Origin of the sequence: Mycolicibacterium novocastrense (genome assembly GCF_001499835.1) — a bacterium.
GTDB classification, from domain to species: Bacteria; Actinomycetota; Actinomycetes; order Mycobacteriales; family Mycobacteriaceae; genus Mycobacterium; species Mycobacterium novocastrense.
Genome location: NZ_LQIH01000045.1, coordinates 171258 through 225665 on the forward strand (window position 1 = coordinate 171258; position 54408 = coordinate 225665).

Here is a 54408-nt window from a genome sequence, read left to right on the forward strand (position 1 = left end):
GAGAACCGCGACGGCGAACGCGATGTCGGTTGCCGTCGGGATCGCCCAACCCCGTAGGGCGCCGTCGCCGACGTGAGCGGTCACCGCGACGAAGATCAGGGCAGGCGCCACCATGCCGCCGACGGCGGCCGCGATGGGCAGCGCCGCGCGGGCGGGGTCACGCAGGTCGCCGGCGACGAACTCGCGCTTGAGCTCCAGCCCGACCACAAAGAAGAACAGGGCCAGCAACCCGTCGGCCGCCCAAGTGCCGAGCGCGAGGTCCAGGTGCAGGCCGAACGGTTCGCCGCCGACCTTCAGATCGCGCAGGGCGAAGTAGCTTTCCGACCACGGCGAGTTCGCCCAGACGAGCGCGACGGCCGCAGCCAGCAGCAGGAGCGCGCCCCCGACGGTCTCCTTGCGCAGGATCGTGGAGACACGGTTTGTCTCGGCCCACGACCCCCGCGAGAGCAGCGTCCGTCGCGCGGACCGGTGGGGTGGGTTGGCAGTCACGGCAAGTCCCGATCTGTGGCTAGCGGTCGACAAAGAATCGCCGACCAGACTTCCCGGCACACCTTGGGCTCAACCCTATGCCACCGATTCGGGGGACGCGCCACGCCGGGTCTGGTGCGCGGAACGGTCCGCGAGTAGATTTCTCCACAGGTGCGCCGGGAAGCCTGGTCGGCTATCGATTTTGCCGACTTCGGAAAGGGACCCGATGCACGACATGCCGCACGCGCCGGCGCGCGCGCAATTTCAGCCCGCTATTCACATCGATGGCCTGACCAAAGGTTTCGGGCGGATCGTCGCGGTAGATGACCTCGACCTGACAGTGCAGAGTGGTGAGGTATTCGGCTTCCTCGGCCCCAACGGCGCCGGCAAGTCGACGACCATTCGCATGATGCTCGGCCTCATCCGGCCCGATGCCGGGCGGGTATCCGTTCTCGGCAGCGACGCCGCTGACGTACGTCGAGCCCACCGATGTCTCGCGTATGTGCCCGCCGACGTCAGTCTCTGGCCGTCCCTGACCGGGGCGGAAATCCTCGAATTGATGGCGAATGTGGGTCCACCGGTCGACCTCGAGTACCGGGCCGAGTTGGTCGAGCGTTTCGCGCTGGATCTCGACCGGCCGGCCAAGGCCTATTCCACGGGCAACCGGCAGAAGGTGGCGATCGTCGCGGCGTTCGCGACGCGAGCACCATTGCTGATCCTCGACGAACCGACCAGTGGTCTGGATCCGTTGATGGAGCTCGAGTTCAGGCGCTGCATCCGGGAGGCGAGACAGCGTGGACAAACGGTCTTCCTGAGCTCGCATCAACTCACGGAGGTGGAAGCGGTGTGCGACCGGGTGGCCATCCTTCGCTCGGGCCGGCTCGTCGAGATCGACACCATCGCCGACCTGCGGCGGCTGCGCCGCACAGTGGTCGAGGTGTCGTACCGCGACGTCGCACCACTGCTCACCGACCTGCCGGGTGTCACCGACGTCGAGTGGCTCGGCGCGAACCGGTTGCGATTCAACATGTCCGGCTCGCCGACGGCCGCCTTGCGCGCCCTCGCCGCCGTCGAGATCACCGCCGTCGCAATGCGTGAGCCGAATCTGGAGGAGATCTTCCTCGACTACTACGGGGAGCTGTCGCGATGACCGCGGGCACGGTTGTCACCAGGCATGCCGCCGCCGCGCGTCCGTCGCCGACACGAGCGGCCATCGAGCTCGCCGTCCGCCAGATTCGCCGCGGCACGCTGATCGTGGCGGCAGTGGCCGCAGGAATGTCGTTCCTCGTCGCCGCACAGTACCAATCGACGTTTCAGGCCGAGTTGAGCCAGGACGCTCTTCGAGCACTCGCCGAAAATCCGGCTATCCGGGTGCTTTTCGGCACGCCGCTGGCATTGGATGACGCGGGCGGATTCACCGTCTGGCGAACGGGCACACCGCTGCTGGTGATAGCCGGCGCGTGGATCATGCTGGCCGCTGTCCGCATCACCCGCGGCGAGGAGGACGCCGGACGGTGGGACGTCCTGTTGGCCGGCGCCCTTCGCACCTCCGATGCGCTACTGAGTTGCGTACTCGCGTTGACAGGCAGCGCTCTGCTGATCAGCACAGCAGTCTGGGGTGCGATGCTGGCCGCAGGCACCACTCCCCTCGGCGCCACCCTCTACGCCGGCGGATTTCTCGGCGTGACTTCGACATTCGCCGCGGTGGGGTTCGCGGCGGGCCAGTTGATGCCGAGCAGAGCGTCGGCGGTGGGCTTGTCGGTGGCGCTCCTCGGCACTGCCCTTCTGGTGCGGATGATGTCGGACGCCTTCGCGGCATTGGCGGGGTTGGCCTGGGTCAGCCCATTCGGGCTCATCGCGCGGGTGGCGCCTTTTGCCGACAACAGGATCGCACCGCTGGCCGTGTTGGCCTGCTACCCGGTCATGCTGGGGGCTGCCGCCGTGGCCATGGCCAAATCGCGGGACCTGGGGAGCGGACTACTGGCGGTTTCCGGCAGTCGTCCGCCGCGCACGAGGATGCTCGGCTCGATACACCTGTTCGCAATGCGCCGTGCCATGCGGCCGACGCTGGGCTGGGCCGCCGCGATCGCGACCTACTTCGTGATCATCGGGGCGACGATCGCGTCCATCCTCGAATTCTTCGAGCAGAACCCGCGTTTCGCCACGCTGGCAGCCAGCGCCGGCTTCGCGGGCTTGAACTCAGCGGATGGTTTCGCCGCGGCGTTGTTCAGTCTCTCGGCGGTGGCGACAGGGATGTACGCCGCCACCCGCCTCGGGGCGTTCGTCGCCGACGAGCAGGCGCGCCGCTGGACCATCCTTTTCACCTCCCCCGTTTCGCGCGCCGGCCTGCTGGGCGCCGAAGTGGTGGTGGTAGCGGCAGGCGTTGTCGCACTGCACGTCACCGCGGCAGTCGGTATCACCGTCGGGGCCGCGGCGACGGGCGCTCCGCTCGGCCTCTTTGATGCGCTCGCGGGCGCGCTGAACACCGCGCCGATCGCCCTGCTCGCGATGGGAGCGGCAGTTCTGGGCGCCGGGTGGTTGCCGTCGGCGGTCATCGCCGTCGGCGCAGTGCCCGTGGTGGGCGGCTTCCTGGTCGATGTCGTCGCCGAAACTGCGCACGCGCCCCAATGGGTGCGGGACGGCTCGCCGTTCGTCCATGTGAGGGCGGTACCCTTGGTGGCGCCGGATTGGCAGGCGTTGGGCGTGATTCTCGCCGTGGCAGCAGTTTTCACAGCGGCTGGGGTGGCCGGGTACCACCGCCGCGACCTGGTGTCCTGAGGATTGCACCCGTTTGCGCGCGATGCGCCTCAGGTATTCTTGGCGGCGAAGCGCTTGAACAGCGGCCAGGCGATCGCGGCGTTGTACACGACACCGCCGACGAAGTACGGCCACCACATGGCGCCGTCGCTGGCCAGCCAGAAGGCCTTCGCCGCCCAGAACGGCGGCAATATGCCAAAAGCCAGTGCCCACGCCGAATCGATGAACCACGGCAGGCACGGCAGACCGGCGATCAGCATGCCCAGCGCGCGGACCATCGCGATGCCCTGGATCTTGTTGCTCGCCAACGCGAGTATCAGGAGCATCGTGATGATCGCGGAGAGCCCGGCGAGCAGTCCGATCGGCACCAGGGCGGGTAGGAGTCCGGGTTCGAGCAGTCCGCTGAACGACAGTGTCGTCACGACGTAGACCGTCGTCACCCCCAACACTGTGCCCGCACGGTAGGCGAAGAACGTCGACAACGGCACGGGGGTCACCCGAAGAGCGACCAACGTTTCCGCATCGACCTCGTCGAGCACCAGGAACGCGGCCAGTCCTCCCGCGATGATGATGCTCGTCAGCAAGAGGAAGGCGGTCAACACCAGCGGGTAGTAAGGTACCAGGTCGAAGTCGTAACGTGCGGCGAGCATCTCGGTGAAAAGAGGTGTCAGGACGCGAACACCCACCGTCCAGATGACCGGAGCTACGACGATCATCACGAGCAGGGGATCACGGTATGTACCGCGAATATCGTTGCGGCCGAAAGCCGCCAGAGCACTGCCGTGAGTCCCGGCCAAAGTAGACATCACAATCCTCCCGACTTCGCGATGACGTATCGGCCGAACAACGCCTTCGCCAGGTAGCTCAGCATGACAACGGACAGCACGGGATAGAGCAACGCATACGCCAGTTGCCATGGCGCCAGCGACACCTGGTCGAACGCCTCGCCCAGTAACAACAGCGGTCCCAGGGTGGGAACGAGATACAGAATCGGCGTGGACCACACCTCCGAGAAATGCAGTACCGGAAGACCCGTCATGACCGCCAGCGGAACCGTCGCCGACATGAACCAATCGCTGACCGAAGTGAACGGCAACGACGTGATGAAGCCGACCAGCAGCATCAGCAACGTGCCGAGCAACACGCCGACGATCATAGGTGCGGGGCGGTACGCGAAGCCGTGCGCAATGGAGACTACCGTGAGTGCCACCAGCAGTGAAATAGTCAGCAGCACGACGAGTTTCGCGGTCAAGTACTCCCAGAATCGAAGCGGTGTTGAGATGACCGCGCTCAAGGTTCGTTCCTGCTTCTCGAAGAACACCGATCCGCCGACGAAGAAGAACCCGATGATCGCGATGTCTCCCAGAAGGACATAGGGCTCCGCCATCTGACGCAGCCGGTGCGACATCGGCAGCAGCACCGCAAGCCATATCAGGCCGGAGAAGACGGCCGCGTACAGGAACTTCTGCCGAATCTGCAGTGTGATCTCCAGATGCAGTGCGCTCGCCAGCCTGCTCATGTCAGTTGCCTTCCGGTGGCCTCGACGAACACATCGTCGAGCGTCGCCTCCCGGCTATGAATGGTTTCGACGTGGTGGTCGCGCAACACCGCGTGGAACGCGGAATCGTCTGCCAGGCCGTCCATCCCGAATTCGGCCGCCCGCAGCGCCCCGTCGTTGCCCCGATACTCCACTCGCACGCGCCGTTGACTGCGTGCGATCTTCAATTCGGCCGGCGTATCCATGGCGACGATCCGGCCGTCGACCACGAAGGCAACCCGGTCACAGAGCTCGTCGGCGACGCGCATGTCATGCGTGGTCAGAAAGACTGTGCGGCCGCGTGCCTTCAGGTCGAGGACCATGTCCTTGACCTTTCGGGCGTTGACCGGGTCCAACCCCGACGTCGGTTCGTCGAGGAACAAGAGCTCGGGATCGTTGAGCAGCGCGCGGATGAACGTCAGCCGCATCTGCATGCCCTTGGAGTAGTTGGCGACTCGCGTGTCGGCGGCATCGGTCAATCCGACCGCGGCAAGGAGTTCCATCGGGTCGATGGTGTCGACCCCGTATAGCGACGCGAAGAATCGCAGGTTCTCCAGGCCGGTGAGCTTCTGGTAGTGGTTCGGCAGCTCGAACGACACCCCGATGCGCTCGTAGTAGTCCGCGCCCCAGGCGGCGGGATCTCTTCCGAACACGGTTGCCTCGCCGCCGTGACCGCGGAGCAGTCCGATGAGCAGCTTCTGCGTCGTGGACTTTCCTGCGCCGCTCGGACCGAGGAATCCGAGAATCTCGCCCCGGGCGACGCTGAAGTCCATCCCCCGCACCGCGGGAGTGGAGGATTTCGGATAGGTGAACGTCAGCCCGCGCACCCGAATCACTTCGATAGCGGCTGGCGGGCGCACTGCTGTCGACGCAACGCTCTGCATTCCCGTGCCTTCCAGGTAGCCGGATATCGATCTCCGACCAGACTTCCCGGAACGCCGCCAGTCACTATACTGAGTTTTCAGAAATTACTGAAGTCTCTGAATCGGAGAGTTTGTTGGACGGCAAGCCCGAGGGACGCGCCGCCGCCGAAGAATTGGCGAGCGTGCTGTCCACCCATGGGATGCAACGCATGACAGCGCGCGTCCTTGCGGCGCTCGTGTTCACCGAGCAACCCGCGATGTCGATGGGAGAACTCGCCGAGCAGCTGCAGGCTAGTTCTGGCGCTATCTCCGGTGCACTGAAAATGCTCGTCGCAGTCGGTGTGGTGGAGCGAGCACCGGCACCCGGTAGCCGGCGCGACCATTTCCGCCTTCGCGACGACGCGTGGGCGGTGCAATACACCAAACACAACGAAGCACTGTCCAGCGTCCTGGTGGCGGCCGAGGCCGGTATCGCCGCCACCGAGGAGGGCACGCTGTCGCGGCACCGGATCACCCAGATGCGCGATTTTTACGTGTTTCTGATGCAGGAGATCCCGGCCGTCCTTGATCGCTGGCACGCACGATCGGCTGCTGGAGCGAAATGATCGTCGAACGACAGAGGGCCATCGATGCGTCGGCCGAGCAGGTTTGGGAGCGCATCGTCACGCCCGAGGGCATCAACGACGAGTTGCGGCCGTGGATGACCATGTCGATGCCGCGAGGTCGCAAGGATCTCACCGTCGAGACCATTCCCGTTGGCGAGCCCGTCGGGCGCTGCTGGATGCGCCTATTCGGGGTGCTGCCGTTCGACTACGACCATCTGACGATCGCCGAATTGTGGCCCGGCCGTGGGTTTCATGAGGAATCGACGATGTTGAGCATGCGGCTGTGGCGGCACGAACGCACGCTCGAACCGGTGGGCGAAGCGCGAACCGTGGTGCGCGACCGGCTCACCTTCGAACTACGGACCCCGCTGCGAGTGCTGACACCCGCCATCGCGGCTGCTGTCGGGGCGCTGTTCGGGCACCGCCAGCGCCGACTGGTCCGGTACTTCAGCCGCTGACGTCAGATCGCGATACGTCGCGGACGGTCGGAACCCGGCCAGACGTAGTCCAGGTCGTCGGGAACATCGGGGAAAAACGTGCGGTAGTGCTGCGGGTCCTTGCGCACCAGCACCGACTGGTGGCTGCGGTGAAATTCCGGATCGCCCAGCCACGGCGGCACCTCCCCCGCCGCGGCCAACTCGTCCTGGGTACGCGGGGTGGCGATGCCGGTCGTGCGGGCCAGGTCGGAGACCATGGTGGTCGCACACGTGTCGGCGTGGCCCAGCCGGCACCATGCGGCGCAGATGTCGAGCCCGTAGCGGACCAGGGCTTCCTCGTAGCCGGCCCACATCGCCGCTGCGGGGTGATGACGCCAGCCATAGCCCGACACGGTCAGCGCGCGAACCACCTGGATGGTCTCGACCCGCTGCTTGCCGAGCCGCTTCGTGTCGAGGAGGCTGGCGGTGTCGTCGAAACCCGGGCAGGGCAAAAACGTCTGCATCCCCCGCCGGATACCCGTTTAGCGGCTCAACACCGCCACGCACTCGACGTGGTGCGTGAGCGGGAACGAGTCGAAGACCCGCAACTCCTCGACCGTGTATCCGTGTCCGCGGTAGAGACCAACATCGCGCGCGAACGACGCCGCCTCACAACCGATATGGATGACACGTGGTACCCCGGCGGCCGCCAGCAGGTCGATCACCTCGCGACCGGCTCCCGTCCGCGGCGGATCGAGCACCGCGACATCGGCCCGCGTTCGCTGGGCGGCGACCGCTCGGCGTACCGAGTCGGTGACCACCGACACCCATCTCATGTCGCCCAGCGCGGCGCGCGCCGCCCGCGATGCTCCCCGCGAGGTGTCCACCGTGACGACCTTGCCTGTCTCCCCGACCGCTTCGGCGAGCACGGCCGCGAATACTCCTGCCCCGCCGTACAAATCCCACGCCGTCATCCCGGGGCTCAGCTGCGCCCAGCCGGCCACCAACTCGCTGTAGAGCCGCGCCGCGTCCCGATGCGACTGCCAGAAGGCGGTCACGGGCACCCGCCACGTCCGGCCCGCGACCCGCTGGACGGCTTCGTAGTCGCCCTCGATCACCTGCGTGGCGGCCCTGCCCTTGGGCCCCGACTTGGGTCCGGACTGCACGACGTGGCGCGTGCCCTCGTCGTCGATCGCGACGTGCAGGTGCGCGCCCGGCGGCCAGGCCCGCTCGGCCAGCCCGTCGACCATCCCTTCGGGCAGCTGCGCGCAGTTCAAGTCGGTGATCAGCTCGGGGCTGTGGAACCGGTGAAAGCCGGGTTCTCCCGCGGCGGTGGTGTCCAACCGCACCCGCGTCCGCCATCCGGTCGCACCCCCATCGCCGACCGGGTCGGCGGCGGCGTCGGCTTCATCGCGCCAGTGGTAGCCGCCCAACCGCGTCAACTGGTTGGCGACGACGGCGCCCTTGAGCCTGCGGACCGCCGCCGGCTCGGCAAACGACATGTCACAGCAGCCGGCGCCATCCGCACCCGCGATCGGGCAGATCGATTCCACGCGGTCCGCGGACGGTTCGATGACCTCGACGGTGTCGGCGTGCAGGTATTTCCCGCGATCCGCGACCACCCGGACCCTGACCCGCTCGCCGGGCAGCGCATAGCGGACGAACACGACCCGGCCGTCATCGCGCGCCACACAGCTGCCGCCGTTGGCGGGCGGCCCTGCGGTGACCGTCAGTTCCGCCGGAACAGCCCCGACACCGGTCACTCCAGAAATCCCCTGCGCGCGTCGCCGGGCGCCGATTGCGGTTGAAGCGTCTTGAGCCGCTCCGAGGAACTCAGTTGCCACGGCACCGATGTCACCATCACGTTCGGCTCGAACAGCAGGCGACCCTTGAGCCTCAGCGCACTCTGGTTGTGCAACAACTGTTCCCACCAGTGGCCCACCACGTACTCGGGGATGAACACGGTGACGACGGTGCGCGGTGACTCCCTGCTGATCCGCTTGACGTAGTCGAGGACCGGCCGGGTGACCTCGCGGTACGGCGAGGCGATGACCTTCAGCGGAACGCTGATGTCGCTGTCCTCCCACTTGTCCATCAGCGCACGCGTCTCGCCTTCGTCGACGCTGACCGTGATGGCTTCCAGCGTGTCCGGGCGGATGGCCCTGGCATAGGCCAGCGCGCGCATCGTGGGCAGATGCAGTTTGGACACCAGCACGATCGCATGATTACGGCTGGGCAGCACCATGTCGCCGGCCGCGGCGGCCTGTTCCTCGAGTTCCCGCGCCACCGTGTCGTAATGCCGGTGGATCATCTTCATCATCCCGAAGATGAGCGCCATCGCCAGGATCGCAATCCAAGCTCCGGCAACGAATTTGGTCACCACGACAATCACCAGCACCGTGGCGGTGCAGGCGCAACCGATCGCGTTGATCACCCGAGAACGCATCATCTTGCGCCGGAACATCGGCTCGGTTTCGGTGCGTAGCAGCCGCGTCCAGTGCCGCACCATGCCGATCTGGCTGAGCGTGAATGCCACGAAGACCCCGACGATGTAGAGCTGGATCAGCGCGGTGACCTCGGCGCGGAAAGCCACGACGAACGCGATCGCGGCGAACGCCAGAAACAGGATGCCGTTGGAGAACGCGAGCCTGTCTCCGCGAGTGTGCAATTGGCGCGGTAGGTAACGGTCCTGCGCCAGGATGTCCCCGAGTACGGGAAATCCGTTGAACGCGGTGTTGGCGGCCAGCAACAGGATCAGCGCCGTGACACCGGCGATGAGGAAGAGCCCGATGCTGAAGTCGTGGAAGACCGCTTCGGCCAACTGCGCGATCAGCGTCTTCTGGTGGTAGTCCGCCGGGGCGCCGACAAGTTGTTCGTGCGGTCGCTCAGCGATCTTCACGCCGGTTTCCTTGGCCAGCATGATGATGCCCATGAACAGGGTGACCGCGAACAGGCCGAGTAAGGCCAGGGTGGTTGCGGCGTTGCGCGACTTCGGTTTGCGGAACGCCGGTACCCCGTTGCTGACCGCCTCCACACCGGTCAGCGCCGCGCTTCCCGACGAGAACGCCCGCGCGACAAGGAAAACCAGCGCGAAACCGAGGATTTCCCCGTGCTCGGAGTGCATTTCGAAATCCGCCGATTCGGCTTGCAACGGTTCGCCGAGCGCATAAATCTGGAAGAAGCCCCAGCCGAGCATGATGAACATCCCGACCATGAACGCATACGTTGGGATCGCGAAAGCGGTTCCGGACTCCCGGATGCCGCGCAGGTTGATCGCCGCCACCAACAGAATTGCGATCACCGCGAACAGCACCTTGTGGTGGTTGACAAAAGGGATGGCCGAACCGATGTTCGACATCGCCGAGGACATCGACACCGCGACTGTGAGCACGTAGTCGACCAGCAGCGCGCTCGCCACGGTCAGGCCGGCCGTCGGCCCTAGGTTGGTGGTGACCACCTCGTAATCCCCGCCACCGGACGGGTAGGCATGGACGTTCTGCCGGTAACTGGCGATGACGATCACCATGACCCCGGCCACCGCCAGCCCGATCCACGGCGTCATCGAGTACGCGGCTAGGCCGGCGACCGACAGCACCAGAAAGATCTCTTCGGGCGCGTAGGCCACCGACGACAGGGCATCGGAGGCGAAGACGGGAAGGGCTATCCGCTTCGGCAGCAGAGTGTGCGAAATCCTGTCGCTGCGAAACGGCCTGCCGAGGACCACCCGCCGCGCGAACCTGGATAGCTTGGACACGAGTGCCAAGAGTAAGCCCAGCAGCAATTGCCCGTCGGAAAGCTGTAGCGTTCGACTGCACGGGTTCGACAGGAAGGACCGTGGAGTGCGTGTAGTGGTGATGGGCTGCGGCCGGGTAGGCGCGTCGCTCTCCGACAGCCTGTCCCGGATCGGCCATGACGTCGCGGTCATCGACCGCGACGGCACGGCGTTTCACCGACTCTCCCCGGAGTTCTCCGGGGAGCGGGTGCTCGGCATGGGCTTCGACCGCGACGTGCTGTTGCGGGCGGGCATCGAGGAGGCCGGCGCGTTCGCCGCGGTGTCCTCGGGTGACAACTCCAACATCATCTCGGCGCGAGTGGCCCGCGAGACCTTCGGTGTCGAGCGCGTCGTCGCCCGGATCTACGACGCCAAGCGCGCCGCGGTCTACGAACGGTTGGGCATCCCGACGGTGGCCACCGTGCCGTGGACCACCGACCGTCTGCTCAACGTCCTGACCCGCGAGACCGAGACCACCAAGTGGCGTGACCCCACCGGCAATGTCGGCGTCACCGAACTGGCGCTGCACGAGGCGTGGGTGGGCCGTCGCATCACCGACCTCGAGACGGCCACCGGCGGTCGGGTGGCGTTCCTCATTCGGTTCGGGGCCGGGTTGCTACCCGATGCGAAAACGGTCATCCAGGCCAGCGACCAGGTGTTCGTAGCCGCGATCGCCGGTCACATCGCCGAGGCGCTGGCCATCGCGGCCCTGCCTCCCAGCGAGGACCTCGAGGGATGAAGGTCGCCATCGCCGGGGCCGGCGCCGTCGGCCGGTCCATTGCCCGTGAACTCGTCGACACCCACGAGGTGACGCTGCTGGAACGCAATCCCGACCACATCGACGTCGACGCCATCCCTTCGGCGCAGTGGCGGCTGGGCGACGCGTGCGAGCTGACCTTGCTCGAATCCGTCCAGCTCGAGCAGTTCGATGTGGTGATCGCGGCCACCGGCGACGACAAGGTCAACGTCGTGGTCAGCCTCCTGGCCAAGACCGAGTTCGCCGTGCAGCGGGTGGTCGCCCGTGTCAACGACCCGCGCAACGAGTGGTTGTTCGACGAGAGCTGGGGCGTCGACGTGGCGGTGTCCACCCCGCGCATGCTGGCCTCGCTCGTGGAGGAGGCGGTCGCCGTCGGTGACCTGGTGCGGCTGATGGAGTTCCGCAAGGGGCAGGCCAACCTCGTCGAGATCACGCTGCCCGACGACACCCCCTGGGGCGGCAAGCCGGTCAAGCGCCTCGACCTGCCCCGCGACTGCACGCTGGTGGCGATCCTGCGTGGCCCACGCGTGATCGTGCCCGAGTCGGACGAGCCGCTCGAGGGTGGCGACGAGCTGCTGTTCGTGGCGGTCGCCGAGGCCGAAGACCAGTTGCAGGACCTGCTGCTGCACCCGCAACAGCGCTGAAGTCAGCCCCCGGTCGGGGCGCTGACGTCGTCGGAGGACTCGCGCGCGTTGATGGCTTTCTGCGCCGTCCGGATCGCCAGATAGGTCACGACCGCCGCGACCGCGGTCAACGGCCAGCCCATGGCGATTCGCGCGACACCCAACCACCCCGTCTGGTCGGCGTCGTAAAGATGCCGCTGGACGATGAAACGCGAGGCGAACACCGCCACCCAGAACAGCGTCGCGACGTCGAACGCCGTCACCGCTCTGCGTACCCGACGCCAGTCGCGGCCGTGTCCGTTGACCCAGCCCCAGACGTAACCGACGACGGGGCGGCGGATCACCACCGACACGGTGAACACCGCGGCCCAGAACAACGACGTCCAAATGCCAAGCAGGAAGTAGCCTTTCGACTCCCCCATCACGTAAGCGATCAATGCGCAGATCCCGACACCGAAGAAGCCGGAGATCGCGGGCTGGGCCGACTCACGTCGAGCGAGCCGCCACGCGAGGATGATGCCGGCCACACCGAGGGCGGCGACGATGGCGGGGATGAGCCCGAGCGTCTGCGAGATCGGAACGAACGCCACGACCGGCAACGTCGAGTAGATCAGGCCGCTGACCCCGCCCATCTGGTCGAGGACGGCGTTGGCCTTCGTCGGCTGCTGGGTTCTCGGCTGCCCCGGTTCGGTTCCGGGGTCGCTCACTTCTGGATCTCGTAGTGCGGGTTGTAAATGGCCTTGGCTCCGTTGTCGAGCTTGCCGACGCGGCCGTGCACCTTGAGGGTGCGGCCCGACTCGATGCCGGGGATGCGGCGTTGGCCGAGCCAGACCAACATCACCGAATCGGTGCCGTCGAACAGCTCGGCCTTCACGCCACCGGCGCATGCCTTGCCGTTGCATTCGACGCTGCGCAGGGTGCCGATCATCGTCACTTCCTGGCCGCGTTCGCAGTCGATCGCCTTCTGGGCGCCGGTCGAGGCGGCTTCGTCGCTGAGCTCTTCGACGTCGAGTTGCTCGGGGTCCTCTGTCAACCGTCGCGTGAGCCGGCGCAGATACCCTTCGGCCGTTGCCATCGCCTCTCCTGACCTATCCGCAGATGCACCTTGGACCTACCCAAGTAATCGCCACGTTAACCCTGTGAGTTACGAGATGCCACGCGGGGTCACCTCGCCACGCCGGGCGCATTTGACCCAGGGCACGATCGAGTCATGACGGTCACTCTCCGCGGCGTCACGACGGTCCTGCTACCGGGCACCGGCTCCGACGACGACTTCGTCTACCGGGCATTTTCGGCGGCGCTGCACGCCCAGGGTGCGACGCTCGTCACGCCGGCGCCCCAGCCGCACCGGCTCGTCGCCGGCTACCGCGAGGCACTCGACGACGCGGCGCGCAGCGGGCGCATCGCCGTGGGGGGCGTGTCGATCGGCGCCGCCGTCGCCACGGCGTGGGCGCTGGCCAGTCCGGACCTGACGGTGGCAGTGCTCGCCGCACTTCCGGCGTGGACCGGCTCCCCGCAACAGGCGCCCGCGGCGGCCGCAGCGCGTCACTCCGCCGAACTGCTGCGCCGCGACGGGCTCGCGGTCACCAGCGCGGCGATGCGGGCGACGAGCCCGCAATGGCTGGGCGATGAGCTGACCCGGTCGTGGCTCGGACAATGGCCGTCCCTGCCGGAGGCGATGGAGGAGGCGGCGAACTACGTCGCGCCCACCTGCGCCGAGTTGGAGCAGTTGGCGGTGCCGCTGGGCGTGGTTGCCGCCAGCGACGATCCCGTGCATCCGATCGAGGTGGCCGTCGAGTGGGCGGCCGCGGCACCGCGGGCGGCGTTGCGCACGCTCACGCTCGACGAACTGGGCGCCGATCCGGCGGCGTTGGGGGCCGCATGCGTGGCCGCGCTGCTGGCGGCCTGACGGTCGACATGTCGCCGCGTCCAATCGGCGGGGCAGGCGGTCCGGCGGCCGGTCCGGGGCCTTAAGGGGTGGATCGCACGCACCTGGTGCGTGGGATCCACCCGTTAACGCGGATTCTCGTGTCAGCCGCCGGTGATCGTCCGCAACTGCTGCATCGCCGATCCCTGGGCGCTGCGGCGCGCGGCGGGTTCCTGCTGGCCGGCCTGCTGAGCTTGTTGCGCCTGCTGGGCGGCGGCCTGCTGGGCCGCGGCGGCCTCACGCAGCTGGTTCGCCATGGGCTCCGGCAGCTCGACCGCCAGCGGCGTGCGTACCGGTAGCGGGGTTTCTCCGCGGCGAACCACGGTGTCGGCCAACGCTTCTCGTGCTTCAGCGGCGAGTGCGTCGATGTGTTCCTGCGGACCGTTGACGACGCAGCGGATCATCCATCGGTACCCGTCGACGCCGATGAAGCGAACCACGCCCGGTTGCCCCTGCTGCCCCGCCTGGGCCTGCTGAGCGGCGGCCACGCCGACGACCTCGCGACCCCACGGCCCGTCCTTGATCGACACCTGGGCGCCGTCCTTGCGCAGCGAGTCGGCGAGTTCCCCGGCGATCTCGCGCCACAGCCCGCTGCTCTTGGGAGCGGCGTACGCGGCGACGGTGAACCGGCCGTGCGGAGTGACGACCCATACCGCGCTCGGCACTCCCTGCGGGGTGAGCTCGACCTGCACCTGGCCGCCTGCGGGCAAGGGGATCAGGACCGAGCCCAGATCCAGCCGGCCAGCGGCAGCCGTCTCGGCGTCGTCGAAGTCCTCGATGTCGAACGGGCCTTCCAATTCGTCGTCGGCGGCGCCGCCGGTCTCTTGCCCGGCGACGTCTTCGACGTCACCGATCTGGTTGTCTTTGCGTTTACCGAATGCCATCTCACAAACTCGCATGTCCGCCGGAGGAACCGTGGCCACCTTCGCCACGGGTGCTTTCACCGAGCCCAGCCTCGTCGAAAGACGTGACCTCGACCAGCTCGGGCAGTTCGACCCGCTGGACCAGCAACTGAGCGATGCGGTCCCCGCGGTTTACGACGATCGGTACCTGCGGATCGAGGTTGATCAGCGAAACCTTGATCTCGCCGCGGTATCCGGCGTCGATGGTGCCGGGGCTGTTGACGATCGAAAGCCCCACGCGGGCAGCCAAACCCGAGCGGGGATGCACCAGTCCGACCATCCCGTGCGGGATCGCCACCGCGATACCCGTCGGAACGAGCGCACGTTCACCGGGCGCCAGTTCGACGTCGAGCGCGCTGAAAAGGTCGACGCCCGCATCGCCGTCATGGGCGCGGCTGGGCATCGGCAGATCAGGATCGAGGCGCACGACCGCCAGAGAAGTGGGCACGACGTCAGAGATTACTCTTGGCCGCGTGTCCGACACGCGCGCCACGACGCAAACCGTTCGCTACCGCGAGCGGCTCTGGGTGCCGTGGTGGTGGTGGCCGCCGGGCCTGGGCCTCGCGGCGCTCATCGCGCTCGAGATCGATATGGGCATCCCCGCCATACCTGGATGGTTGCCGTACGCACTGCTGCTGCCCGTCGCCGTCGTTGTCCTGTTATGGCTGGGCCGCACGGAGGTGCGGGTCGTCGGCGGCGCCGGCGGAACCGAGCTGTGGGCGGGTCCGGCGCACCTGCCCGCCAATGTGATCACCAGGTCAGCCGAGGTGCCGCGCACCGCCAAATCCGCGGCCTTGGGGCGTCAACTGGATCCGGCCGCCTACGTCGTTCATCGGGCATGGGTGGGCCCGATGGTTCTCGTGGTGCTCGACGATCCGGACGATCCGACGCCGTATTGGCTGGTCAGTTGCCGTCAGCCGGAGAGGGTGCTGGCGGCGCTCCGCAGTTGAACTGCGAATCAAGCTTGAGCAGTTGAACTGCGAATCAAACTTGGGCAGTTGAACTGCGAATCAAACTTGGGCAGTTGAACTGCTAGGCCGCGCAGTCCGAACAGATCATCATGCCGTTCTTCTCGCTGGCCAGACGGCTGCGGTGATGGACGAGGAAGCAACTCGAGCAGGTGAACTCGTCGGCCTGCTTGGGGACCACCCGCACCGACAGTTCTTCACCGGACAGGTCGGCGCCGGGCAATTCGAAGGACTCGGCGGACTCCGACTCGTCGACGTCGACGACCGCGGACTGGGCCTCGTTACGCCGCGCCTTCAACTCTTCGAGCGAATCTTCCGAGACATCATCGGTCTCGGTGCGCCGTGGGGCGTCGTAATCGGTAGCCATCGTGGTCCCCTCCGAATAAACGTTGTGCAGCAGAGCTTTGTACCAGCGTCGAACGCATCCGCCAAACGATTCGTGCCCGGATGGGTACCCGTTGCACTGTGATTTATGTCACATGCGACCTCATCCCGTGCGGGGATGGCAGGAACAGGGGCTTTAGAGTGCAGTCGTGGTCGCGCAAATCACAGAGGGAACCGCGTTCGACGAACACGGTCGCCCCTTCCGGCGGCGGAACTTCCTGCCGGGCATCCTGTTGTTCGTCGCCCTTTCGGTGGTGACGTTGATGGTGTGGGTCATCGCCCTGAATCGCCCCGCCGACGTGCCGGAGGCCGCTATCTGCAATCCGCCACCCGCGCCCAGCGACCCCAATGCGCCCGCCCCGACGCTGGGCGAACAGGTATCGAGTGCCGACATGGTCGACGTGAGCCCCGCCCGCCTCGCCGACACGAAGATCAGGGTGCTCAACGCCAGCGGTCAGGGTGGTCAGGCCGCCGAGGTCGCCAGCGCGTTGAAGGATCTCGGGTTCGCCGAGCCGACCGCGGCGAACGATCCGATCTACTCGACCGCGCGGCTGGAATGCCAGGGCCAGATCCGGTTCGGCGAAGCCGGACGGGCCGCGGCCGCCGCGGTGTGGCTGGTGGCGCCCTGCACCGAACTCTTCCAGGACGAGCGCGGCGACGACAGCGTCGATCTGGCCCTCGGCACCGATTTCACGGAGTTGAGCAGCAGCGACGATATCGAGGCGGTGCTGGCCAGCCTGCGTCCTGACGCCACCCAGGCGGCCGACTCGTCACTGCTGTCGAAGATCCACTCGGGAACCTGCTGAGCCTCGATCACGTCGTTCGGCAGGGTTTCGGGGGTCTACGGCGCGCCCGCGCGGCGCAGCACGTCGTTCAGGGCGGCCGCGACGCCCGGTGCGGCGGCCGTGATGAATCCCGGCCCGCCGGTTGCCCCGCTTCCCCGCGGCAACTGCAGCGTGGCTCCGGCCTCCGCGGCGATCAGCGCTCCGGCCGCCCAATCCCACAGGTGGACGCCGTCCTCGTAGTAGGCGTCGAGTTGACCCGCGGCCACCATGCACAGGTCCAGCGCGCACGATCCGATGCGACGTAGGTCGCGCACCTCGGGCAGGACCCGCGTCAACACCGCGGCCTGCTGCGCCCGCTGTTCGCGGTCGTAGGAGAATCCCGTGCCCAGCAAGGACATTGACAGATCGTCGGCGGCGCTGGTGTGCAGTGGTGCGATGCCTTCGGCGTTGCGCAGATGGGCGCCGTGACCGAGCGCAGCCGAGTACACCGCGCCGGCGGGCACGTTCGCGACCGCACCCGCCACCGATCTCCCGCCGCGCTGCACGGCCACCGACACCGCGTAGGCCTCCAACCCGTAGACGAAGTTGACCGTGCCGTCGATCGGATCGAGTACCCAGGTGAGGTCGTCCCCGTGCGCGGGCGTCCCGCCCTCCTCTTCACCGAGCACATGCTCACCGGGCCGCAGCTCTGCCAGCCTGTCGCGGATCAGCCGCTCGGTCTCGGTGTCCACGACCGTGACGGGGTCGGTGGGCGAGCTCTTGGTCCGCAGCCCCGAATTGTCCGTCGACGAGGCGGGACCGCCGAACACCTCGGCACGGCGCTGCCGCACGAACGCGGCCGCTTCGGTGGCCAGTTGCTCGGCGACCGAGCGCAGCAGAACGGGATCGGCGTCGTTGTCGGGCATACATCCATCGCAGCACGTTCGGTCACCGTTGTCGCCGACTGTCTGTCCGACAGGGCCGCGCAGCCACTTTCGACCCACTAAGGTTGGGGCGCATGACGTGGCTGCGGCACGCCTGCCCGGAGTAGAGGAGCGCTCATGACCGCGACCAATTCACCCGCCGTCGCCCACAGCGTCAACGGCAGCCAGCGGCGCGGATTCGGGATCGACGTCGGCGGCAGCGGCGTCAAGGGCGGCATCGTCGACCTGAACACCGGACAACTGATCGGCGAGCGGTACAAGCTGGCGACCCCGCAGCCCGCGACGCCGGAGGCGGTCAGCAAGACGGTCGCGGCGGTGGTCCGTGAGTTCGGCTGGACCGAGAAGGTGGGCGTCACCTACCCCGGTGTGGTCACCGACGGGATCGTGCGCACCGCGGCCAACGTCGACAAGGGCTGGATCGGCAGCAACGCCGCGGAGTTCTACCGCAACGCGCTCGACGGACAGCCGGTCACGGTTCTCAACGACGCCGACGCGGCCGGACTGGCCGAGGAGAAGTTCGGCGCGGGCCGGGACAACACCGGGGTCATCGTGCTGTTGACCTTCGGCACCGGCATCGGGTCGGCGGTGATCCACAACGGCGTGCTCCTACCCAACACCGAGTTCGGCCACCTCGAGGTCGGCGGCAAGGAAGCCGAGCACCGCGCCGCGTCGTCGGTGAAGGAACGCAAAGGCTGGAGCTACGAGCGCTGGACCGTCGAAGTCACGAAGGTGCTGGTAGCGGTGGAGAACGCGATCTGGCCGGACCTGTTCATCGCCGGCGGCGGCATCAGCCGCAAGGCCCAGAAGTGGATTCCGCTGCTCAAGAACCGCACGCCGGTGGTGGCTGCGGCTCTGCAGAACACCGCGGGCATCGTGGGCGCCGCGATGGCCGCTGAGGTAGACGTCACCGCTACCGCCAAGTAGCCACGCCCGGGACCCGGGATTTGCCGCTGAAGGCGGCGTTATCCCACACTGTCGTTACAATGGTCGACGGCGGCCGCAGCCTGGATAGCGACGATTATCAACCGCCAATATTCGACAGCCGACGCTCATCGATGGGGCACGCCCTGCCCGCGATGAGTAGCACAAGGAAAGGGTGTACGTGGCAGCGACAAAGGCAAGCCCGGCAACCGATGAGCCGGTGAAGCGCACCGCTACCAAAACCGCCCCCGCCAAGAAGACCGCGGCGAAGTCGGCCAACGGGACGGCACCAGCGAAGAAGGCCGCCAAGACCCGCACCACCAAGGCCGCCGCCAAGGCAAGCACCGCAGGCAAGGCACCAGCGAAGGCGTCGAAGGCAGCCAAGGCCGCCGCACCCCGCGGTCGCGCCAAGAAGGCCACCGCGGCTGCGCCCGACACCACAAAAGTCGACGCCGAGGCCGATGACCTCGAGAACGACGACATCGAAGCCGAGCCCGGCGAGGACCTCGCGGTAGAGGAAGCCGACATCGACCTGGAGGATCTCGAGGTCGACGACGAAGCCACCGAGGACACTGCGGAAGCCGCCGAGGGCGACGCGCCCGCCGCGGAAGCCGACGCCGCCACGGAGGACGACGAGATCGCCGAGCCGTCGGAGAAGGACAAGGCATCCGGCGACTTCGTCTGGGACGAAGAGGAATCCGAGGCGCTTCGACAGGCCCGCAAGGACGCCGAACTGACCGCGTCGGCCGACTCGGTGCGCGCCTACCTCAAGCAGATCGGCAAGGTGGCGCTGCTCAACGCCGAAGAAGAAGTCGAGCTCGCCAAGCGGATCGAGGCCGGGTTGTACGCGACCCAGTTGATGGCCGAACTCGCCGAGAAGGGCGAGAAGCTTCCCGCCGCGCAACGCCGCGACATGATGTGGATCTGTCGTGATGGCGACCGCGCGAAAAACCATCTGCTGGAAGCGAACCTGCGTCTGGTGGTGTCGCTGGCCAAGCGCTACACCGGTCGCGGCATGGCGTTCCTCGACCTCATCCAGGAAGGCAACCTGGGTTTGATCCGCGCCGTCGAGAAGTTCGACTACACCAAGGGCTACAAGTTCTCCACCTATGCCACCTGGTGGATCCGCCAGGCGATCACCCGCGCGATGGCCGACCAGGCCCGCACCATTCGCATCCCCGTACACATGGTCGAGGTGATCAACAAGCTCGGCCGCATCCAGCGTGAGCTGCTCCAGGACCTGGGCCGCGAACCCACGCCCGAAGAGCTGGCCAAGGAGATGGACATCACGCCGGAGAAGGTGCTGGAGATCCAGCAGTACGCGCGTGAGCCGATCTCGCTGGACCAGACCATCGGCGACGAGGGCGATTCGCAGCTGGGCGACTTCATCGAGGATTCCGAGGCCGTGGTGGCCGTGGACGCGGTGTCGTTCACGCTGCTGCAGGATCAGCTGCAGTCGGTACTGGAAACGCTGTCCGAGCGTGAAGCGGGCGTGGTGCGGCTGCGGTTCGGGCTCACCGATGGTCAGCCGCGCACTCTCGACGAGATCGGTCAGGTGTACGGCGTGACGCGCGAGCGCATCCGCCAGATCGAATCGAAGACGATGTCAAAGTTGCGCCACCCCAGCCGTTCTCAGGTGCTGCGCGACTACCTCGACTAGGCGACACTCCGGTTGACCTTATGGTCATCGCGTTGAGGATCTTCTGAAGCAGCAGTCGGAGCCGACTGCCCGGAGTAAATGCACGCGGCCTCGGGGTCGGAGCCGAAATCAGCGAAAGGGCAGGTGTTCCTTTATGGAACACCTGCCCTCGCGCACCTTCCTATTTGCCAACCGTCATTCGTCAATCACCTCTTGGCAGGCGGGGCCGCAGTTGGGGTCCATATCGGGGGAAGGACCCGGGAAGGGGACGTACTCGCCCAGAGCCGCGTGGGACGTGGCGGTTTGGGACGGACTCTGCAGCAACTCCGGAACCAGGTTGCCCTGGGCGTGGGTGTCGCCAGCGGCGGGCGGTTCGAGCTTGACACCGGGAATCACGTGGGCGTGGACGACCTGGGAGTCATCAGCGAGCGGCGGCTCGAGCTCGACACCGGGAATCAGGTGACTGTGGACCTCGGTGTTGTCAGCGGCCGGCGGCACCAACGTCACACCCGGAATCAGGTGAGCATGAACCTCGGCGTCACCGCTCGAAGGAGCCGGTGCGGCGTTCTGCTCAGGGGCTGCTGTCTCCGCGTGCTGCGCCGACGGCACGGTCTCGGCGTGCTGCGCCGACGGCGCCGTCTCCGCGTGCTGCGCAGGGGCTGATGTCTCGGCGTGCTGCGCCGACGGTGCCGACTCGGCGTGCTGCCCAGAGGTCGATGTGGAGTTCGTCGCCCCGGAGTGATCGGCAGGTGCTGCGGACGCGGCGCCGGCCACGCCGAGGGCGGCAAGCCCCAGGGCCCCTGCGATCACGGCAGCGGTGGCGAGCTTCTTGATCGCGCCGACGGTGGTGATGGTCGTTGCGGGCTTGGTGGACGGGGTATTGGTCATCGGACTTCCTTTTCTCGGAGCCACAGCGTGTCTGTGGTTGAGATAGAGAATCGGTCGACGTACTCAACGGATTCTCAATGCGCCCGCAGATGCTCGCGACCGCACGAAGACGGGTTCGGCCCGTCACCGGCACACATCGTGACGGCCAAACACCGGGCAAGAAGCGGCGGTGGCGAAACACCTTGTCAGTCAAGGAAATCAGAGCAGCCGATGCTCGGCGGCGATGTGCGTTGACCCCACCATGGACACAGCGCTTACCGCCCTCTGAGGCGCGGCTGTTCCGATAAGCGCCTACAGCGGTGGCGGCGGCGGCCCAACCCTGCTCAGCTCGAACTCGTTGGCGCCGTTGTAGACGTCACCGCATATCCCTGGTTCGTAGTAGGAGCGCACGCCCTTGCCGTTTGCGGCATCCCAGGCGTAATTCATGGGCAGATCGTGCTGCGAGCCGTCCTCGCACGTGATCGCATCGGGTGTTGGGACGTCCCGCATGATCCACCAGCCGACCTGCCAATAGGCGTTCGCGCTCCATCCTGGCGACTTTCGCTCGGCGTCACCCGCGCCGTATTCGGTGACGCGCACGCATTGAAACGCATCGCCTTCACAAGGCGTGACGACCCACGTCGTCGGGCCCCATTCGTAGGCGGCTTCGTAGGTGCCGAGTGCATTCGCCGTGATTTGATCCGTGCCTTTCGCGGGAGCCGCGAATCCCACCGCGACCATGCCTGCCGCGAGGACAGACGCCGCCGCGGTCACCCCCCTGCTTCCCATTGGCACTCCTTCGTGTCCGGCTCGCGTCTTAGGCAGTATGCCTCGCGAAGGACCGCTGCCGACTCGATTTTCAAGCAACACCGCGCGTCGTGCTGTCCGGCGTGATTTCGCGGCGAGTGCGTACAAAGACGACTGTCGGACACGCCGCGCCGCCGTCCAGCCGCTGGGCGGCAAACAAGCGATATCGCCTGTAATGTTCCGCGCCGTGCCGAATAAGCCCGCGAAAGTGCCGCCGATGCCCGTGGTCCGCGTTCTCGACCGACTGCGCGCGACCCTGCAACATGTCCATCGCTCGACGGTGCCCCCGAGCGTCGCAATCCTCGAGATGGCGACCGGCGCATGGACGACACAGACGATGTACGTCGCCGCGAAACTCGGCGTCGCCGACGAACTCGCGAAGGGACGGGCGCGCGCCGCCGACATCGCCGAAAGAGTAGGCGCCGACGCGGACGCCCTGTACCGGCTGATGCGGGCGCTGACGTCCAAGGGCCTGCTCGAGCATCACCGCGACGACACCTTCAGCCTGACGAAAGTCGGTCAAACCTTGCGCGCCGACCACCCGGAGTCGATGCGCGACATGGTCTTGTTCATCGGGCACCCGGCCCGCTGGGAGGACTGGGGCAGCCTGCTGCATTCGGTGCAGACCGGCGAACCCTCGGTCATCAAGCTGCGCGGCATGCCGTACTTCGACTACTTGGAGACCGACCCCGAGCTGGCCCAGGTGTTCAACAAAGCGATGACCGCGACGAGCGGCATCACCAACGAAATCGCGCTCAGTCAATACGATTTCAGCACCTTCAAGCTGATCGTCGACGTCGGAGGCGGGCACGGCCTGCTGCTCTCGACGATTGCGAATCGGGCGCCGGGCGCCCGCGGCATCGTCTACGACCTGCCGTCGGTCGTCACGGGCGCCGCGGCTACGTTCACGGCCGCGGGAGTGGCGGACCGCTGCACGGCCGAAGGCGGTTCATTCCTCGATAAGGTGCCCGAGGGCGGGGACGCCTATGTCATGAAGAACATCATCCACGACTGGGACGACGCCACGTCGCTGACGATCCTGCGCAACATCCGCACCGCGATCGCACCTCACGGCAAGCTGCTCCTATTGGAAATGGTTCTGCCGCAACGGGCTACGCCGTTCATCGGCTTCCAGCTCGATCTGGAGATGCTCGTCACCGTGGGCGGCAGGGAACGTACCCGCGCCGATTACGCCGAACTGCTGCGCAACGCGGGCTTCCGGCTCGACCGCGTCATCGACACCGTCACCCCGATCTCGATCGTGGAAGCCTCGCCCATTTAGGCGCGGCCGTGCAGGTCACCGCTTCTTGTCGCGCACCTTGTACGTCGATGGCCACGATTCGCGCGTCTCGTCGCCGGTCAACGGAATCCCCTTGCTTCCGATCTTGATGTCGTAGGCCTCCTTGCCCGGGCCGACCTCTCGGTTGGCGTGCTCGGTGGCCAGATACATCAACTGGTCGATCTCGGCTTCGGCGAATGCGACGAACGACGTCTTGCGCACGATGTCGTCCGCGCCGGCGGCGATGCGGTCCGGCAGAATCCGCGTCGCGAACGCGGCGCCGGCCAACAACACGATCGGGATCACCCAGTAGCAGATGAACGACAGCGGCGACTCGGTGTCACGGATCGTCGCGTCGCGGTCGGCGATCGGCGGGATCACCGACGACAGCGTCATGCCGCCGAACACCGTCACCCAGATCCACGTCAGCTGCGAGGTGACGCGCGCGAACAGATCGCTCTTGACAACGTGGGGTTGCTGGCCGGCTTCGGCGAACTCCCGCACGAACGGCTTGCCGATCATCGCGCCAGCGAGTGCAACGAGGAAGATGCCTGCGTTGCTCAGTGGCAGCATCCACCGGGCCGAGAACGATTCGTCAAGCGCGAATGTGAGCACCGTCAGGACCAGAAACGTTGCCAGCGCACCGATTTCGAGTATTCGCCCGGGCCCGCCGCGAACCTGCCCCAGCGCGAATGCGGCGAGCGCGACCGCAAGAGCGATCAGCGCCGCGATGGTGAACGAAACGTTGCCGACGAGCACCCAGTAGACGATCCACGGTGCGAGACCTAACAAAATGCCCACGATTTGTAAGTGTACGTAGGCCCCTCCGGCCCGCGGAAGTGCTCTAGTTTGAGGCGAGGCGGGAGCGGCGCGACGTGTTCTTCGGGCCGGGGTCAGGGCGCCAACGGAGCGAACCGGCCCTCGGAATCCGGCACATAGGACGTGACGCGGATCACAGCCCCGATTGGCAAAGGGCCGTAGAGATGTGGGAACTCCATCCCCACGGGATCAGCGGGCACACCGGGTTCCCAGCGAACCGGAGAGGACAGTCGTGCGGCGTCGATGTGGAGCAGCACCAGGTCGGTACGACCGGCGTACAGCCGGTTGGCCGGAAGGTGCACCTGCTCGGGTGTCGACAGATGCACGAAGCCGCTCGCGGTCAACGAAGCGGGGCGATGCTCGCCGCGTGCTTGAGCAGACTTCCATTCGTCTTTGCTACACAGGTGGACCAGTACGGTGGGCGGCGGGCTCATATAGCCAGCCTGCCGCGCCGGCAACTCGAGGTAACGGTGAGACACGACACACCGGTAGAGCCCTTGGGAACAACGCCGAAACCCAAAACGTCTGAGACAGTAGATGCACGCGACAGTACGGAGGTCCGCAATGACGAACGCAACGCTCACCAGTCCCCCATTGACCCGGGCTGACCGCTGCGATCGTTGCGGCGCCGCCGCGCGCGTCCGCGCGAAGCTCCCGTCGGGAGCCGAGTTGCTCTTCTGCCAGCACCACGCCAACGAGCACGAGGCCAAGCTGATCGAGCTGGCGGCCGTGCTCGAAGTCAGCCCGGTGGAGGCATAGCACCCGACACGGCTGATAGCCGCTCTGGGCACGAGCACCTATCGTCAGTAATGCTGGACTGGTCATGAGTGACCAGCCCCGGCCGCTGCCGACGAAGCCGTCGCGCCACCACATTCGCCACATCGTGGGGCGCACGTTGTCCAAGAGCTGGGACGACTCCATCTTCTCGGAGTCCGCGCAGGCAGCGTTCTGGTCGGCATTGTCGCTTCCACCCCTGCTGCTGGGGATGCTCGGCAGCCTGGCCTACATCGCGCCGCTGTTCGGTCCCGACACGCTTCCGATGATCGAGAACCAGATCATCGACACCGCCGCGAGGTTCTTCTCCACGAACGTGGTGAGCGAGATCATCGAGCCGACGGTCCGCGACATCGTCAAGGGCGCTCGCGGTGAAGTGGTCTCGCTGGGGTTTGTGATCTCGCTGTGGGCCGGATCCTCGGCCATCTCGGCGTTCGTGGACTCGATCACCGAGGCCCACGGCCAGACGCCGCTGCGTCACCCGGTCCGTCAGCGGTTCTATGCGCTCGGTCTGTACGTGGTGATGTTGGTCGGTGCGATCCTCGCGGCGCCGTTCATCGCGTTGGGGCCGCGCAAGATCGCCACATACATACCGGACAGCTGGGACCACGTTCTGCGGTTCGGCTACTACCCGGTGCTGGTCCTGGCGCTGATCGTGTCCGTCAACCTGCTCTACCGGGTCTCGCTGCCCAAGCCGCTGCCGTCGCACCGGTTGCTGTTGGGCTCGATCCTGGCCACCGTGGTGTTCTTGTTGGCGACCTTCGGTCTGCGCTTCTACCTGACGTGGATCACCGCAACCGGCTACACCTATGGCGCGTTGGCGACGCCGATCGCCTTCTTGTTGTTCGCGTTCTTCCTCGGGTTCGCGATCATGATCGGCGCCGAACTCAACGCCGCGATTCAGGAGGAGTGGCCGGCGGCCGACACCCACGCCAAGCGCTTCCAGTGGTGGTTGAAGGGAAAAGCCGAGTCACTCAACGGCGTCGTGGCCGAGGAGGCAGCGCCCGCGGCTCCGGTGCCGCCGGCAGGAGCGGCGACCGACCGGGCTACTTCTTGAGCTTCTCGTAGATGCGCTTGCAGTCCGGGCACACCGGCGATCCGGGCTTGGCCGACTTCGTCACCGGGAACACCTCGCCGCACAGCGCGACAACGTGGGTGCCCATGACCGCGCTCTCGGCGATTTTGTCCTTCTTGACATAGTGGAAGAACTTCGGGGTATCGCTGTCAGTCCCGTCGTCGACGCGTTCGTCGGTGTCGGTGCGCTCGATCGTCTGGGTTTGCATGACACCCATTTTGCCCGTAAGAAAACCGACCCGTGCAGCGGAGCCACAATGTGGGACAGTGAAAGTATGAAACAAAGCCCCGAGCTGAGTTTCGACGACGACGGCCGGCCCGTCCTGATCACTCGCGCCGCCCCCGCCTACGAGGAACAGCACCGCCAGCGGGTTCGCAAGTACTTGACGCTCATGTCGTTTCGCATTCCGGCCCTCGTGCTGGCCGCGATCGCATACGGCATCTGGCACAACGGCTTGATTTCGTTGGCGATTCTCGTCGGCTCGATTCCGTTGCCGTGGATCGCCGTGCTGATCGCCAACGACCGCCCGCCGCGGCGTCCGGAAGAGCCGCGTCGCTACGACAACCGCCGTCACTCCCCCGAGGTCTCGACCGCCGAACGGCCGGCGCTCGAGCAGCACACGGTCACACCGCCGCAACCCGACGAGCGTGGCTCGAACGGTGATGTTCCCAGCTGAGACGCTTCTATCCCTTTTCTAAGGACATTCTCAGGTCGGCTCCGAGAAACCGCTGATCAGAAGGTGTGAACCAGCCAATGGCTGGGAACTCTTTGGACCTCGTGGGCGTTGTAGCTCATGACAGTTCGACTTGATCAGGAGGCCGTCATGGCAAATGCCAGCACCATCCGCGTCGACCAGGACCTGGACGCCCAGAGTCCAGCGGCTGACCTCGTACGCGTGTATCTCAATGGTATTGGCAAAACTGCCTTGCTCAACGCCGCCGATGAGGTGGAACTCGCGAAGCGCATCGAGGCCGGGCTATACGCCAAGCACCTGCTCGAGACGCGGAAACGCTTGGGCGAGAACCGCAAACGTGATCTTGCCGCCGTGGTCCGCGACGGTGAAGCCGCGCGGCGCCACCTTCTGGAAGCAAACTTGCGCCTGGTCGTCTCGCTGGCGAAGCGCTACACCGGCCGCGGGATGCCGCTGCTCGACCTGATTCAGGAAGGCAACCTGGGCCTGATCCGGGCCATGGAGAAGTTCGACTACGCCAAGGGCTTCAAGTTCTCGACGTATGCCACGTGGTGGATCCGCCAGGCGATCACCCGCGGCATGGCCGACCAGAGCCGCACGATCCGGCTGCCGGTGCACCTCGTCGAGCAGGTCAACAAGCTGGCTCGGATCAAGCGTGAGATGCACCAGAACCTCGGCCGCGAAGCCACCGATGAGGAACTGGCCGCCGAGTCCGGAATCCCGGTGGAGAAGATCACCGATCTGCTCGAGCACAGCCGCGATCCGGTGAGCCTCGACATGCCGGTGGGCAGCGACGAGGAAGCGCCGCTGGGCGACTTCATCGAGGACGCCGAGGCGATGTCGGCCGAGAACGCTGTGATCTCCGAACTGCTGCACACCGACATCCGGCACGTGCTCGCCACGCTGGACGAACGCGAACAGCAGGTGATCCGCTTGCGGTTCGGCCTCGACGACGGTCAGCCCCGCACCCTCGACCAGATCGGCAAGCTGTTCGGGCTCTCCCGCGAGCGGGTGCGCCAGATCGAGCGCGAGGTCATGGCCAAGCTCCGCAACGGCGAACGTGCCGATCGCCTCCGCTCGTACGCCAGCTGAACCGCCCCGACGACGATCCCCGCCGCTTCGACCGGCGGGGATCGCGTCGTAGCACGGCGTGCCGGTGTCGCAGACGTAACAACGCAGTTCAGGCCCGTCAGCCGGTAGACTCGACCCCTGACGGAGGGTTAGCGCAATGAATGATCTGGTCGACACCACGGAGATGTACCTGCGGACGATCTACGACCTCGAGGAAGAGGGCGTGGTGCCCCTGCGTGCCCGCATCGCAGAACGTCTCGATCAGAGCGGTCCCACCGTTAGTCAGACGGTGTCCCGGATGGAGCGCGACGGGCTGCTGCACGTTGCAGGTGATCGCCACCTCGAGCTGACCGACAAGGGCCGCGCCCTCGCCGTCGCTGTCATGCGCAAGCACCGCCTCGCCGAAAGGCTGCTCGTCGATGTCATCGGCCTGCCCTGGGAGGAAGTGCACGCCGAGGCCTGCCGCTGGGAACACGTGATGAGCGAGGACGTCGAGCGCCGGCTTGTCCAGGTTCTGAACAACCCGACCACCTCGCCGTTCGGGAACCCGATCCCCGGCCTCTCGGAGCTGGGTTTGATCAGCACGTCGTCGGAGGGCGACCGGTTGAACCTCGTTCGGCTGACCGAGTTGCCCGCCGGAATGCCCGTCGCGGTGGTGGTGCGGCAGCTGACCGAGCACGTACAAGGTGACGCCGACCTGATCAGCCGGCTCAAGGATGCCGGTGTGGTGCCCAACGCCCGCGTGACCGTGCAGGCCAACGACCACGGCGGGGTGATGATCGTGATCCCCGGCCACGAACAGGTCGAACTGCCCCACCAGATGGCACACGCCGTCAAGGTCGAGAAGGTCTGACCGCCAGGCCGGTGGAGGCGCTCATCCGGCCCGCCTTCCGAAGGCCTGTTTGGGCGGTAACCGGACTCCCAGCTGGTCGGCCAACCGGTAGCCCGTCGCGGCCAGCTCCCGGATCTGCTCCGGCCGCAGACCCGACTGAAGCGCGGTGTCAAGCATGCGGGCCATCCGATGGGTGTCGTCGCAGCGCAGCGCCGCCTCCAGCGACACCCCAGCCAGCGGACCGTCGCCGCGGGCATAGGCCGAGAACGCCAACAACACCAGCGTTTCGGCCCGCCACGGCTCCGGAAGCCGCCGCGACATCTCCCCCCACAACGATTCGGCGTGTGCGGCGCGTTCACCCACCGCGAGCGCGTACAGCGTGTCGCGCACCTGCAAATCGGTCAGTGCCGCCGCGATCCGCGTCAACGTCTCATCGGGCAGGACGTCGCCCTCGGACACACGCGCGGCCGCCGCGATCACGGCCTCGATCTCCCGGCATGCGTCGGCGTCCGATCGACCGGCCTGCGCATCCTCGATGAGGCCGGCCAACGCTTGGGCGCGGATGGGATCGGTGACCGCGATGACGTCCTGGAGTTCGGTGCGCCGGGCATAGAGCCGGCGCCCGTCCAGCACGGCGGCCATTGCGAGCGGTGACGCCGACGGGTCGTCCACGGTCCCCGATGCGCCGCACCCATCGGCGCAATGCCACCGCCCGCCGGTCGCGATCCGGTCGACGACATGGGCGGCGAGCAGTTCGATCCCCCGGTCGGCCAGGGCCGACGCCAGCATGGCCGCCAGCTCGCGATATTCGTCGTTGCACAGACGACAGCCCGCACCGTCCTCGTCGACGACGACGGCGATCGCCGAGTCCGGTCGCGCCGCCGCGGCGACTTCGGCGATGTGCTCGATCGAATCGGTCAGTTCATCGGAGAGGTCCACCCGCATGACGCATCCCATCGCGCCGCGGTCCACGGTCACGAGCACGAGGGATTTCTCCGGAATGAAGCCGAGAACGGCGGGCAGGGCGGCGATCAGCACCGCCGGACGGTCGAGACGGAAATCGGGTGAAGGTGAGGTCGTCATGGCGCCGACCCTTCCCGTCGACTCGGACGGTCGGCGCCTGTCGGCGGTCGCGCCCCGCGCCGCTGTGGATGAATTCCGGGTTGGGGATGAATTCAGCTTCGGTTGAGTCAGTCGGCGTGCAGAACTCGCCCAACCGGCGTACATCTTGTTGCCATGGCTTCCATGCTCGAGTACGACCTCGTGGTCATCGGTTCGGGACCAGGCGGGCAGAAAGCCGCGATCGCCGCGGCGAAGCTCGGGAAGGCGGTCGCGGTCGTCGAGCGGGGACGCATGCTCGGCGGTGTTTGCGTGAACACCGGGACCATCCCCTCCAAGACGCTGCGGGAGGCGGTCGTCTACCTCACCGGCATGAGCCAGCGCGAGCTGTACGGCGCCAGCTACCGGGTCAAGGAGAAGATCACGCCTGCCGACCTGCTGGCGCGCACGAGCCATGTGATCGGCAAGGAACAGGACGTCGTCCGCTCCCAGTTGATGCGCAACCGCATCGACCTCATCCAGGGCCACGGCAGGTTCATCGACGCGCACACCGTGCTGGTCGAGGAACCCACCCGCGGTGAGCGCACCATGGTCAGCGGCGACTACATCGTGATCGCCACGGGCACCAAACCGGCCCGCCCCGCGGGTGTCGAGTTCGACGAGGAACGCGTGCTCGACTCCGACGGGATCCTCGATCTCAAGTCGCTGCCCTCGTCGATGGTCGTGGTGGGCGCGGGGGTGATCGGCATCGAATATGCCTCGATGTTCGCAGCACTCGGCACGAAGGTCACCGTCGTCGAGAAGCGCGACACAATGTTGGACTTCTGCGACCCCGAGATCGTCGAGTCGTTGAAGTTCCACCTGCGCGACCTCGCCGTGACGTTCCGGTTCGGCGAGGAGGTGACCGCGGTCGACGTCGGGTCCGCAGGCACGGTGACCACACTGGCCAGCGGTAAGCAGATCCCCGCCGAGACGGTCATGTACTCCGCCGGGCGGCAGGGACAGACCGACCACCTCGATCTGGCGAACGCGGGGCTGGAGACCGACAGCCGTGGCCGCATCTTCGTTGACGACCAGTTCCAGACCAAGGTCGACCACATCTACGCCGTCGGCGACGTGATCGGATTTCCGGCACTGGCGGCCACCTCGATGGAACAGGGCCGGCTGGCGGCCTACTACGCGTTCGGGGAGCCGACCCAGGGCATCACCGACATCCAGCCGATCGGTATCTACTCGATCCCGGAGGTCTCCTACGTCGGCGCCACGGAGGTCGAGTTGACCCGCAACGCGATCCCCTACGAAGTCGGGGTGTCGCGGTACCGCGAGTTGGCCAGGGGGCAGATCGCCGGGGATTCGTACGGGATGCTCAAACTGCTGGTGTCGACCGACGATCTGCGCTTGCTCGGCGTGCACATCTTCGGCACCAGCGCGACCGAGATGGTGCACATCGGCCAGGCCGTGATGGGCTGCGGAGGAACCATCGACTATCTGGTCGACGCCGTGTTCAACTACCCCACCTTTTCGGAGGCCTACAAGGTCGCCGCGCTGGACGTGATGAACAAACTGCGGGCGCTCAACCAGTTTCGCGCCTAGCCGACCGGGCCTCCGACCGGGCCTTCGACCGGGCCTGGGCAAACGTTATCGAAGCTTTGCGCATGGGATGCCCGTCAGCGGGAACGCAACGTGCGCGAGACTAGTTGTCACTGTACGAAGACGTTAACGGTCTGGCACCACCGCAAGGAGGCGAGGCTCATGGCTGACAACGCCGGTAATCCGGAACAGCACTACCAGCCGGAACACTCAGGCATGTACGAGTTGGAGTTTCCCGCGCCCCAACTGTCGTCCAAGGACGGCCGGGGTCCGGTGCTCATCCACGCTCTCCAAGGCTTCTCCGACGCCGGGCACGCGATCCGGTTGGCCGCCCAGCATCTGAAGGACACACTGGACACCGAGTTGGTGGCGTCATTCGCGATCGACGAGCTGCTGGACTACCGGTCCCGGCGCCCGTTGATGACGTTCAAAACCGACCATTTCACCCACTACGAGGATCCAGAGCTCAGCCTGTACGCCATGCGCGACAGTGTCGGCACCCCGTTCCTGCTTCTGGCGGGCCTGGAACCGGATCTGCGCTGGGAGCGGTTCATCACCGCGGTCCGGCTCCTGGCCGAACGGCTCGACGTACGCCGCGTCGTGGGGCTGGGCACCATCCCCATGGCGGTGCCGCACACGCGGCCCATCACGATGACTGCGCACTCGAGCGACAAGGAACTCATCGCCGAACACCAACCGTGGATCGGTGAGGTTCAGGTTCCCGCGAGCGCGTCGAACCTGCTGGAATTCCGGATGTCGCAGCACGGGCACGAGGTGGTCGGCTTCACCGTCCACGTCCCGCACTATCTGGCCCAAACCGACTATCCCGCGGCGGCTGAGGCGTTGTTGGCCGAAGTGGCCAGGAACGCTTCTTTGGAGATCCCGCTCGAGGCGCTGGTCACGGCCGGTGCGGAGGTGTTGACCAAGGTCAACGAGCAGGTCGAGCAGAGCCCCGAGGTGGCGCAGGTGGTCGCGGCGCTGGAACGTCAGTACGACGCCTACATGGCGGCCCAGGAGAACCGGTCCCTGCTCGCCAGCGACGAGGACCTGCCCAGCGGCGAGGAGCTCGGCGCCGAGTTCGAGCGGTTCCTGGCCCAGCAGGCCGAGAAGAAGTCGAAGGACCGATTCGACGACGGCGACGACGCCGGATGACGCTGGGTCGCCCGGTCAGTGGGCGACTCGAGGGGCGCGGTGCCCGACGGGCCGCTAAGTTGACGCAATGCCGCCGCGAAAGCCGAATCTTCGCCCTGTACGGGACCTGACGCCCGTCCTGCAGTTCCGCACCATCCACGGTTACCGGCGCGCGTACCGGGTGGCCGGCTCGGGGCCTGCGATCCTGCTGATCCACGGAATCGGCGACAACTCCACCACGTGGGAAACAGTTCAGTCGAAACTCGCGCAGCGATTCACCGTGATCGCACCGGACCTGTTGGGCCACGGCAAATCAGACAAACCCCGTGCCGACTATTCGGTCGCCGCTTATGCCAATGGGATGCGCGATCTGCTCAGCGTCCTGGACATCGACCACGTCACGGTGATCGGCCATTCGCTCGGCGGCGGGGTGGCCATGCAGTTCGCGTATCAGTTCCCGCAGTTGGTCGACCGGCTCATCCTGGTCGGCGCCGGTGGGGTCACCAAGGACGTCAACATCGCGTTGCGCTTCGCCTCCCTGCCGATGGGCAGTGAGGCGCTGGCGCTGCTGCGGTTGCCGTTCGTGCTGCCGGCGGTGCAGACGGTGGGCCGTGTCGCCGGCGGCGTGTTCGGCTCGACCGGCCTCGGTCGCGACCTGCCACAGGTGTTGCGCATCCTCAACGACCTGCCCGAACCGACCGCGTCGTCGGCGTTCGCCCGTACGCTGCGAGCCGTCGTCGATTGGCGCGGTCAGGTGGTCACCATGCTGGACCGCTGCTACCTGACGCAGTCGGTTCCGGTGCAGCTGATCTGGGGTAGCTGCGACGCCGTGATCCCCGCCAACCACGCCCGGATGGCTCACGCCGCGATGCCGGGATCGCAGTTGGAGATCTTCGACGGCTCCGGCCATTTCCCGTTCCACGACGACCCGGAGCGTTTCGTCGAAGTGGTGGAGAAGTTCATCGACAGCACCGAACCGGCGGTCTACGACCAGGAATACCTGCGCGGACTGCTGCGGGCGGGGATCACCGAAGGCACGATCTCCGGATCGGCCGACACCCGGGTTGCAGTGCTCGACGCGATGGGAACCGACGAGCGCAGCGCCACCTGAGTTCAGGGCACACAGCGACCCGGCCAACGGCACGCGAATACGAAGTAGCATCGGGCCCATGGCCATCGATGTGACGGTGTTGCGAGTCTTCGCCGACCCTGACGGCAATCACGGAAACCCCCTCGGTGTCGTCGACGCCAGCACCGTGGACCCCGACGATCGCCAACGGATAGCCACCCAATTGGGTTACAGCGAAACCATTTTCGTCGATCTGCCCGCCCCGGGTACGAGCACGGCACTCGCACGTATCCATACTCCGGTCGTCGAGCTGCCCTTCGCGGGACACCCGACCGTCGGCGCCGCGTGGTGGCTTCGCGAGCAGGGCGCTCCCGTCCACACGTTGCGGGTTCCCGCAGGCATCGTGCAGGTCGGCCACGACGACGGCCTGACCTCCGTTCGGGCCCGCGCGGAGTGGGCGCCCGAATTCGCCATCCACGACATCGGCTCCGTCGACGAACTCCTGGCGCTCGACCCGTCGGATTACCCCGACGACATCAATCACTACCTGTGGACGTGGATCGACCGGGACAAGGGCGAAGTGCGGTCACGGATGTTCGCCACCGATCTCGGTGTGCCCGAAGACGAGGCCACCGGCGCCGCCGCCGTGCGGATCACCGACTACCTCAGCCGGGACCTGACGATCGTGCAGGGCAAGGGCTCGCACATCTACACCGAGTGGAGCGCCGAGGGCTGGGTGCGTGTCGCCGGCCGCGTCGTCAACGACGGCATCAAGCAGATCGACTGAACAAGTCGTTCAACCGGCCGGTCAGCTGGCGGTCGGTTGCGGCGAATTGCGATGCGCCCGCAGCGCCTCGATCTCCCGCTCGAAATCCTCGGCCGAGGTGAATCCGCGATACACCGAGGCGAAGCGCAGATAGGCCACCTCGTCCAGATCGCGCAGCGGCCCCAGGATCGCCAGTCCTACTTCGTGACTGGGTATCTCGGGCGATCCCGCGGCGCGCACCGTATCCTCGACCTGCTGGGCCAGCAGGTTCAGCGCATCCTCGTCGACCTGGCTGCCCTGGCACGCCCGCCGCACTCCCTTGATGACCTTTTCGCGGCTGAACGGCTCGGTGACACCGCTGCGCTTGACGACGGCCAGGATGGCGGTCTCGACCGTGGTGAACCGACGTCCACACTCCGGGCACGAACGCCGCCGCCGGATGGCCTGGCCTTCGTCGGTTTCACGCGAGTCGACCACCCGCGAATCCGGGTGACGGCAGAACGGACAGTGCATCACCGCTCCTTTGCCGCGCCAAGAGATGACCAACTCGAACCTCTCCGAGCGTACCCGCGGCGGGTTGCGAAAGCCCAGCACCGGGCTGAACGGCACACAGTCCGCCGACCTGTCGGTGAACATCTCTGCGTAGCAAGCTGTTTGGCCGCCGGTGAGCGTCAGCCGACTGGCGCGATCAGCGTCTGCCCGGCATCCAGTGCGGGCGAGTCGAGCTGGTTGAGCTCGCTGATTCGTTCCATCACCTGGCCCACGGGCGCATCGGGGGCCACCCGCATGGCCACCTGCTGCAGGCTTTCGCCGGTCTGAACCTGGACCACCGCGAGGCGGTCCGGCACCGCGGTCGACGTGGTGCCCACGACGCCGCCGAACTGCGCGACCAGGCCGAGCCACATCGTGATTCCCGCCGCGACCAAGGACAGGAGCACCGTGGTGGCGGGGGTGATCGGACGTCGCCGATGCGATGCCCGCGACATCAGCACTCCGCTTCCGCGGTACCGCACCGCGGCGCCGCCCGGACGGGTGGCCGCAGGGTGCCGCCGACGAGTGGCTGCAGGCCGGATATCGGTCCTGACCACGCGCGAGGCCTGGAATTCGTGGGTGTCGAGAACGGTCATCTGCCTGCCTTCCGATCCGCTGCTTTCGCTCTTGTGTTCGAAGATAGTCGATCAGGTGTTCGAACGATAGAACGTGTGATCGAACTGTTGTGAAACGATAGGACAGGGCACCGACAGAAAATCGATCCGCGATTCCGGAGCAGCTCGCCACGACACGCCTCGAACACATGTTTGATTAATCGTGTGCCGCGGGTTACATTCGGCGGCATGGAATCCAGCAGCGGCAATCCAGACAGCACAGGCGGTGCAAGGTCTGTGGACTCCGGCCTCACCGAGCGTCAGCGCACCATCCTCGACGTGATTCGCGCATCGGTCACCAACCGTGGCTATCCGCCGAGCATCAGGGAGATCGGCGATGCGGTCGGTTTGACCTCCACCTCCTCGGTCGCGCACCAACTGCGCACGCTGGAGCGCAAGGGCTACCTGCGGCGTGATCCCAACCGGCCGCGCGCCGTCGACGTGCGTGGCGCCGACGACCACGCGAGTCCGATCGTCGCCACCGATGTAGCCGGCTCCGATGCCCTACCGGAGCCGACCTTCGTGCCCGTGCTCGGGCGCATCGCCGCGGGCGGTCCGATCCTTGCCGAAGAGGCCGTCGAAGACGTCTTCCCCCTGCCGCGCGAACTGGTCGGCGAGGGGTCGCTGTTCCTGCTCAAGGTCGTTGGTGACTCGATGGTCGACGCCGCGATCTGCGACGGCGACTGGGTGGTCGTGCGTCAGCAGAACGTCGCCGACAACGGGGACATCGTGGCCGCGATGATCGATGGCGAAGCCACGGTGAAAACGTTCAAACGGACGCGTGGACAGGTGTGGTTGATGCCGCACAACCCGGCCTTTGATCCGATCCCCGGTAACGACGCCGCCGTGCTGGGCAAGGTCGTCACCGTCATACGGAAGATTTAGTCAGCCCGGACAAATCCGTTCGTCCGAGCGAATTCCTCACTGGAGAACCAGATTTCGGCCTGCACCTCGTCGTAGTCAGCCGAGGTGGGAAGCCAATATAGGCCCGACTGCGTGTCGGCCTTGATCGGGTACCCCTCGGGCGCCTGCGTGGAGTCGCCGATCGGTAGGCGGAATGCGGGGCTGGGTACTTCCGGCTCGTCGATGACGATCTTGGCGTGACGGCCCGTGTCGGTCAGCGGATCCCGTTGGGGAGGTTCGCGGTCAACCGACTCGGCGGGTATGTCGCGTTCCTCGAACGCCGCGTCGCGTTCCTCGAACGTCGCGTCCCGCTCGTCATCCACCGCCCAGGGTTCATCGGCGCCCCGCTCCTCGAGCAGCGCGTCGCGCTCCTCGATCCCGCTGTCCTGCTCATCGGCCGCCTCGCCGGCGCCGGCGGCCAAGCGCCGCGCGGCGATCCCGGCCTCTCCGGAACTCGGTATCCGCGTCGGCGCGGTGTCGACGTTGTCCGGATTCTCCTCGCCCACACCGAATGCCGATGTGTCGGAGGCATCGCCGAAGCCCGACGACGGTGCCTCCCACGGATTGGCCGATGACGCCGATCCCGGCTCCCCCAGCGCGGACAGCGCGCCCAAACCCTCAGTGGCGTACCGGTCGCCGAACATCGCCGCGGACGGATCGCCACCGCTCGACGCCTGTGAACCCGAACCGAGTGTGCTGTAGGCCTGTTCGGCTTCGGCACCGTACGAGTCGTCGTAATGGTCATCGACGGGACCGGGACGATCGACGTCGCCACGACGCCGGTTGCGCAGAGTCGCGAACGCCACCAGGCCCACCAGGATGAGCACCGGCACGATCGCGAGCAGCCACCACCAGCTGAAGGTGAACCAGCTTCCGTCACCACCGGAGTCCGAGGCGCGCGGGGTGCCGGGCGTATCGGAGCTCTGCTCGGCAGGCACCTCGAGGCCGGCCAACTCGGTCGCGAGTTCGCGCGGCTCGGTGCTGAACTCACCGGTTGACCGGTTCCAGTTGACCACGCCGCCGGTGAACCGCTGCGTGATGACGCCACCCTTCTCGGACTGGTCGGCCACCGGCGCGCCGAGCGTGCCCTCGGCGCCGTCGAGTTTGTCCCATGCCGCACTCATCGCGCCGCGTACCAGCACCGCGCCATGGTCCGGCGTCCAGAAGATCACCGGGTTGTCGTCGGCGGCGAAGCGCGACATCCGGCTCGCGGTGGGCAGCCCGCCGTCCGTCTCGCTGGTAACCGGGAATCCGAGATCTCCCTCGGGCCCGCCGAGGCTTTCGTACTTGGCCAGGACCTGACCGGTGACCACTCGCGCGCCTGTGGCGGGACTGTAGAAGATCTTGCCTCCGGCGAAGTTCTGCGCGAGACCGTCGTCGCCTATCGAATACGGCGGTCCTTCGGCGGCGCCGAGCGGGCCCAGCGGGCCTCCGGCCGCGCGCCGTGCCGCGTTGATCGCCGAAGTCGCATCGCCGGGGATTTGCAGGTCCGCCAACTGCCCGGCGAGATCGGGCGGCACGGTGGTGAACTTCTTGTCGCGGGTGTTGTAGGTGATCTCGCCGCCAGTGAACTTCTGGGTGATCAGGTCGCCGCGATAGGTCTCGTCATCGGCCGGCACTCCGAGCGATCCAGTGGAACCGCCCAACTTGTCCCACGCCGCGTTGATCGGTCCCCGGACCACGCGCGCGCCGGTGTCCTGCGTCCAGAAGATCACCGGGTTGTCGCTGGCGCTGAACGTGACGTTGAAGCTGCCCGGCGCTCGCCCGGGGCCGTCGTCCATGGTCGGGAACCCGAGGTCGCTGTCGGCCGGACCACCGAGCGATTCGTACTTCTCCAGGATCGCCCCGCGCATGATGTGAGCGCCGGTGTCGGGCGTGAAGAAGATCTTGCCTCCGGCGAAGTTCTGCGCGAAGCCGTCGCCGACCGGGTACACGTCGCCCTGCCTGGGGCCCAACGGGCCGCCGTCACCGCCACTCCCGTCCCAGGCCGCGGTGATTGCGGCGTTGGCGGCATCGGATTCCGGGGAGGCGCTGGCCACCGGCGGTAGTAGTAGGGCAACGGCGCCCACGAGCAGACCGATCGCCATCCGGCCCAACACCGTGGTGCCCCGGCTGTTCTGCCCGATCATTCGACCTCCCGGGTCGGTACGAAATTTCGCTCGAATTTTTCGCACCCGTCCTCTATCTGTCACCAGACGCCAATAACCAACGAATACGCCGATCTTCGGAAGAAAATACCTTCCGATACTCCATTCGCTGTGGATAACCCCGCCGTGCCGCTCGATTAATCGCGACCGCCTCTCCGCTATTTGCCACCGCGGTCCCGTTGACAGTGCAGCAATTAGTTTGCACGCGCGAGTAGGGAATGGCAGGCATACGCGACTCATTTGGACAGATATTGGTAGCTACCAGGCAATGTCTAGTGCGATCGGCGGCCCGAACACACGATTGTGGCCGAATTGCCATTCGCTATCCGTGGGCGGCCATGGAGACCCCACCGGTTCGTCGGGCGCACCGGGCCGGCGGCGTCCACACCTAGACTGACGCCATGCCCGCCCCGGTCAGCCTGACGCACTGGGGAGCTTTCGCCGCCGACATGCGAGACGGTGACATCGTCGCGGTCAGCCCATTCGAAGGCGACGCGGATCCGTCACCGCTGCTCGGCAATCTGCCGGGATCCCTTCGGCACCGGTCACGGATAGCCACGCCCGTCGTACGCCGCGGCTGGTTGCGCGACGGGCCAGGTCCGACCACCCGGCGCGGTAACGACGAATTCGTCGCCGTCACATGGGACCAGCTGGCCGACCTGCTCGCCGACGAGCTGCGTCGTGTCGTCGACGCGCACGCTAACTCGGCCATTTTCGGCGGTTCCTACGGCTGGTCGAGCGCGGGGCGTTTTCATCACGCCCAGAGTCAGGTGCACCGCTTTCTGAATCTCCTTGGCGGCTATACCTTTTCCCGTCACTCCTACAGCCTCGGCGCAACAGGAGTGATCATGCCGCGCGTCGTCGGAACACACGACGACCTGTTCAAGCGGTCCACCTCATGGGAGGTTATCGTCGAGCACACCGAACTTCTCGTGTGCTTCGGTGGGCTGGCGCTGAAGAACACGGCGATCAACCACGGTGGGACCACCGCGCATCCGGCCCGAGATGCGCTGCGCCGTTATCGAGCCCGCGGCGGACAGATCGTGTCGTTCTCCCCTCTGCGCGACGACGTCGACGGTGACTGTGAATGGTTCGCACCAGTGCCCGGCACCGATGTGGCGATCATGCTCGCGCTCGCCTATGTGCTCGCCACCGAGGGACTCGCCGACCGAAACTTCCTGAGCACGTACTGCACCGGCTATGAACGCTTTGAGCGCTATCTCCTCGGAGCCGAGGACGGGGTGCCGAAAACTCCTCGGTGGGCGTCGGCGATCTCGGGCATACCCGCAGACGACATGATCCGCTTGGCCCGGCGAATGTCGCAGCACCGCACGATCGTCACGGTCAGCTGGTCACTGCAACGAACGCGACACGGCGAACAGGCGCCGTGGATGGGCTTGACGCTGGCCGCCATGCTCGGGCAGATCGGCGTTGCGGGCGGTGGATTCGGGCACGGCTACGGCTCGATGAACGAACCCGGCCTGGCGCCGCTGCGTTGCGGATTGCCAAGGCTCCCGCAGGGGATCAACCCGGTGCAGACATTCATTCCGGTGGCCGCCATCAGCGATCTGCTGTTGCGGCCCGGCGACCCGTTCGACTACAACGGCCAACGGCTTGTCTTCCCCGACATCAGATTGGTGTACTGGGCGGGCGGTAACCCGTTTCACCACCACCAGAACATCCCCCGGTTGCGGCGGGCGCTCGGTCGTGTCGACACCCTGGTCGTGCACGAGCCCTATTGGACCGCAATGGCCAAACACGCCGATATCGTCGTGCCGTCGACGACATCGTTCGAACGCGATGACTACTCGGGGTCCCGCAACGACCCGATGCTGATGGCAATGCCCAAGCTCGCCGAACCTTTCGCCCAATCACGCGACGACTACGCGACTTTCACCGCGCTGGCCGACCGGCTGGGCTTCGGCGACCAGTTCACCGAGGGTCGTACGCCACGACAGTGGCTGGCCCATCTGTACGACAAGTGGGCAGCCGAACTGGATTTCGCCGTTCCCACATTCGACAAATTCTGGAGAGGTGGGCGGCTGCGGTTACCTGTCGAGGACGGCCTCACCCTGCTGGCCGATTTCCGCGCCGATCCGGTCACCCACCGACTCGGCACTCCGAGTGGCTTGATCGAGATCTTCTCCACCGACATCGACGGTTTCGGCTACGCCGACTGTGCCGGGCACCCGAAATGGTATGAGCCTTCCGAATGGCTGGGCGGCCCACGGGCGGTCGACTATCCCCTGCACCTGCTGGCCAACCAGCCGGCGTCTCGGCTGCACGGACAACTGGACGGCGGAGCGGTCAGCCAGAAGTCGAAAGTTCAAGGGCGCGAGCCCATCCGGATGCATCCGCGGGACGCCGCCGACCGGGGCCTCGTCGACGGCGACGTGGTACGCGTGTTCAACGACCGCGGGGCGTGTCTGGCCGGACTGGTGATCGACGATCGTCTGCGGCCCGACGTCGTGCAGTTGTCGACCGGTGCCTGGTTCGACCCCGTCGATCCAGCCGATCCGGATTCGATGTGCGCCCACGGAAATCCGAACGTGCTGACCGACGACGTAGGTACCTCCTCGCTCGCGCACGGTTGCACCGGTGCACACGTGCTGGTGCAGGTTCAGAAGTACACCGGCGACCTGCCGCCGGTACGGGCACATGAGCCGCCCGCGATCAGCGACTGTGAGCCTCCTCACCGCCAGAAGTTGTCCGATTAGCGAAACCGCGTTTCGGGTATTGGACGGTCACACCGACCCGATCGGCAAGGAGGAAGCCGCAGTGTCCGACAACAAGAACAGTGGGCCCGAAGAGGCCGTCAAGGGCGTCGTCGAAGGGGTAAAAGGCAAGGCCAAAGAGGTGCTAGGCGCCGTCGCCGGTCGCGACGACCTGTACCGCGAGGGTCAGGCGCAGCAGGACAAGGCAGAAGCGCAGCGTAACGCCGCCCAGAAGGAAGCCGAGGCCGAAAGTGCGCGGGCCGCGGCCAAGACGGCCGAAAAGCGTCAAGAGGCCGAGCAGGAGTAATCAACACAGTCGCCAGAGGCGCGGAGGGATCGAACCCTCTGCGCCTCTTGCTGTGCGCCCAGGCCTCCGGGGCGGGTCAGAACGTCGCGTACTCGCGTAGGGCCGCCGCCAGTGGAACCGGCACCCGGGCCTTGATCCGTGTTCCCTCGGCGGTGTGCTCGGTGGCATCGACACGCCCCTCGGCGTGCACGCGATTGACCAGATCGCCGCGCTCATAGGGAATGGTCACGTCGACCACCGCGTCGGTGGGTGTGATCAGCTCAGCCATCCGCTGCTGCAAGCGCTCCAGTCCGTCACCGGTGCGCGCTGAGACGAACACCGCATCGGGCAGGGCGCGACGCAGCTGCGCCAACGTCAAGGCGTCGGCGGCGTCGATTTTGTTGACCACCAACAGTTCCGGTGCCCTGGCCCCATCGTGGTCGGCGATGACCTCGTTGACCACCGTGCGCACGGCGTTGATCTGAGCGAGCGGGTTCGCATCCGATCCGTCGACGACGTGCACCAGCAGGTCGGCGTCGACGACCTCCTCCAGCGTGGAGCGGAAGGCCTCCACCAGCTGGGTGGGCAGATGGCGAACGAACCCGACGGTGTCGGTCAGCACGAACGGCCTGCCGTCGGCGAATTCGCCTCGGCGCGTTGTCGGTTCGAGGGTTGCGAACAACGCGTTCTCCACCAGCACACCCGCACCGGTGAGCGCGTTGAGCAGGCTGGATTTACCGGCGTTGGTGTAGCCCACGATCGCGACCGACGGCACCTCGCTGCGCCGCCTGCCGCTGCGCTGGGTGTCGCGGATCTTCTTCATGTCCTTGATGTCGCGGCGCAGCTTGGCCATCCGCTCGCGGATACGCCGGCGGTCGGTTTCGATCTTGGTCTCGCCGGGGCCGCGCAGACCCACACCGCCGCCGGCGCCGCCGGCACGGCCACCGGCCTGGCGGGACATCGACTCGCCCCAACCGCGCAACCTGGGCAGCATGTACTCCATCTGCGCCAGGGTGACCTGCGCCTTGCCCTCCCGACTGGTGGCGTGCTGGGCGAAGATGTCGAGGATGAGGCCCGTGCGGTCGATGACCTTGACCTTGACCGCCTTCTCCAGGGCCGTCAGCTGGGCGGGGCTGAGTTCGCCGTCGCAGATGACGGTGTCGGCGCCGGTGGCCAGCACCACCTCGCGCAGTTCCTGGGCCTTACCGGAGCCGATGTAGGTCGCGGGGTCGGGCTTGTCGCGGCGCTGGATCAACCCTTCGAGCACTTCGGAGCCCGCGGTCTCGGCGAGCGCCGCCAGTTCGGCCAGGCTGGCCTCGGCGTCGGCTGCACTGCCTTCGGTCCAGACACCGACCAGCACCACGCGCTCCAGGCGGAGCTGGCGGTACTCGACCTCGGAGATGTCGGTCAGTTCGGTGGACAGACCGGCCACGCGGCGCAGCGCCGTGCGGTCTTCGAGCGCCAGCTCGCCCGCGCTCGGGGCGCTGTGAGTAGAAGGATCGGGATATGTCATAGGCGAATAGAGATTCGCACGGAGATCACTTTTCATGCACCCCAATTAACGTTGCGCAACGTCCCACCATTCCTCGGACAATTCCCCGTGCGCCACCAGAACCGACGGGCCGCGCAAGAAACTGCTGGCCTCGGTGACGGTGACCGAGACTTCGCCGCCCGGAATGCGGACCTCGAGGCTGCCGGTGACGGCGCCGGAGTACGCCAACGCGGCGACGGCGGCGGCGACGGTCCCGGTTCCGCACGAACGCGTCTCGCCGACACCTCGTTCGTGCACACGCATCGTCACCGCGCCGTCCACAGGTGCGGTCAGCACCTCGACGTTGACGCCCTCGGGAAACAGCGCGGTGTCGAAGGACACCGGCGCCGCGACGTCGAGGGCGAACAGCTCCTCGGATGTCAGGTCGGGGTCGACGCAGGCCAGGTGGGGGTTGCCGACGTCGACGGCGAGGCCGGCGAAGGGCCTGCCCCCGACGACCGCCTCCGCGGTGCCCAACTGGTTCACCTTGCCCATCTCGACGGTGACGTCGGCGTTCGTGCCGTCCCAGTGGTGCAGCACCACCGCACGCGGACCCGCCAGCGACCCCACCACGAACTCGTCGCGGGTCTCCAGGCCGCTGGCGCGCAGATAGTGCGCGAACACTCGCACCCCGTTGCCGCACATCTGCGCGAGCGACCCGTCGGCGTTGCGGTAGTCCATGTACCAGTTCTCGCCCGCGACGCCCTCCGGCAGCTGTTCGAACAAGCCGGCGCGCTGCGCCGCGTGCGCGGTGGTCACCCGCAGCACACCGTCGGCGCCCAGCCCGCGACGACGGTCACACAGCGCCGCCACCGCCGCCGGCGACAACGTCAGCTCGAAATCGAGGTCGGGCAGCAGCACGAAATCGTTCTGCGTGCCGTGTCCCTTGGCGAACCTCACGTGTTCAGGGTACGTCCCGCCACACCCGCAGCGTCTCCTCTGCGAGGTCCGGGGCGGCGCCGTCCAGCCAGACGATGCGGTGGTCGCGACGGAACCAGGACCGCTGCCGACGTACATAGCGGCGGGTGCCGACGAAGGTCGGCTCGCGTGCCGCCGAACCGTCGCCGCCGGCGTCGAGGTCGGTGAGGACCTGCGCGTAGCCCAAGGCCCGCGACGCGGTCACGCCCTCGCGCAGCCCGCATTTCAGCAGCCCGCGCACCTCGTCGATGAGTCCGTCGACGAACATCTTGTCGGTCCGCTGAGCCAGACGATCATCGAGAAGCGTTGTAGGCCAATCGAGTCCGATGATGACGGTATCCCAGCGCGGTGTGCCGATCGCGGGGAACGACGCGGCGAACGGCCGGCCGGTCAGTTCCACCACCTCGAGCGCGCGCACGATGCGCCGCCCGTCGGTGGACTGAATGGAGGCGGCGGCGTCGGCGTCCACGCCGGCCAGTTCCTGGTGCAGGGCGGCCGCCCCGATATCGGCGAGCCGCTGCTCCCAGCGTGCGCGCACCGCCGGGTCGGTGGCCGGGAACGTCCAGTTGTCGAGCAGCGACTGGATGTACATCATCGACCCGCCCACGATGACGGGCACCGCGCCGCGTTCGAGAATGGCCTCGATATCGTCGGCGGCCGACTGCTGGTAGCGGGCCACGCTCGCGGTCTGCGTCACCTCGAGCACATCGAGCTGATGGTGCGGGATCCCGCGACGCTCGTGAACCGCCAGCTTCGCGGTCCCGATGTCCATGCCGCGGTACATCTGCATCGCATCGGCGTTCACAATCTCGGCGCCGATCTCGCCGCTCAATCTCTCGGCCACATCCAACGCCAGCGCCGACTTACCGGTGCCCGTCGGGCCGATGATCGCGATCGGCCGCGTCATCGTGTCGGAGCGCTCATCACGGCTGCCACAGTCCCGCGAAATAGCCGACGCCGTACGGGGCGCCGCGGTGCAGCTCCTTGGCCGAGCGGGGTCCGGCGCCGACCAGCCCGGCCAGCACCCCGAAGGCGACCCGCCCCACCACCGCCTCGGGCAACCGGGTCAGCGGGGCCGTCTCGCCGGAGGCCAGCGCATCGTCCAACGCGGCTTGTGCGGCGATCGAGTCGGGGTCATAACCCCCCGGCGCCGAAGGCGTCAGCGTGTTGGCGCCGTCGGCGACGACGAGCACGCCGATCGGGTCGCCGGCCTCGTCGATCTCGGTGCGCAACCGCTCGCCGTGAGCCAGCGCCGCGTCGACGCCGTGGCCGTGCGCGTAGACCCGTACCTCGGCGGAGGCGTCGGCGCGGGCCGCTCCGCGCAACCAGCCGGTGATCAGGGCGCACAGCGGCAACGCGACCGGATCGCCGTCGACCCCCGGGGACAAGGCGACCCTGACGTCGACGCCGTAGCCGGCGAACGTGCCGGCCTGATGGGAGCCCACGACCTGATCCGAGCGCCCCACCCCGACCGCTATCCAGCGCGAGGGAAGCCCGGCCACCGCGGTGAACACCGCCTCGCGCAGGTCGGCCAGCTCCGGCGCGGCGCCTCCGGCGAGATCGGGCACCATGACCGGTGCCGACGGGACGATCGCGATGGCGCTCAGCACGTCGTCCACGCTAATGCGATGCGGGCGCAGTGGCGGTGGCGGCTTCACCGCGGGCCAGCGCGGCCGTCGAAACCACCATCACCACCACCGCGACGATCAGCGTCAGCCAGCCCTCCTCGCCCGGCCGCAGCGTCTCCCCCAGGACGACGACTCCGAGCATCGAGGCGACCACCGGTTCGGTCACCGTCATCGTCGGCAGCGACGCGGTCAGCGACCCGGCGCGGAACGAGGCCTGCTGCCACGCTGTGCCCGCGACCGCCACCACAGCCCAGACGTAAAGCTCAGGTGTGCGTAACAGGGCCTCGAGCCCGTCGTCGAGACGGTCGACCACGCCCTTGGTCAGCACAGCGAACAGCCCCCACAACGCTCCGGACACCAGCGCCAGAAGAACCGCGCCGACGGGTCCCTTCCAGATGTTGGCCCCGATCACGCACAACGCCAGCGCCGGAACGAGCACCACCAGCACCGCCGCCCAGGTCTCCCACGAGGCCCGTGAGTCCCCCTCGGTCGGGTTTCCGACGGTCACGATCACCACGACCGACGCCGCCAGCAGCGCGGCCCACGTCCACTGCCACGGCGTCACCCGCTGATGTGAGAGCCGGGCGTGGATCGGCAGGGCGAACAGCAGCGAAGTCACCAGGATCGCCTGGACAAGGAGCACCGACCCAACGCCGAGCGCCGCGGCCTGCAACGCGAACCCCGCCGCGGCCACGAAGCTGCCCAGCCACCACTGCCGGTCCCGCAGCAGCCGGCTGAACAGCTCCAGATGACCGACCGGCTCGTCGGCGACCTCGTGGGCCTGCCGCTGGTGGATCACATCGCCGATCGCCACGAACACAGCGGCGCCGAGGGCTAGGACGACGGCCAAGTTCACCTCAGCGCTCATGCCCGCCATCACAGTCCTTCCGTAGGTTGTCGCGACGAGCCTAGGCAGGTCATCGGGGAAAGCTGTGCGCACGCGCCCCGGCGACCTGTTTGAATAGCGTTCGGACAGCGATCAGGCGCCGCGTTGCGCGGCAGGTACGCGGTACGCCGCGGAGGGCACGAGGATTACCGACATGACGACCAGCCAGCCAGGGGGCCAGTCCTCCTCGCCGAAACCCGCTCCCCGGCCCGGACCGCCGCGTCCCGGACCCGTGCCGCGGCCGAGCCGACCAGGGCCGACGGTGGTCGCGCCCCCGACCAGCGATCCGCACCGGTTCGGCCGCGTCGACCCTGACGGCACGGTGTGGCTGATCACCGGCTCGGGCGAACGGATCATCGGATCGTGGCAGGCCGGCGACACCGAGGCCGCCTACGCGCACTTCGGCAGGCGCTTCGACGATCTCCAAACCGAGGTCGCGCTGATGGAGAGCCGGCTCGAGTCCGGTACCGGGGACGCCCGCAAGATCAAGGCGGCCGCCCAGTCGCTGGTCGAGACCCTGCCGACGGCGCACGTGCTCGGCGACGTCGACGCGATCGCCGAACGTCTGCAGGCGATCATCAACCACGCCGACGAGACCGCTCAAGCCGAGAAGGCCCGGCGCGAGGAGTTGCGCGCCGCCCAGACCGCCCGCAAGGAGGCGCTGGCCGCCGAGGCCGAGGACATCGCCGCCAACTCCACCCAGTGGAAGGCAGCAGGCGACCGGCTGCGGGAAATCCTCGACGAGTGGCGCACGATCACCGGGCTGGACCGCAAAACCGATGACGCCCTGTGGAAGCGGTATTCGGCGGCGCGCGAACAGTTCAACCGCAGGCGCGGATCGCATTTCGCCGAACTCGACCGTGAACGTGCCGGTGCCCGGCAGGCCAAAGAGGCGCTGTGCCAGCGTGCCGAGGGGTTGGCCGACTCGACGGACTGGGGTCCCACGAGCGCGGCGTTCCGCGAACTGCTCAACGAATGGAAGGCGGCGGGCCGCGCGGCCAAAGACGTCGACGACGCGCTGTGGCAGCGGTTCAAGGCGGCCCAGGACAAGTTCTTCGGGGCCCGCAATGCCGCCAGCGCCGAGCGCGACGCCGAGTTTCGTGCCAACGCGGAGGCCAAGGAGGCGCTGCTGGCCGAGGCGGAGAAGATCGACACCTCCGATCTCGACGCGGCGCGCGCTGCGCTGCGGGTGATCGGCGACAAGTGGGACGCCATCGGCAAGGTGCCCCGCGAGCGCGGCGCCGATCTGGAACGGCGTCTGCGCGCCATCGAGAAGAAGGTCCGCGAGGCGCCGACGCACGGTGTGGATCCCGAGGCCCAGGCACGAGCCGACCAATTCCGGGTCCGCGCAGAGCAATACGAGCGTCAAGCGGAGAAGGCCGCGGCCGCCGGTCGCGACAAGGACGCCGCCGAGGCGCGGGCCAACGCGGAGCAGTGGCGGCAGTGGGCGGACGCGGCCGCCGAGGCGCTCGGCAAGACCCGCTGAACGCTCAGCAGTCGGTGGAGATCTCGAACGGCGCGGTGGTGCGTTCGCCCGGATCGTCGTGGAAGAACCCGACCGCGGTGCCGGTGATCGTGAACTTGCCGTCCACCAGGCTGGCTTCGGCCTCACCGGTGGTCTTGTCCCAAAAGCTGCCCGTGAACCCGCCCAGGTTGTTGATCTGCACCGATCGCGCGACGACCGGATCCCCGGTGCGAACCTGGGCGATCAGGCCGGGCGTCTGCTCGAGCGTCTCGAGATTCCACAGCCAGCCCACCTGGGTGCAATCGACGGGGTGCCCGCCGGCGTCCTTCCCGTCGATGCTCACGTGGACGAGGTGCTTGGCCAGCAGTTCCGGGCCCGACGCGCATCCCGTCGGGATCATCAGCACGGCTGCTGTTGCAACGGCAAATCGTTTGTCCATGGTGCCGCCTCGATGACTTCCCGGCTACTTGTCTTCGCCGGGCGTTGACATTCGCGTTCCCCACGGAGATTTGCTGTATACCTCCGGCGTATGGCCGGCAGCCATTGCGGGTATCACTTTGACCCGATCCCGAAGGTCCGGTCATGGTCGAAGATGTCAGCGTCGCGCGCACCGCGGCAGCGCTGTTGCTGACCGTAGGGCTCGCCGGCTGCTCTTCCGCACCGCCGGCTTCACCCGACCCCATGGGCGGCACCGCGACGGTGTCCATCAACTCGCATCCCACCGGTGATCGGTACTACGTCAGCTGCGCCAAGGTGAAGTGGCTGCTGACCATCGAAAGCGGGGACACCGACACGGGTTTCACGGCCATCGTCGATACGGACGACGGCCCCGACGCGCAGGTCGTCAAGATCCGCGACCTCGGCGGGTTCACCGGTTCCGCGTGGACGGGTGGCGTCGGTCAACTGCGGGCAACCCGCGACAACGGCCGAATCACGATCAGCGGCACCGGCTACGGGTACTTCGCCGACGACCCTCACCGCCCAGCGACAGCGGCCTTCGACATCACGGCCGGATGCTAGCCCGGTTGCGAGAGTGAGCCCGTGCGCGAACCGATCGTCACCGTCGTTTGTTCACGGTCACCCCCGCGCATGAACACCATCGATTGCTCGGACCCCGGCTGCGTCTGGCGCAAGCCACCCAGTAGGTCCTCGACAGAATGCACCGGCTTGCCGGCGAACTCGACGATCACGTCGCCGGGCCGAAGCCCCGCGAGGGCAGCCGGTGCGCCGGGATCGACGCTGGTCACCAACGCACCGCGGTCGACCTGCACACCCCGCAGCTGCTGGATCGCCGGGGTCAGCCGGCCCAGGGAGATACCGAGGTACGGGTGCGTGGCTTCGCCGTCGGCGAGGAGTTGATTCGCCACGTCGAGCACCGTTGCCGCGGGAATCGCGAACCCCAACGACACCGCGCCCACTGCCGGCGGAATGTACGCCTCGTTGATCCCCACGACCCGTCCCTCAGCGTCGAGCAAGGCGCCGCCGGAGTTACCCGGCGAGATGGGCGCGTCGGTCTGGATCAAATCCACCAACGACTGAGTTTTCGCCGCCGAGCCGGGGATGTCTCGGTGCAGACCCGAGATGACGCCGACGGTCACGGAGTTCTGGAACCCCAGCGGACTCCCGATTGCGACGGCGACCTCGCCGGGCCGGGGCATATCTTCGCGGAACTGCGGCACCGGCATGTCCTGGCCTTGCGTGCGCACGACGGCCAGGTCGGTCACCTCGTCCGTGCCCACCACGACGCCGGGCGAACGTTCCTCGTCGGCGGTTATGACGGTCACTTCGCGGGCGTCGCCGACGACATGGGCATTGGTCACCACGACGTCGGGGCGTAGCACCACACCGCTGCCGACGCCGCCGTCGCGCTCGACGGTCACCACGCTCGGACTGACGCGTTCCACCAGATCGGCGTAGCCGGTGCGGTCCAGCGCCGAAGGCGGGGAAGTCTCGGTCAACGGCGTCGCTGCCGGGATCGGTGTCGACGCCGGAGTCGATGTCGACGCGTCCTGTGGATTGGACTGCAGCGTGCATCCGGCGACGGCGACGAGAGCTGCCGCGGCGGCCGCTCCGACACGAAAATGCCTGCCCTGCAAAGGTTTACCTCCTGAATTCAGTATGCACACGGCACGGATCGGCCGCCGGCGATAAGCAGCGGCTCGGACTGCCGAAGCGGTGCACGGGCCGGCTAGGGGGACCGCTTGGCTCGCTTCCAGCGGGCACCCAGCACGAGCGCGCCGGCGGCAGCAACGACACCGGCGCCCGCCAGCGTGATCGTCCATATCCGCCGATCTTCGAGATTCATCTGACACAGCCGCGTGAAGTCGGTGTCGGCGACCACCCCACCGGGAACCGGGATGTTGGCTGCGCTGCCGTCGTCGTGCGCGCGAGCGGCGGACAGGTCGGGCGCCACGGCGCTGCCGCACTCGATCGTCAGATTCTCGGGTGATGCCGAAACCGGAGTGAACAAGCCCGCGACGCCGACGATCGCCGCGACGACACCAACGAAAAGCACTATCCGAAGCACAATCATGCGCCTGACATACCCATTGCCGCGGATTCCTCGCGGCAGGATTGCCGCAGCCGCTCCAGCGTCGCGCCGAGCAGCCGCGATACCTGTACCTGCGAAATGCCGAGGCGCCGGCCGATTTGGCTCTGCGGCAGGTTCTCACAGAACCGCAGCCGCAGGATCAGCCGTTCACGCTCGGTGAGCGTGCTCACCAGTCCGGCGACGGTCAGCGCGTCCTCGACGCTGCTGTAGCGCGGGTCGTCGAGGCCCTGTCGCGCGGCGGCCGGTTCGGATTTCCCATCACCGGGTGCCGCCGCGTCGAGTGACGACGGTCGGTACGCGACAGCCGCGTCGACCGACTGCACCACCTCGTCTCGGTCGACACCGAGCTCGGCGGCCAGTTCGGTGGCCGTCGGTGCTCGGCCGAGACGCTGTGACATCGGACCGATCGCGGCGCAAACGCGCTGGCGGGTGTCCTTGATCCTCCGGGGCACGTGCATGACCCACGTGTGGTCGCGGAAGTGGCGGCGAACCTCGCCCATGATCGTCGGTACGGCGTAGCCGAGAAACGGCCCCTTGCCTGGGTCGTAGCGGTCGATCGCCTTGATCAGGCCCAGCCGGGCCACCTGCCTCAGGTCGTCGGCCGATTCGCCGCGGCCGGCGAAGCGGCCCGCGATATGGTCGGCCAGCGGCAAACATCTGGTAATGATCTGGCAACGAAGCGAATCCCGTCGCGCCCCCTCCGGCGTGCGGCGCAGCTCGCAACACTGCGGGTGCACGTCGTCGTAGTCGTCTTCGTGAGTCCCCACCGCGCCCGTGCCGCCCGTCGGTTCCACGAAATCGACGCGATTGCCAGCCTCCATCAGGGCCGATACCATGACAGCCTCCCCTCTCGGTATTGACGTCGGACCGGCCCGCCCACCGTTCGGCTGGGCGCTGTCGACCGGCCTGTACGTGCAGACTATCGGCGCAGGAATACCGCAACCTGAAAGGACTCTAATAAGAACCCGTGAACCCGGACTCGCAAATTCAGCAAACAGAAGTAGGCGCAGTGGGCCCGGTGCGCCGGTCGGCTGCCGAACGTATAGGGACGCGGTTCGCGGGCAACTCTTCTCACCATGCAAGCTCTCACCGTTGACCCGACCAAAGCCCAGTCTCTGCGAGTGGAAGACCTCGCCGATCCCACTCCCGGGTCGACTGGCTGTGCCTGCCGCGCTTCGACTCGCCGGGATGCTTTGCCGCGAGATCGGCAACTCAGATGAAGACACTTACCGTTTCACGGCGTCGCGTTGCGGCGGCCGGTTTGGTGACGAGCGTGCTGGTCGCCGGTTGCGGCGGCGATCCGAACATGGACTCGTCGAACCGGGGCGCGGGTTCGGAGACCGAGACGACGTCGGTCGAGAATGCCTTCATCGTGCCGCGCTTCATACCGGGGTCGTGCGCCATTCAGGTCGGCGATGCGGCGGCGCTCACGTTCACGGTGACGAACAACCGGATCACCGAGCCCGAACGCCTGCTCGGCATCGAGACACCCGCCGCCGAGGCGATTCGGCTGTCTCCCGATGCGACGCTGGAGATTCCGCCCGAGACGTCGATCGCCGCCGGCCAACCGATCGAAGACGTCACCGACGGCGCCGCAGACCAACCCTTCACGGCCAGAGTCGAGGGGCTTCGGGAATCGGCGACGCCGGGCAAGTCGGTGGACATGACGTTTCACTTCGACAAGCAGGGCGACCTCGTGATGAAGGTTCCGATCGAGGCCTGTCCCACTCAGAAATAGGCCATTCGGTGCGGCCGCCGAGGGGTAGGTCAGCCGTCGGTCGAGCCGTTGTCGTCGTCGAGGTTCTCGAGCAGACCCTTCTTCTGTTGCTCCGCGGCGGCCCTGCGCCGTTCCTCCTCGGCGGCCAACTGCAGCGCGGTGCGCGCCCACACCGCCCTGGCCCAGTGGAACGTCACCACCGCGACCGCGATCCAGGCGATGATGAGCCCGATTCCGGGACCCGGGTAACGGTCGGGGGCGGTTTGGCGCGACCACACCGCCAACAAACCGAGAAGCGTCGCCACGGTCGAGCCCGCCAGCGCGATCCAGGCCAGCGCCCAGCGCCGGGTGAGCAGCGCGAGCATCGAGAAGCCGACGCCGAATACCAGTACCAGCCAAGCGAATACCCGTAACGGCAGGGTGATTCCCTCGCGGAGCGCGGTTTCGCCGCCGACGAGCACATCCAGACCGCGCGCGTCGCCGGTGTGCGGCAGGATGAACGACACCAGCAGTACGAACACCCCGATGGCGATCACCAGGGCTCGTGCGCCGGGGTCGATCTCGCCCGCGACGCGTCGCTCGGCGGCCTCGATGTCGCCCTTGAACTCCTCGAAACCTTTATCGCCGGGCGTCGTCACTGTGTGCATCCCGTCGCGGTAGCGGGTGTCGTCGGTGCGCCGATGCCCGGCATGCCCAGGCCCACTCCGGTGCGTGGGCGCCGACCTTCGGCGTGGGCGTCGCCCGCCCGGGTGCGCCGATGGCTGTGCACGGCCGAATCGGCGATCAGATGGTGCGGTGCGGCGCCGGTCACGGTCGTGGTCACGACGTCGCCGGGGCGGATGTCGAGTCGCTCCGGGTTGAAGTGCACCAGGCGGCCGTCGCGGGCACGGCCCGACATTCTGGCCGTCGAGGCGTCCTTGCGGCCCTCCCCGGCAGCCACCAGGACTTCGACGGTGCGGCCGACCAGCGCGCGGTTCTCCTCGAGCGAGATTCTCTCCTGGAGGTCGATCAAACGCTGATAGCGTTCGCTCACAACGGCTTTCGGAATCTGATCGGGTAACTCGGCGGCGGGGGTGCCGGGCCGCTTGGAGTACTGGAAGGTGAACGCGCTGGCGAACCTCGCCTGCTCGACGACATCGAGCGTCGCCTGGAAGTCCTCCTCGGTCTCACCCGGAAAGCCGACGATGAGGTCGGTCGTGATCGCCGCATGCGGTATCGCCGCGCGGACGCGGTCGATGATGCCGAGGTAGCGCTCGGCGCGGTAGGACCGTCGCATCGCGCGCAGGATGTGGTCGGACCCGGACTGCAGCGGCATGTGCAGCGTCGGGCACACATTCGGCGTCTCGGCCATCGCGGCGATGACGTCGTCGGTGAACTCCGCGGGGTGTGGTGAGGTGAACCGCACCCGTTCCAGTCCGTCGATGCGCCCGCAGGCGCGCAGGAGTTTGGCGAACGCGCCGCGGTCCCGCGGCTCTTCGGGGTCGACGAAAGAGACGCCGTAGGCGTTGACGTTCTGGCCGAGCAGCGTGATCTCGAGCACGCCTTGTTCGACGAGCGTCTGCACCTCGGCGAGCACGTCGCCGGGCCGGCGGTCGACCTCCTTGCCGCGCAGCGCGGGCACGATGCAGAACGTGCAGGTGTTGTTGCAGCCCACCGACACCGACACCCAAGCGGCATATGCGGATTCGCGGGCGGCGGGCAGCGCGGACGGGAACTCCTGCAGCGCCTCGACGATCTCGACCTGGGCCGCCTTGTTGTGCCTGGCCCGTTCGAGCAGCGTGGGCAGGGACCCGATGTTGTGTGTGCCGAACACCACGTCGACCCACGGTGCCCGGCGCAGCACGGCGGCCCGGTCTTTCTGCGCCAGGCAGCCGCCGACGGCGATCTGCATATCGGGATTGGCCTGCTTGCGCGGCGCCAGGTGGCTGATGTTGCCGTAGAGCTTGTTGTCGGCGTTCTCGCGCACGGCGCAGGTGTTGAACACGACGACATCGGCGTCCTCGCCCTCGGCGGCGCGTTGGTACCCGGCGCCTTCCAGCAATCCCGCGAGTCGCTCGGAGTCGTGCACGTTCATCTGGCAGCCGTAGGTGCGGACCTGGTACGTGCGGATTGTCGCCGGCGCGCGTGAGGACTCGTCGGTCGCGTGTGGGCGAACGGCCACGTCGGCCGCTCCCTGTCGCGTCACCATCGAAGTCACGGCCCCATGGTACGGACCCGGCGGTGCGCCGACCCGGGCGGATTGACGAGTTCCGGGCAGGCATGCCCTTCCCTCGGTAAGGTCTGCACCCATGAAGACCAGCGAGTCGGACGGAAAAGAGGTCAATCCGACTCAGTCAAGCGTGCCGATGATCTCGATCTCGGATGTCAACAAACACTTCGGCAGCCTGCATGTGCTCAAGGACATCAACCTCGACGTGGAGCGCGGCGAGGTGATCGTGGT

61 protein-coding genes (2 of these 61 running past the window's edge) are annotated in these 54408 nt (G+C 67.1%); 28 read left to right on the plus strand and 33 right to left on the minus strand.

The features are described 5' to 3' along the window. Nucleotides 1-489 carry the 5' end (the start) of a Na+/H+ antiporter NhaA gene (gene nhaA, locus AU072_RS22660; RefSeq protein WP_064415845.1) on the minus strand. 840 nt of this gene lie to the left of the window's left edge, so only the first 489 of its 1329 coding nucleotides appear in the window; its start codon is at nucleotides 487-489; the stop codon falls past the left edge of the window. A gap of 205 nt (nucleotides 490-694) precedes the next feature. On the opposite strand from nhaA, the gene AU072_RS22665 reads away from it, so the two are divergent. Next, complete coding sequence (locus AU072_RS22665) at nucleotides 695-1618, plus strand: ABC transporter ATP-binding protein (RefSeq protein WP_064415846.1); 924 nt, start codon at nucleotides 695-697, stop codon at nucleotides 1616-1618. Next, on the plus strand, nucleotides 1615-3246 hold the full coding sequence (locus AU072_RS22670) for an efflux permease Rv1217c-related protein (RefSeq protein WP_064415847.1): 1632 nt from the start codon (nucleotides 1615-1617) through the stop codon (nucleotides 3244-3246). The genes AU072_RS22665 and AU072_RS22670 overlap by 4 nt, the downstream gene beginning before the upstream one ends. A gap of 29 nt (nucleotides 3247-3275) precedes the next feature. Here the strand turns inward: AU072_RS22670 and AU072_RS22675 are convergent, their stop codons facing one another. From AU072_RS22675 to AU072_RS22685, 3 genes are read right to left on the minus strand one after another with little or no spacing between them, the layout of a single operon-like run. Next, complete coding sequence (locus AU072_RS22675) at nucleotides 3276-4031, minus strand: Rv2686c family ABC transporter permease subunit (protein WP_064415848.1); 756 nt, start codon at nucleotides 4029-4031, stop codon at nucleotides 3276-3278. After that, entirely contained in the window at nucleotides 4031-4744 is a 714-nt protein-coding gene (locus tag AU072_RS22680) for a fluoroquinolone export ABC transporter permease subunit (protein WP_064415849.1), read from the minus strand. The genes AU072_RS22675 and AU072_RS22680 overlap by 1 nt, the downstream gene beginning before the upstream one ends. After that, the gene (locus AU072_RS22685; protein WP_064415850.1) at nucleotides 4741-5646 is read right to left on the minus strand and encodes an ABC transporter ATP-binding protein; all 906 of its coding nucleotides are present in this window, start codon (nucleotides 5644-5646) and stop codon (nucleotides 4741-4743) included. The genes AU072_RS22680 and AU072_RS22685 overlap by 4 nt, the downstream gene beginning before the upstream one ends. Nucleotides 5647-5825: 179 nt before the next feature. Between AU072_RS22685 and AU072_RS22690 the strand changes: the two genes are divergently transcribed. Together AU072_RS22690 and AU072_RS22695 are read left to right on the plus strand one after the other, a co-directional pair. Further along, nucleotides 5826-6230 carry a GbsR/MarR family transcriptional regulator gene (locus AU072_RS22690; protein ID WP_082680649.1) on the plus strand — a complete coding sequence of 135 codons (405 nt, stop codon included), beginning with the start codon at nucleotides 5826-5828 and terminating at the stop codon, nucleotides 6228-6230. Further along, entirely contained in the window at nucleotides 6227-6688 is a 462-nt protein-coding gene (locus AU072_RS22695) for an Rv1443c family protein (RefSeq protein ID WP_064415852.1), read from the plus strand. Before AU072_RS22690 ends, AU072_RS22695 begins: the two co-directional genes overlap by 4 nt. 2 nt (nucleotides 6689-6690) lie before the next feature. Here AU072_RS22695 and AU072_RS22700 read toward each other — a convergent pair whose 3' ends face one another. Genes AU072_RS22700 through AU072_RS22710 form a run of 3 tightly spaced genes read right to left on the minus strand, consistent with a single transcriptional unit; the run spans nucleotide 6691 to nucleotide 10409 of the window. Beyond that, a complete protein-coding gene (locus tag AU072_RS22700) occupies nucleotides 6691-7170 on the minus strand; it encodes an MSMEG_6728 family protein (RefSeq protein ID WP_064415853.1) in 480 nt (159 codons plus the stop codon). Nucleotides 7171-7188: 18 nt separating this feature from the next. Next, nucleotides 7189-8409, minus strand: coding sequence for a class I SAM-dependent RNA methyltransferase (locus AU072_RS22705; protein ID WP_064415854.1), 1221 nt, complete (start codon nucleotides 8407-8409; stop codon nucleotides 7189-7191). Beyond that, nucleotides 8406-10409: an APC family permease gene (locus AU072_RS22710; RefSeq protein WP_217266046.1), complete on the minus strand. Its 2004-nt coding sequence runs from the start codon at nucleotides 10407-10409 to the stop codon at nucleotides 8406-8408. Before AU072_RS22710 ends, AU072_RS22705 begins: the two co-directional genes overlap by 4 nt. 76 nt (nucleotides 10410-10485) lie before the next feature. Here AU072_RS22710 and AU072_RS22715 point away from each other — a divergent pair, with 76 nt between their 5' ends. Both AU072_RS22715 and AU072_RS22720 read left to right on the plus strand, forming a co-directional pair. Next, nucleotides 10486-11157, plus strand: coding sequence for a potassium channel family protein (locus AU072_RS22715; protein ID WP_082680634.1), 672 nt, complete (start codon nucleotides 10486-10488; stop codon nucleotides 11155-11157). Continuing rightward, a complete protein-coding gene (locus AU072_RS22720) occupies nucleotides 11154-11819 on the plus strand; it encodes a potassium channel family protein (protein ID WP_064415855.1) in 666 nt (221 codons plus the stop codon). The genes AU072_RS22715 and AU072_RS22720 overlap by 4 nt, the downstream gene beginning before the upstream one ends. Nucleotides 11820-11821: 2 nt before the next feature. Here the strand turns inward: AU072_RS22720 and AU072_RS22725 are convergent, their stop codons facing one another. Then, nucleotides 11822-12505 carry a DUF3159 domain-containing protein gene (locus AU072_RS22725; RefSeq protein WP_064415856.1) on the minus strand — a complete coding sequence of 228 codons (684 nt, stop codon included), beginning with the start codon at nucleotides 12503-12505 and terminating at the stop codon, nucleotides 11822-11824. Then, on the minus strand, nucleotides 12502-12873 hold the full coding sequence (locus AU072_RS22730; RefSeq protein ID WP_064350902.1) for an OB-fold nucleic acid binding domain-containing protein: 372 nt from the start codon (nucleotides 12871-12873) through the stop codon (nucleotides 12502-12504). Before AU072_RS22730 ends, AU072_RS22725 begins: the two co-directional genes overlap by 4 nt. A 135-nt stretch (nucleotides 12874-13008) precedes the next feature. On the opposite strand from AU072_RS22730, the gene AU072_RS22735 reads away from it, so the two are divergent. Beyond that, a complete protein-coding gene (locus tag AU072_RS22735; RefSeq protein WP_064415857.1) occupies nucleotides 13009-13707 on the plus strand; it encodes a hypothetical protein in 699 nt (232 codons plus the stop codon). Nucleotides 13708-13829: 122 nt separating this feature from the next. Here the strand turns inward: AU072_RS22735 and AU072_RS22740 are convergent, their stop codons facing one another. Both AU072_RS22740 and dut read right to left on the minus strand, forming a co-directional pair. Continuing rightward, nucleotides 13830-14609, minus strand: a complete 780-nt coding sequence (locus AU072_RS22740) for a DUF3710 domain-containing protein (protein WP_064415858.1) — start codon at nucleotides 14607-14609, stop codon at nucleotides 13830-13832. Between the two features lies 1 nt (nucleotide 14610). Beyond that, complete coding sequence (gene dut / locus AU072_RS22745; protein ID WP_064415859.1) at nucleotides 14611-15075, minus strand: dUTP diphosphatase; 465 nt, start codon at nucleotides 15073-15075, stop codon at nucleotides 14611-14613. A 25-nt stretch (nucleotides 15076-15100) separates the two neighbouring features. Here dut and AU072_RS22750 point away from each other — a divergent pair, with 25 nt between their 5' ends. Then, the gene (locus AU072_RS22750) at nucleotides 15101-15577 is read left to right on the plus strand and encodes a DUF3093 domain-containing protein (protein ID WP_064415860.1); all 477 of its coding nucleotides are present in this window, start codon (nucleotides 15101-15103) and stop codon (nucleotides 15575-15577) included. An 82-nt stretch (nucleotides 15578-15659) separates the two neighbouring features. On the opposite strand, the gene AU072_RS22755 is transcribed toward AU072_RS22750, so the two are convergent. Further along, nucleotides 15660-15962, minus strand: a complete 303-nt coding sequence (locus AU072_RS22755; protein ID WP_064350907.1) for a DUF4193 domain-containing protein — start codon at nucleotides 15960-15962, stop codon at nucleotides 15660-15662. A 166-nt stretch (nucleotides 15963-16128) separates the two neighbouring features. Here AU072_RS22755 and cei point away from each other — a divergent pair, with 166 nt between their 5' ends. Continuing rightward, nucleotides 16129-16785, plus strand: coding sequence for an envelope integrity protein Cei (gene cei / locus AU072_RS22760; RefSeq protein ID WP_064415861.1), 657 nt, complete (start codon nucleotides 16129-16131; stop codon nucleotides 16783-16785). A gap of 35 nt (nucleotides 16786-16820) precedes the next feature. Here the strand turns inward: cei and AU072_RS22765 are convergent, their stop codons facing one another. Next, on the minus strand, nucleotides 16821-17669 hold the full coding sequence (locus AU072_RS22765) for an inositol monophosphatase family protein (protein WP_064415862.1): 849 nt from the start codon (nucleotides 17667-17669) through the stop codon (nucleotides 16821-16823). 135 nt (nucleotides 17670-17804) lie between these two features. On the opposite strand from AU072_RS22765, the gene ppgK reads away from it, so the two are divergent. Continuing rightward, nucleotides 17805-18611, plus strand: coding sequence for a polyphosphate--glucose phosphotransferase (gene ppgK / locus AU072_RS22770; RefSeq protein WP_064415863.1), 807 nt, complete (start codon nucleotides 17805-17807; stop codon nucleotides 18609-18611). Between the two features lie 178 nt (nucleotides 18612-18789). Continuing rightward, entirely contained in the window at nucleotides 18790-20268 is a 1479-nt protein-coding gene (locus AU072_RS22775; RefSeq protein ID WP_082680648.1) for an RNA polymerase sigma factor, read from the plus strand. Nucleotides 20269-20442: 174 nt separating this feature from the next. Here the strand turns inward: AU072_RS22775 and AU072_RS22780 are convergent, their stop codons facing one another. Together AU072_RS22780 and AU072_RS22785 are read right to left on the minus strand one after the other, a co-directional pair. Next, the gene (locus AU072_RS22780) at nucleotides 20443-21135 is read right to left on the minus strand and encodes a hypothetical protein (protein ID WP_064415865.1); all 693 of its coding nucleotides are present in this window, start codon (nucleotides 21133-21135) and stop codon (nucleotides 20443-20445) included. Nucleotides 21136-21426: 291 nt separating this feature from the next. After that, nucleotides 21427-21903, minus strand: coding sequence for a hypothetical protein (locus AU072_RS22785; protein WP_133147311.1), 477 nt, complete (start codon nucleotides 21901-21903; stop codon nucleotides 21427-21429). 193 nt (nucleotides 21904-22096) lie between these two features. On the opposite strand from AU072_RS22785, the gene AU072_RS22790 reads away from it, so the two are divergent. Beyond that, nucleotides 22097-23203: a methyltransferase gene (locus AU072_RS22790; protein ID WP_064415867.1), complete on the plus strand. Its 1107-nt coding sequence runs from the start codon at nucleotides 22097-22099 to the stop codon at nucleotides 23201-23203. 15 nt (nucleotides 23204-23218) lie between these two features. On the opposite strand, the gene AU072_RS22795 is transcribed toward AU072_RS22790, so the two are convergent. Further along, on the minus strand, nucleotides 23219-24001 hold the full coding sequence (locus tag AU072_RS22795; RefSeq protein ID WP_064415868.1) for a hypothetical protein: 783 nt from the start codon (nucleotides 23999-24001) through the stop codon (nucleotides 23219-23221). Nucleotides 24002-24093: 92 nt separating this feature from the next. Further along, nucleotides 24094-24453, minus strand: a complete 360-nt coding sequence (locus AU072_RS22800) for a DUF952 domain-containing protein (protein WP_064415869.1) — start codon at nucleotides 24451-24453, stop codon at nucleotides 24094-24096. A 130-nt stretch (nucleotides 24454-24583) separates the two neighbouring features. On the opposite strand from AU072_RS22800, the gene AU072_RS22805 reads away from it, so the two are divergent. Both AU072_RS22805 and AU072_RS22810 read left to right on the plus strand, forming a co-directional pair. Next, nucleotides 24584-24778: a DUF7455 domain-containing protein gene (locus tag AU072_RS22805; RefSeq protein ID WP_064350917.1), complete on the plus strand. Its 195-nt coding sequence runs from the start codon at nucleotides 24584-24586 to the stop codon at nucleotides 24776-24778. A gap of 64 nt (nucleotides 24779-24842) precedes the next feature. Continuing rightward, nucleotides 24843-25850: a YihY/virulence factor BrkB family protein gene (locus tag AU072_RS22810; RefSeq protein ID WP_064415870.1), complete on the plus strand. Its 1008-nt coding sequence runs from the start codon at nucleotides 24843-24845 to the stop codon at nucleotides 25848-25850. Here AU072_RS22810 and AU072_RS22815 read toward each other — a convergent pair. Further along, a complete protein-coding gene (locus AU072_RS22815; protein WP_064402851.1) occupies nucleotides 25840-26076 on the minus strand; it encodes a DUF3039 domain-containing protein in 237 nt (78 codons plus the stop codon). The two genes, AU072_RS22810 and AU072_RS22815, sit on opposite strands and share 11 nt — an antisense overlap. 66 nt (nucleotides 26077-26142) lie before the next feature. Between AU072_RS22815 and AU072_RS22820 the strand changes: the two genes are divergently transcribed. From AU072_RS22820 to AU072_RS22830, 3 genes are all read left to right on the plus strand, one after another. Then, entirely contained in the window at nucleotides 26143-26544 is a 402-nt protein-coding gene (locus tag AU072_RS22820; protein ID WP_120271052.1) for a DUF3099 domain-containing protein, read from the plus strand. Between the two features lie 147 nt (nucleotides 26545-26691). Then, the gene (sigB, locus tag AU072_RS22825; RefSeq protein WP_064415872.1) at nucleotides 26692-27651 is read left to right on the plus strand and encodes a sigma-70 family RNA polymerase sigma factor SigB; all 960 of its coding nucleotides are present in this window, start codon (nucleotides 26692-26694) and stop codon (nucleotides 27649-27651) included. A gap of 136 nt (nucleotides 27652-27787) precedes the next feature. Beyond that, nucleotides 27788-28483 carry an iron-dependent transcriptional repressor DtxR gene (locus tag AU072_RS22830; protein WP_064415873.1) on the plus strand — a complete coding sequence of 232 codons (696 nt, stop codon included), beginning with the start codon at nucleotides 27788-27790 and terminating at the stop codon, nucleotides 28481-28483. Between the two features lie 21 nt (nucleotides 28484-28504). On the opposite strand, the gene AU072_RS22835 is transcribed toward AU072_RS22830, so the two are convergent. Continuing rightward, nucleotides 28505-29545, minus strand: coding sequence for a DUF4192 domain-containing protein (locus AU072_RS22835; RefSeq protein WP_064415874.1), 1041 nt, complete (start codon nucleotides 29543-29545; stop codon nucleotides 28505-28507). A 162-nt stretch (nucleotides 29546-29707) separates the two neighbouring features. Between AU072_RS22835 and sthA the strand changes: the two genes are divergently transcribed. From sthA to AU072_RS22855, 4 genes are all read left to right on the plus strand, one after another. Then, nucleotides 29708-31114, plus strand: coding sequence for a Si-specific NAD(P)(+) transhydrogenase (gene sthA, locus AU072_RS22840; RefSeq protein ID WP_120271060.1), 1407 nt, complete (start codon nucleotides 29708-29710; stop codon nucleotides 31112-31114). A gap of 159 nt (nucleotides 31115-31273) precedes the next feature. Beyond that, on the plus strand, nucleotides 31274-32263 hold the full coding sequence (locus AU072_RS22845; RefSeq protein ID WP_064415876.1) for a proteasome assembly chaperone family protein: 990 nt from the start codon (nucleotides 31274-31276) through the stop codon (nucleotides 32261-32263). A 67-nt stretch (nucleotides 32264-32330) separates the two neighbouring features. Then, nucleotides 32331-33353, plus strand: coding sequence for an alpha/beta fold hydrolase (locus AU072_RS22850; RefSeq protein ID WP_064415877.1), 1023 nt, complete (start codon nucleotides 32331-32333; stop codon nucleotides 33351-33353). A 58-nt stretch (nucleotides 33354-33411) separates the two neighbouring features. Then, nucleotides 33412-34098, plus strand: a complete 687-nt coding sequence (locus AU072_RS22855; RefSeq protein ID WP_064415878.1) for a PhzF family protein — start codon at nucleotides 33412-33414, stop codon at nucleotides 34096-34098. A gap of 21 nt (nucleotides 34099-34119) precedes the next feature. Here the strand turns inward: AU072_RS22855 and nrdR are convergent, their stop codons facing one another. Continuing rightward, complete coding sequence (gene nrdR, locus AU072_RS22860; protein ID WP_064350988.1) at nucleotides 34120-34590, minus strand: transcriptional regulator NrdR; 471 nt, start codon at nucleotides 34588-34590, stop codon at nucleotides 34120-34122. Nucleotides 34591-34748: 158 nt separating this feature from the next. Beyond that, a complete protein-coding gene (locus tag AU072_RS22865) occupies nucleotides 34749-35204 on the minus strand; it encodes a LysM peptidoglycan-binding domain-containing protein (RefSeq protein WP_064415879.1) in 456 nt (151 codons plus the stop codon). A 207-nt stretch (nucleotides 35205-35411) separates the two neighbouring features. Between AU072_RS22865 and lexA the strand changes: the two genes are divergently transcribed. After that, on the plus strand, nucleotides 35412-36107 hold the full coding sequence (gene lexA, locus AU072_RS22870) for a transcriptional repressor LexA (RefSeq protein ID WP_064415880.1): 696 nt from the start codon (nucleotides 35412-35414) through the stop codon (nucleotides 36105-36107). On the opposite strand, the gene AU072_RS22875 is transcribed toward lexA, so the two are convergent. Beyond that, nucleotides 36104-38254 (minus strand): LGFP repeat-containing protein, encoded by a 2151-nt coding sequence (locus AU072_RS22875; protein WP_064415881.1) that lies wholly within the window; start codon nucleotides 38252-38254, stop codon nucleotides 36104-36106. The two genes, lexA and AU072_RS22875, sit on opposite strands and share 4 nt — an antisense overlap. 419 nt (nucleotides 38255-38673) lie before the next feature. On the opposite strand from AU072_RS22875, the gene AU072_RS22880 reads away from it, so the two are divergent. Both AU072_RS22880 and mbp1 read left to right on the plus strand, forming a co-directional pair. Continuing rightward, complete coding sequence (locus tag AU072_RS22880; protein WP_064415882.1) at nucleotides 38674-40989, plus strand: molybdopterin guanine dinucleotide-containing S/N-oxide reductase; 2316 nt, start codon at nucleotides 38674-38676, stop codon at nucleotides 40987-40989. A gap of 61 nt (nucleotides 40990-41050) precedes the next feature. Then, nucleotides 41051-41293 (plus strand): microaggregate-binding protein 1, encoded by a 243-nt coding sequence (gene mbp1, locus AU072_RS22885; RefSeq protein WP_064415922.1) that lies wholly within the window; start codon nucleotides 41051-41053, stop codon nucleotides 41291-41293. A 76-nt stretch (nucleotides 41294-41369) separates the two neighbouring features. Here the strand turns inward: mbp1 and hflX are convergent, their stop codons facing one another. The 5 genes from hflX to AU072_RS22910 are packed head-to-tail and all read right to left on the minus strand — an operon-like array spanning nucleotide 41370 to nucleotide 46217. Continuing rightward, complete coding sequence (gene hflX, locus AU072_RS22890) at nucleotides 41370-42785, minus strand: GTPase HflX (protein WP_064415883.1); 1416 nt, start codon at nucleotides 42783-42785, stop codon at nucleotides 41370-41372. A gap of 45 nt (nucleotides 42786-42830) precedes the next feature. Continuing rightward, nucleotides 42831-43703 (minus strand): diaminopimelate epimerase, encoded by an 873-nt coding sequence (gene dapF / locus AU072_RS22895; protein WP_064415884.1) that lies wholly within the window; start codon nucleotides 43701-43703, stop codon nucleotides 42831-42833. A 4-nt stretch (nucleotides 43704-43707) separates the two neighbouring features. Then, complete coding sequence (gene miaA, locus AU072_RS22900; RefSeq protein ID WP_064415885.1) at nucleotides 43708-44628, minus strand: tRNA (adenosine(37)-N6)-dimethylallyltransferase MiaA; 921 nt, start codon at nucleotides 44626-44628, stop codon at nucleotides 43708-43710. A 16-nt stretch (nucleotides 44629-44644) separates the two neighbouring features. Beyond that, nucleotides 44645-45331, minus strand: coding sequence for a class III extradiol ring-cleavage dioxygenase family protein (locus AU072_RS22905; RefSeq protein WP_064415923.1), 687 nt, complete (start codon nucleotides 45329-45331; stop codon nucleotides 44645-44647). A gap of 10 nt (nucleotides 45332-45341) precedes the next feature. After that, a complete protein-coding gene (locus AU072_RS22910; RefSeq protein ID WP_064415924.1) occupies nucleotides 45342-46217 on the minus strand; it encodes a DMT family transporter in 876 nt (291 codons plus the stop codon). 172 nt (nucleotides 46218-46389) lie between these two features. On the opposite strand from AU072_RS22910, the gene AU072_RS22915 reads away from it, so the two are divergent. Continuing rightward, nucleotides 46390-47721: a DUF349 domain-containing protein gene (locus AU072_RS22915; protein ID WP_082680632.1), complete on the plus strand. Its 1332-nt coding sequence runs from the start codon at nucleotides 46390-46392 to the stop codon at nucleotides 47719-47721. 4 nt (nucleotides 47722-47725) lie between these two features. Here AU072_RS22915 and AU072_RS22920 read toward each other — a convergent pair whose 3' ends face one another. Continuing rightward, a complete protein-coding gene (locus AU072_RS22920) occupies nucleotides 47726-48139 on the minus strand; it encodes a lipoprotein LpqH (RefSeq protein ID WP_064402425.1) in 414 nt (137 codons plus the stop codon). Nucleotides 48140-48282: 143 nt separating this feature from the next. Here AU072_RS22920 and AU072_RS22925 point away from each other — a divergent pair, with 143 nt between their 5' ends. Next, nucleotides 48283-48720, plus strand: a complete 438-nt coding sequence (locus AU072_RS22925) for a lipoprotein LpqH (protein WP_064402426.1) — start codon at nucleotides 48283-48285, stop codon at nucleotides 48718-48720. Here AU072_RS22925 and AU072_RS22930 read toward each other — a convergent pair. The 3 genes from AU072_RS22930 to AU072_RS22940 all read right to left on the minus strand — a co-directional run bounded on the left by AU072_RS22930 (nucleotide 48717) and on the right by AU072_RS22940 (nucleotide 51087). Then, nucleotides 48717-49796, minus strand: coding sequence for a S1C family serine protease (locus tag AU072_RS22930; RefSeq protein ID WP_235629778.1), 1080 nt, complete (start codon nucleotides 49794-49796; stop codon nucleotides 48717-48719). The two genes, AU072_RS22925 and AU072_RS22930, sit on opposite strands and share 4 nt — an antisense overlap. 92 nt (nucleotides 49797-49888) lie before the next feature. Next, nucleotides 49889-50215, minus strand: a complete 327-nt coding sequence (locus AU072_RS22935; RefSeq protein ID WP_231744885.1) for a hypothetical protein — start codon at nucleotides 50213-50215, stop codon at nucleotides 49889-49891. 14 nt (nucleotides 50216-50229) lie between these two features. After that, on the minus strand, nucleotides 50230-51087 hold the full coding sequence (locus AU072_RS22940; RefSeq protein WP_231744886.1) for a SigB/SigF/SigG family RNA polymerase sigma factor: 858 nt from the start codon (nucleotides 51085-51087) through the stop codon (nucleotides 50230-50232). Nucleotides 51088-51467: 380 nt separating this feature from the next. Here AU072_RS22940 and AU072_RS22945 point away from each other — a divergent pair, with 380 nt between their 5' ends. Next, a complete protein-coding gene (locus AU072_RS22945; protein ID WP_067089976.1) occupies nucleotides 51468-51989 on the plus strand; it encodes a copper chaperone PCu(A)C domain-containing protein in 522 nt (173 codons plus the stop codon). 29 nt (nucleotides 51990-52018) lie between these two features. On the opposite strand, the gene AU072_RS22950 is transcribed toward AU072_RS22945, so the two are convergent. Continuing rightward, nucleotides 52019-52615, minus strand: coding sequence for an Rv2732c family membrane protein (locus tag AU072_RS22950; protein WP_064415887.1), 597 nt, complete (start codon nucleotides 52613-52615; stop codon nucleotides 52019-52021). Continuing rightward, nucleotides 52603-54156 (minus strand): tRNA (N6-isopentenyl adenosine(37)-C2)-methylthiotransferase MiaB, encoded by a 1554-nt coding sequence (gene miaB, locus AU072_RS22955; RefSeq protein WP_064402434.1) that lies wholly within the window; start codon nucleotides 54154-54156, stop codon nucleotides 52603-52605. The genes AU072_RS22950 and miaB overlap by 13 nt, the downstream gene beginning before the upstream one ends. A 157-nt stretch (nucleotides 54157-54313) precedes the next feature. On the opposite strand from miaB, the gene AU072_RS22960 reads away from it, so the two are divergent. After that, nucleotides 54314-54408 carry the 5' portion of an amino acid ABC transporter ATP-binding protein gene (locus AU072_RS22960; protein ID WP_064402858.1) on the plus strand. Its footprint extends 634 nt past the window's final position, so only the first 95 of its 729 coding nucleotides appear in the window; the start codon lies at nucleotides 54314-54316; its stop codon lies beyond the right edge, outside the window.

Bases quoted from the DNA above. Each gene is read 5' to 3' on its own strand.
- miaA (WP_064415885.1), bottom strand. From the start codon at position 44,628: ATGACGCGGCCGATCGCGATCATCGGCCCGACGGGCACCGGTAAGTCG.
- hflX (WP_064415883.1), bottom strand. From the start codon at position 42,785: ATGACATATCCCGATCCTTCTACTCACAGCGCCCCGAGCGCGGGCGAG.
- AU072_RS22735 (WP_064415857.1), top strand. From the start codon at position 13,009: ATGACGGTCACTCTCCGCGGCGTCACGACGGTCCTGCTACCGGGCACC.
- AU072_RS22880 (WP_064415882.1), top strand. From the start codon at position 38,674: ATGCCCGCCCCGGTCAGCCTGACGCACTGGGGAGCTTTCGCCGCCGAC.
- AU072_RS22925 (WP_064402426.1), top strand. From the start codon at position 48,283: ATGGTCGAAGATGTCAGCGTCGCGCGCACCGCGGCAGCGCTGTTGCTG.
- lexA (WP_064415880.1), top strand. From the start codon at position 35,412: ATGGAATCCAGCAGCGGCAATCCAGACAGCACAGGCGGTGCAAGGTCT.
- AU072_RS22945 (WP_067089976.1), top strand. From the start codon at position 51,468: ATGAAGACACTTACCGTTTCACGGCGTCGCGTTGCGGCGGCCGGTTTG.
- AU072_RS22765 (WP_064415862.1), bottom strand. From the start codon at position 17,669: ATGCCCGACAACGACGCCGATCCCGTTCTGCTGCGCTCGGTCGCCGAG.
- AU072_RS22865 (WP_064415879.1), bottom strand. From the start codon at position 35,204: ATGACCGTTCTCGACACCCACGAATTCCAGGCCTCGCGCGTGGTCAGG.
- AU072_RS22680 (WP_064415849.1), bottom strand. From the start codon at position 4,744: ATGAGCAGGCTGGCGAGCGCACTGCATCTGGAGATCACACTGCAGATT.
- miaB (WP_064402434.1), bottom strand. From the start codon at position 54,156: ATGGTGACGCGACAGGGAGCGGCCGACGTGGCCGTTCGCCCACACGCG.
- AU072_RS22675 (WP_064415848.1), bottom strand. From the start codon at position 4,031: ATGTCTACTTTGGCCGGGACTCACGGCAGTGCTCTGGCGGCTTTCGGC.
- ppgK (WP_064415863.1), top strand. From the start codon at position 17,805: ATGACCGCGACCAATTCACCCGCCGTCGCCCACAGCGTCAACGGCAGC.
- AU072_RS22670 (WP_064415847.1), top strand. From the start codon at position 1,615: ATGACCGCGGGCACGGTTGTCACCAGGCATGCCGCCGCCGCGCGTCCG.
- AU072_RS22685 (WP_064415850.1), bottom strand. From the start codon at position 5,646: ATGCAGAGCGTTGCGTCGACAGCAGTGCGCCCGCCAGCCGCTATCGAA.
- AU072_RS22690 (WP_082680649.1), top strand. From the start codon at position 5,826: ATGCAACGCATGACAGCGCGCGTCCTTGCGGCGCTCGTGTTCACCGAG.
- AU072_RS22785 (WP_133147311.1), bottom strand. From the start codon at position 21,903: ATGGGAAGCAGGGGGGTGACCGCGGCGGCGTCTGTCCTCGCGGCAGGC.
- AU072_RS22835 (WP_064415874.1), bottom strand. From the start codon at position 29,545: ATGACGACCTCACCTTCACCCGATTTCCGTCTCGACCGTCCGGCGGTG.
- AU072_RS22665 (WP_064415846.1), top strand. From the start codon at position 695: ATGCACGACATGCCGCACGCGCCGGCGCGCGCGCAATTTCAGCCCGCT.
- AU072_RS22830 (WP_064415873.1), top strand. From the start codon at position 27,788: ATGAATGATCTGGTCGACACCACGGAGATGTACCTGCGGACGATCTAC.
- AU072_RS22700 (WP_064415853.1), bottom strand. From the start codon at position 7,170: ATGCAGACGTTTTTGCCCTGCCCGGGTTTCGACGACACCGCCAGCCTC.
- AU072_RS22755 (WP_064350907.1), bottom strand. From the start codon at position 15,962: ATGGCTACCGATTACGACGCCCCACGGCGCACCGAGACCGATGATGTC.
- AU072_RS22805 (WP_064350917.1), top strand. From the start codon at position 24,584: ATGACGAACGCAACGCTCACCAGTCCCCCATTGACCCGGGCTGACCGC.
- sigB (WP_064415872.1), top strand. From the start codon at position 26,692: ATGGCAAATGCCAGCACCATCCGCGTCGACCAGGACCTGGACGCCCAG.
- AU072_RS22820 (WP_120271052.1), top strand. From the start codon at position 26,143: ATGAAACAAAGCCCCGAGCTGAGTTTCGACGACGACGGCCGGCCCGTC.
- AU072_RS22695 (WP_064415852.1), top strand. From the start codon at position 6,227: ATGATCGTCGAACGACAGAGGGCCATCGATGCGTCGGCCGAGCAGGTT.
- AU072_RS22915 (WP_082680632.1), top strand. From the start codon at position 46,390: ATGACGACCAGCCAGCCAGGGGGCCAGTCCTCCTCGCCGAAACCCGCT.
- AU072_RS22720 (WP_064415855.1), top strand. From the start codon at position 11,154: ATGAAGGTCGCCATCGCCGGGGCCGGCGCCGTCGGCCGGTCCATTGCC.
- AU072_RS22850 (WP_064415877.1), top strand. From the start codon at position 32,331: ATGCCGCCGCGAAAGCCGAATCTTCGCCCTGTACGGGACCTGACGCCC.
- AU072_RS22920 (WP_064402425.1), bottom strand. From the start codon at position 48,139: ATGGACAAACGATTTGCCGTTGCAACAGCAGCCGTGCTGATGATCCCG.
- AU072_RS22845 (WP_064415876.1), top strand. From the start codon at position 31,274: ATGGCTGACAACGCCGGTAATCCGGAACAGCACTACCAGCCGGAACAC.
- AU072_RS22780 (WP_064415865.1), bottom strand. From the start codon at position 21,135: ATGACCAATACCCCGTCCACCAAGCCCGCAACGACCATCACCACCGTC.
- AU072_RS22800 (WP_064415869.1), bottom strand. From the start codon at position 24,453: ATGAGCCCGCCGCCCACCGTACTGGTCCACCTGTGTAGCAAAGACGAA.
- AU072_RS22740 (WP_064415858.1), bottom strand. From the start codon at position 14,609: ATGGCATTCGGTAAACGCAAAGACAACCAGATCGGTGACGTCGAAGAC.
- AU072_RS22815 (WP_064402851.1), bottom strand. From the start codon at position 26,076: ATGCAAACCCAGACGATCGAGCGCACCGACACCGACGAACGCGTCGAC.
- AU072_RS22950 (WP_064415887.1), bottom strand. From the start codon at position 52,615: ATGCACACAGTGACGACGCCCGGCGATAAAGGTTTCGAGGAGTTCAAG.
- AU072_RS22910 (WP_064415924.1), bottom strand. From the start codon at position 46,217: ATGAGCGCTGAGGTGAACTTGGCCGTCGTCCTAGCCCTCGGCGCCGCT.
- sthA (WP_120271060.1), top strand. From the start codon at position 29,708: ATGCTCGAGTACGACCTCGTGGTCATCGGTTCGGGACCAGGCGGGCAG.
- AU072_RS22940 (WP_231744886.1), bottom strand. From the start codon at position 51,087: ATGGTATCGGCCCTGATGGAGGCTGGCAATCGCGTCGATTTCGTGGAA.
- nrdR (WP_064350988.1), bottom strand. From the start codon at position 34,590: ATGCACTGTCCGTTCTGCCGTCACCCGGATTCGCGGGTGGTCGACTCG.
- AU072_RS22855 (WP_064415878.1), top strand. From the start codon at position 33,412: ATGGCCATCGATGTGACGGTGTTGCGAGTCTTCGCCGACCCTGACGGC.
- AU072_RS22810 (WP_064415870.1), top strand. From the start codon at position 24,843: ATGAGTGACCAGCCCCGGCCGCTGCCGACGAAGCCGTCGCGCCACCAC.
- AU072_RS22875 (WP_064415881.1), bottom strand. From the start codon at position 38,254: ATGATCGGGCAGAACAGCCGGGGCACCACGGTGTTGGGCCGGATGGCG.
- AU072_RS22790 (WP_064415867.1), top strand. From the start codon at position 22,097: ATGTTCCGCGCCGTGCCGAATAAGCCCGCGAAAGTGCCGCCGATGCCC.
- AU072_RS22730 (WP_064350902.1), bottom strand. From the start codon at position 12,873: ATGGCAACGGCCGAAGGGTATCTGCGCCGGCTCACGCGACGGTTGACA.